The organism is Lagierella sp., assembly GCF_029983815.1.
Classification (GTDB): domain Bacteria; phylum Bacillota; class Clostridia; order Tissierellales; family Peptoniphilaceae; genus Mediannikoviicoccus.
The window spans coordinates 1-57,671 of the sequence record NZ_JASBYU010000005.1 but is presented as its reverse complement, the minus strand read 5'-3'; the positions used below and the strand labels follow the sequence as shown (position 1 = coordinate 57,671).

50 protein-coding genes, 1 pseudogene and 1 riboswitch (1 of these 52 running past the window's edge) are annotated in these 57,671 nt (G+C 32.7%); of the genes and pseudogenes, 11 read left to right on the top strand and 40 right to left on the bottom strand.

Annotated elements, in window-relative coordinates; translation table 11 throughout:
• From Q1K37_RS03625 to Q1K37_RS03590, 8 genes are all read right to left on the bottom strand, one after another.
• On the bottom strand, positions 1–1,186 hold the 5' portion of the coding sequence (locus Q1K37_RS03625; protein WP_300409451.1) for an ABC transporter permease. 830 nt of this gene lie to the left of the window's left edge; only the first 1,186 of its 2,016 coding nucleotides appear in the window; it begins with the start codon at positions 1,184–1,186; its stop codon lies beyond the left edge, outside the window.
• The gene (locus tag Q1K37_RS03620; protein WP_300409449.1) at positions 1,167–1,940 is read right to left on the bottom strand and encodes an ABC transporter ATP-binding protein; all 774 of its coding nucleotides are present in this window, start codon (positions 1,938–1,940) and stop codon (positions 1,167–1,169) included. The genes Q1K37_RS03625 and Q1K37_RS03620 overlap by 20 nt, the downstream gene beginning before the upstream one ends.
• 334 nt (positions 1,941–2,274) lie before the next feature.
• The gene (locus Q1K37_RS03615) at positions 2,275–4,464 is read right to left on the bottom strand and encodes a YcaO-like family protein (protein ID WP_300409447.1); all 2,190 of its coding nucleotides are present in this window, start codon (positions 4,462–4,464) and stop codon (positions 2,275–2,277) included.
• A gap of 4 nt (positions 4,465–4,468) precedes the next feature.
• The gene (locus Q1K37_RS03610; protein ID WP_300409445.1) at positions 4,469–7,240 is read right to left on the bottom strand and encodes a thiopeptide-type bacteriocin biosynthesis protein; all 2,772 of its coding nucleotides are present in this window, start codon (positions 7,238–7,240) and stop codon (positions 4,469–4,471) included.
• 30 nt (positions 7,241–7,270) lie between these two features.
• Positions 7,271–8,446, bottom strand: a complete 1,176-nt coding sequence (locus Q1K37_RS03605; protein WP_300409443.1) for an MFS transporter — start codon at positions 8,444–8,446, stop codon at positions 7,271–7,273.
• Positions 8,447–8,465: 19 nt separating this feature from the next.
• Positions 8,466–10,235: a YcaO-like family protein gene (locus tag Q1K37_RS03600; RefSeq protein WP_300409441.1), complete on the bottom strand. Its 1,770-nt coding sequence runs from the start codon at positions 10,233–10,235 to the stop codon at positions 8,466–8,468.
• 494 nt (positions 10,236–10,729) lie between these two features.
• Entirely contained in the window at positions 10,730–11,671 is a 942-nt protein-coding gene (locus Q1K37_RS03595) for a sensor histidine kinase (protein WP_300409439.1), read from the bottom strand.
• Positions 11,668–12,339 (bottom strand): response regulator transcription factor, encoded by a 672-nt coding sequence (locus Q1K37_RS03590; protein WP_300409437.1) that lies wholly within the window; start codon positions 12,337–12,339, stop codon positions 11,668–11,670. The genes Q1K37_RS03595 and Q1K37_RS03590 overlap by 4 nt, the downstream gene beginning before the upstream one ends.
• 134 nt (positions 12,340–12,473) lie before the next feature.
• Here Q1K37_RS03590 and yajC point away from each other — a divergent pair, with 134 nt between their 5' ends.
• The 5 genes from yajC (at position 12,474) to Q1K37_RS03565 (ending at position 15,872) form a co-directional block, all read left to right on the top strand.
• On the top strand, positions 12,474–12,767 hold the full coding sequence (gene yajC, locus Q1K37_RS03585; RefSeq protein WP_300409435.1) for a preprotein translocase subunit YajC: 294 nt from the start codon (positions 12,474–12,476) through the stop codon (positions 12,765–12,767).
• Between the two features lie 198 nt (positions 12,768–12,965).
• Positions 12,966–13,442 carry a PTS N-acetylgalactosamine transporter subunit IIB gene (gene agaV / locus Q1K37_RS03580; protein WP_300409433.1) on the top strand — a complete coding sequence of 159 codons (477 nt, stop codon included), beginning with the start codon at positions 12,966–12,968 and terminating at the stop codon, positions 13,440–13,442.
• Between the two features lie 78 nt (positions 13,443–13,520).
• Positions 13,521–14,342 carry a PTS sugar transporter subunit IIC gene (locus tag Q1K37_RS03575; protein ID WP_300409432.1) on the top strand — a complete coding sequence of 274 codons (822 nt, stop codon included), beginning with the start codon at positions 13,521–13,523 and terminating at the stop codon, positions 14,340–14,342.
• Positions 14,332–15,363: a PTS system mannose/fructose/sorbose family transporter subunit IID gene (locus Q1K37_RS03570; RefSeq protein WP_300409430.1), complete on the top strand. Its 1,032-nt coding sequence runs from the start codon at positions 14,332–14,334 to the stop codon at positions 15,361–15,363. Before Q1K37_RS03575 ends, Q1K37_RS03570 begins: the two co-directional genes overlap by 11 nt.
• 86 nt (positions 15,364–15,449) lie before the next feature.
• Entirely contained in the window at positions 15,450–15,872 is a 423-nt protein-coding gene (locus Q1K37_RS03565) for a PTS sugar transporter subunit IIA (protein ID WP_300409428.1), read from the top strand.
• 49 nt (positions 15,873–15,921) lie between these two features.
• On the opposite strand, the gene Q1K37_RS03560 is transcribed toward Q1K37_RS03565, so the two are convergent.
• The 16 genes and pseudogenes from Q1K37_RS03560 to Q1K37_RS03485 all read right to left on the bottom strand — a co-directional run bounded on the left by Q1K37_RS03560 (position 15,922) and on the right by Q1K37_RS03485 (position 33,274).
• Positions 15,922–16,650 carry a GntR family transcriptional regulator gene (locus Q1K37_RS03560; RefSeq protein ID WP_300409426.1) on the bottom strand — a complete coding sequence of 243 codons (729 nt, stop codon included), beginning with the start codon at positions 16,648–16,650 and terminating at the stop codon, positions 15,922–15,924.
• The gene (gene lacD, locus Q1K37_RS03555; RefSeq protein WP_300409424.1) at positions 16,650–17,630 is read right to left on the bottom strand and encodes a tagatose-bisphosphate aldolase; all 981 of its coding nucleotides are present in this window, start codon (positions 17,628–17,630) and stop codon (positions 16,650–16,652) included. The genes Q1K37_RS03560 and lacD overlap by 1 nt, the downstream gene beginning before the upstream one ends.
• A 13-nt stretch (positions 17,631–17,643) precedes the next feature.
• Entirely contained in the window at positions 17,644–18,576 is a 933-nt protein-coding gene (locus Q1K37_RS03550) for a hexose kinase (protein ID WP_300409422.1), read from the bottom strand.
• Positions 18,573–19,715, bottom strand: a complete 1,143-nt coding sequence (gene nagA / locus Q1K37_RS03545) for an N-acetylglucosamine-6-phosphate deacetylase (RefSeq protein ID WP_300409420.1) — start codon at positions 19,713–19,715, stop codon at positions 18,573–18,575. Before nagA ends, Q1K37_RS03550 begins: the two co-directional genes overlap by 4 nt.
• 9 nt (positions 19,716–19,724) lie before the next feature.
• Entirely contained in the window at positions 19,725–20,885 is a 1,161-nt protein-coding gene (locus Q1K37_RS03540) for an SIS domain-containing protein (protein ID WP_300409418.1), read from the bottom strand.
• 223 nt (positions 20,886–21,108) lie between these two features.
• Positions 21,109–21,738, bottom strand: coding sequence for an epoxyqueuosine reductase QueH (locus tag Q1K37_RS03535; RefSeq protein ID WP_300409416.1), 630 nt, complete (start codon positions 21,736–21,738; stop codon positions 21,109–21,111).
• Positions 21,731–22,576, bottom strand: coding sequence for a lipoyl synthase (gene lipA, locus Q1K37_RS03530; protein ID WP_300409533.1), 846 nt, complete (start codon positions 22,574–22,576; stop codon positions 21,731–21,733). Before lipA ends, Q1K37_RS03535 begins: the two co-directional genes overlap by 8 nt.
• 21 nt (positions 22,577–22,597) lie before the next feature.
• Positions 22,598–23,611, bottom strand: a complete 1,014-nt coding sequence (locus Q1K37_RS03525) for a lipoate--protein ligase (RefSeq protein ID WP_300409414.1) — start codon at positions 23,609–23,611, stop codon at positions 22,598–22,600.
• 265 nt (positions 23,612–23,876) lie between these two features.
• Positions 23,877–24,761 carry a YitT family protein gene (locus tag Q1K37_RS03520; protein WP_300409412.1) on the bottom strand — a complete coding sequence of 295 codons (885 nt, stop codon included), beginning with the start codon at positions 24,759–24,761 and terminating at the stop codon, positions 23,877–23,879.
• Between the two features lie 114 nt (positions 24,762–24,875).
• Positions 24,876–25,850, bottom strand: coding sequence for a dihydropteroate synthase (locus Q1K37_RS03515; RefSeq protein ID WP_300409410.1), 975 nt, complete (start codon positions 25,848–25,850; stop codon positions 24,876–24,878).
• Positions 25,851–25,980: 130 nt separating this feature from the next.
• Complete coding sequence (locus Q1K37_RS03510) at positions 25,981–26,214, bottom strand: hypothetical protein (RefSeq protein ID WP_300409408.1); 234 nt, start codon at positions 26,212–26,214, stop codon at positions 25,981–25,983.
• Between the two features lie 92 nt (positions 26,215–26,306).
• Positions 26,307–27,842: pseudogene (locus Q1K37_RS08320) on the bottom strand (ABC transporter ATP-binding protein).
• 127 nt (positions 27,843–27,969) lie between these two features.
• The gene (locus tag Q1K37_RS03500) at positions 27,970–28,683 is read right to left on the bottom strand and encodes a flavodoxin family protein (RefSeq protein ID WP_300409406.1); all 714 of its coding nucleotides are present in this window, start codon (positions 28,681–28,683) and stop codon (positions 27,970–27,972) included.
• A gap of 2 nt (positions 28,684–28,685) precedes the next feature.
• A complete protein-coding gene (locus tag Q1K37_RS03495; RefSeq protein ID WP_300409404.1) occupies positions 28,686–30,035 on the bottom strand; it encodes a lanthionine synthetase C family protein in 1,350 nt (449 codons plus the stop codon).
• Entirely contained in the window at positions 30,022–33,009 is a 2,988-nt protein-coding gene (locus Q1K37_RS03490; protein WP_300409402.1) for a thiopeptide-type bacteriocin biosynthesis protein, read from the bottom strand. Before Q1K37_RS03490 ends, Q1K37_RS03495 begins: the two co-directional genes overlap by 14 nt.
• A 46-nt stretch (positions 33,010–33,055) precedes the next feature.
• The gene (locus Q1K37_RS03485; protein ID WP_300409400.1) at positions 33,056–33,274 is read right to left on the bottom strand and encodes a hypothetical protein; all 219 of its coding nucleotides are present in this window, start codon (positions 33,272–33,274) and stop codon (positions 33,056–33,058) included.
• 1,310 nt (positions 33,275–34,584) lie between these two features.
• Positions 34,585–34,676, top strand: a riboswitch (THF riboswitch).
• An 87-nt stretch (positions 34,677–34,763) separates the two neighbouring features.
• On the opposite strand from Q1K37_RS03485, the gene folE reads away from it, so the two are divergent.
• Genes folE through folK form a run of 3 tightly spaced genes read left to right on the top strand, consistent with a single transcriptional unit; the run spans position 34,764 to position 36,621 of the window.
• Positions 34,764–35,318 (top strand): GTP cyclohydrolase I FolE, encoded by a 555-nt coding sequence (gene folE / locus Q1K37_RS03480; protein ID WP_300409398.1) that lies wholly within the window; start codon positions 34,764–34,766, stop codon positions 35,316–35,318.
• Position 35,319: 1 nt separating this feature from the next.
• Positions 35,320–35,796, top strand: coding sequence for an HD domain-containing protein (locus Q1K37_RS03475; RefSeq protein WP_300409396.1), 477 nt, complete (start codon positions 35,320–35,322; stop codon positions 35,794–35,796).
• 9 nt (positions 35,797–35,805) lie between these two features.
• Complete coding sequence (gene folK / locus Q1K37_RS03470) at positions 35,806–36,621, top strand: 2-amino-4-hydroxy-6-hydroxymethyldihydropteridine diphosphokinase (RefSeq protein WP_300409394.1); 816 nt, start codon at positions 35,806–35,808, stop codon at positions 36,619–36,621.
• Between the two features lie 37 nt (positions 36,622–36,658).
• On the opposite strand, the gene Q1K37_RS03465 is transcribed toward folK, so the two are convergent.
• The 4 genes from Q1K37_RS03465 to Q1K37_RS03450 form a co-directional block, all read right to left on the bottom strand.
• Positions 36,659–37,405, bottom strand: coding sequence for a 3-oxoacyl-ACP reductase family protein (locus tag Q1K37_RS03465; RefSeq protein ID WP_300409392.1), 747 nt, complete (start codon positions 37,403–37,405; stop codon positions 36,659–36,661).
• A gap of 50 nt (positions 37,406–37,455) precedes the next feature.
• Complete coding sequence (locus tag Q1K37_RS03460; protein ID WP_300409390.1) at positions 37,456–37,980, bottom strand: DUF4256 domain-containing protein; 525 nt, start codon at positions 37,978–37,980, stop codon at positions 37,456–37,458.
• Positions 37,981–37,988: 8 nt separating this feature from the next.
• Positions 37,989–39,590 carry a hypothetical protein gene (locus tag Q1K37_RS03455; protein WP_300409388.1) on the bottom strand — a complete coding sequence of 534 codons (1,602 nt, stop codon included), beginning with the start codon at positions 39,588–39,590 and terminating at the stop codon, positions 37,989–37,991.
• A 163-nt stretch (positions 39,591–39,753) separates the two neighbouring features.
• Positions 39,754–39,957, bottom strand: coding sequence for a hypothetical protein (locus Q1K37_RS03450; RefSeq protein WP_300409387.1), 204 nt, complete (start codon positions 39,955–39,957; stop codon positions 39,754–39,756).
• Between the two features lie 72 nt (positions 39,958–40,029).
• Between Q1K37_RS03450 and Q1K37_RS03445 the strand changes: the two genes are divergently transcribed.
• The gene (locus Q1K37_RS03445; RefSeq protein ID WP_300409385.1) at positions 40,030–40,956 is read left to right on the top strand and encodes a LysR family transcriptional regulator; all 927 of its coding nucleotides are present in this window, start codon (positions 40,030–40,032) and stop codon (positions 40,954–40,956) included.
• Between the two features lie 25 nt (positions 40,957–40,981).
• On the opposite strand, the gene Q1K37_RS03440 is transcribed toward Q1K37_RS03445, so the two are convergent.
• The 12 genes from Q1K37_RS03440 to Q1K37_RS03385 form a co-directional block, all read right to left on the bottom strand.
• Positions 40,982–42,616, bottom strand: coding sequence for an ABC transporter ATP-binding protein (locus Q1K37_RS03440; protein WP_300409383.1), 1,635 nt, complete (start codon positions 42,614–42,616; stop codon positions 40,982–40,984).
• 43 nt (positions 42,617–42,659) lie between these two features.
• The gene (locus tag Q1K37_RS03435) at positions 42,660–43,901 is read right to left on the bottom strand and encodes a radical SAM protein (protein WP_300409381.1); all 1,242 of its coding nucleotides are present in this window, start codon (positions 43,899–43,901) and stop codon (positions 42,660–42,662) included.
• Positions 43,902–44,179: 278 nt separating this feature from the next.
• Positions 44,180–45,094, bottom strand: coding sequence for a helix-turn-helix transcriptional regulator (locus Q1K37_RS03430; protein ID WP_300409379.1), 915 nt, complete (start codon positions 45,092–45,094; stop codon positions 44,180–44,182).
• Between the two features lie 185 nt (positions 45,095–45,279).
• The gene (locus Q1K37_RS03425) at positions 45,280–46,485 is read right to left on the bottom strand and encodes an MFS transporter (RefSeq protein ID WP_300409377.1); all 1,206 of its coding nucleotides are present in this window, start codon (positions 46,483–46,485) and stop codon (positions 45,280–45,282) included.
• Between the two features lie 183 nt (positions 46,486–46,668).
• Positions 46,669–47,586 carry a helix-turn-helix transcriptional regulator gene (locus Q1K37_RS03420; protein WP_300409375.1) on the bottom strand — a complete coding sequence of 306 codons (918 nt, stop codon included), beginning with the start codon at positions 47,584–47,586 and terminating at the stop codon, positions 46,669–46,671.
• Between the two features lie 264 nt (positions 47,587–47,850).
• Positions 47,851–48,549 (bottom strand): gamma-glutamyl-gamma-aminobutyrate hydrolase family protein, encoded by a 699-nt coding sequence (locus tag Q1K37_RS03415; RefSeq protein WP_300409373.1) that lies wholly within the window; start codon positions 48,547–48,549, stop codon positions 47,851–47,853.
• Positions 48,542–49,246, bottom strand: a complete 705-nt coding sequence (locus Q1K37_RS03410; RefSeq protein WP_300409371.1) for a gamma-glutamyl-gamma-aminobutyrate hydrolase family protein — start codon at positions 49,244–49,246, stop codon at positions 48,542–48,544. Before Q1K37_RS03410 ends, Q1K37_RS03415 begins: the two co-directional genes overlap by 8 nt.
• 11 nt (positions 49,247–49,257) lie before the next feature.
• A complete protein-coding gene (locus Q1K37_RS03405) occupies positions 49,258–49,758 on the bottom strand; it encodes a QueT transporter family protein (RefSeq protein ID WP_300409369.1) in 501 nt (166 codons plus the stop codon).
• A 260-nt stretch (positions 49,759–50,018) separates the two neighbouring features.
• Positions 50,019–52,241 (bottom strand): ATP-dependent RecD-like DNA helicase, encoded by a 2,223-nt coding sequence (locus Q1K37_RS03400; RefSeq protein WP_300409368.1) that lies wholly within the window; start codon positions 52,239–52,241, stop codon positions 50,019–50,021.
• Positions 52,242–52,324: 83 nt separating this feature from the next.
• Positions 52,325–53,590 (bottom strand): UDP-N-acetylglucosamine 1-carboxyvinyltransferase, encoded by a 1,266-nt coding sequence (murA, locus tag Q1K37_RS03395; RefSeq protein WP_300409367.1) that lies wholly within the window; start codon positions 53,588–53,590, stop codon positions 52,325–52,327.
• Positions 53,591–53,800: 210 nt separating this feature from the next.
• On the bottom strand, positions 53,801–54,934 hold the full coding sequence (locus Q1K37_RS03390) for a glycosyltransferase family 1 protein (protein WP_300409366.1): 1,134 nt from the start codon (positions 54,932–54,934) through the stop codon (positions 53,801–53,803).
• Between the two features lie 6 nt (positions 54,935–54,940).
• Positions 54,941–56,092 (bottom strand): NAD-dependent epimerase/dehydratase family protein, encoded by a 1,152-nt coding sequence (locus Q1K37_RS03385; protein WP_300409365.1) that lies wholly within the window; start codon positions 56,090–56,092, stop codon positions 54,941–54,943.
• Between the two features lie 306 nt (positions 56,093–56,398).
• Here Q1K37_RS03385 and Q1K37_RS03380 point away from each other — a divergent pair, with 306 nt between their 5' ends.
• Entirely contained in the window at positions 56,399–56,980 is a 582-nt protein-coding gene (locus Q1K37_RS03380) for an ECF transporter S component (RefSeq protein WP_300409364.1), read from the top strand.
• A gap of 4 nt (positions 56,981–56,984) precedes the next feature.
• Positions 56,985–57,437 (top strand): DIP1984 family protein, encoded by a 453-nt coding sequence (locus Q1K37_RS03375; RefSeq protein ID WP_300409363.1) that lies wholly within the window; start codon positions 56,985–56,987, stop codon positions 57,435–57,437.
• Positions 57,438–57,671 lie beyond the last annotated feature (234 nt).

Here is a 57,671-nt window from a genome sequence, read left to right as displayed (position 1 = left end):
TTACAAGGGAGACAAGGGTAAAGTCCTTTTCAAAGACCTTTTCTGTTCCCTCTTCGTATACTACAGGAACGAATTCCGAGTCCTTTTTTTCGATTCCAAAGAGGATCTTTTCTCCCACTTTAATATCATTTAGAGGTACATTTTCCTCCTGGGATATTTTTTCTATTTCCTGTTTAATATTTTCGTCCAAGTCCCTGTCCTGTCCGTAGTACATAAGAGCATAGTCGGAAGGAAATGCATATTCTAAAAAAGTCTCCTTACTTTTTAGTAATCCTGTTAAGGATGTAAACACTACTAAAAACATGGTCGAAATTATACAAATACTGGCAAGGGCTGCAGAGGATTCCTTAACTCTAAAAAGAAGTCCTGAGATGAAGGTCATGTTTTTTTCCTTATAGTAAACCCTCTTATTCTTCTTCAATGCTTTAAGAAGAATTATAGAAATTGAGCCAAATAGAAAGTAAGTTCCAAATATTACTGCTATAACTGCTACAAAGAAGACCTTTAAACTTTTAATTATAGAGTCTGTCGTCAGTGCTGCATAATAACCATAGCCAAGTAAAGACAACCCTAAAACAATTCCTATTATTGAAGCCTTAGGTTCCTTTTCTCCCTCTTTACTCTTTTGTAGAAGTTGTATAGGGTTTGACCTCATAATTGAAAAGATATTGATTATTCCCAAAACCAAGTGCATAAGCACAAACATTCTAATGGTCTCTTTGATAAAGAAAGTATTTATGTTAAATATTTCAATGTTTGTAATCCCCAGTATCTTTGCTATTATCTTCAGTATAAGGGGGTAACTTAAAAGCAATGTACCAATCCCAATGGCTATGGACAATATAGATGTGATAACAGTTTCAATTCCTATGACTTTCCCAATACTCTTTTTTGACGCCCCCAACATTGAGTAAAGCGCCAAATCCTTTATCCTGCTCTTGTTTAAAACCGCATTGATATACAGTAGGAAAAATATGGCAAATATCATTATTATCCATGTTCCAAGCCCTAAAACCTGGGCAATGGTCCTAGACCCCTTGCTATTTGCAATGAATGCTTCACTTTGCAAGTTCAATAGCAACAAGTAGATATATACAAAAACCCCGGAAGCCAAGATATAGGGAATGTAAATCATCTTATTGTTTTTTATATTGTTAAAAGCAAGTTTAAATTCCAGCTTCTTCAATTGTGTCACCTCCAGAGAGCAACATCATCTGGGTTTGTACCAGCTTTTTATACATCTGTTCGTTGTTCATGTCACCTTTATATAGGTCATAGAATATGATGCCGTCTTTTATAAATAGCACCCTGGAAGCTCGAGATGCCGCCATGGTAGAATGGGTTACCATCAAAATGGTTTGGCCCTTCATGTTCAAGTCCTCAAAAAGATTTAAAAGTTCCATACTGGAATTTGAATCCAAGGCTCCTGTAGGCTCATCTGCCAAAAGTAGCTTAGGATATGTTATCATGGCTCTGGCTATGGCAATCCTCTGTTTTTGTCCACCGGAAACTTCATAGGGATATTTGTTTAAAAGATTTTCAATATTCAATTCCGAAGCAATCTTTTTAATCCTCTCTTGCATTAAACTTACCTTTTCATTTGACAAAACCATTGGCAAAAAGATATTGTCCCTGTTGTTTAGCGAGTTTAATAGATTGAAGTCCTGGTATACAAAACCTAAGTTCTTCCTTCGAAATTCCGCTTGTGAATCCTCTGACTTTTTAAATATATTTTCGCCATTTAACTTTACTTCACCATAGGTAGGGTGGTCCACCGTTGCAATAATATTTAGCAAAGTGGTCTTTCCTGAACCAGATTCCCCCATGATTGCGACAAATTCTCCCTTATCTACAGCAAAATTGACATCTTTCAAGGCTTCAACAGAAGTCTTTTTTCCTTTATATACTTTTTTTAAATTCGTTACCTCTAAAATATTCATAACAACCTCCTTGAGACTATCTTACATCCTTTTGAAATAATAATCCCAAATCTAAACTTACAGTTTTTATATAACCTTACAATTTGTAATATAGAAAGTTTAAAGGACAGCCCTAGGACTGTCCAATTACTCAAAAACTAATCTTCAATAAGCTCTTTTCTTCGTATATTTATTTTAAAGGTGGTTTTAATATATTAAAACCAATTAGTCGCATACTTTATGTTATTTCTCAGACAGTTTATTTTTAGGTTAAATTCCACTTCTTTTAATCTACATTTATTGAGTTCATTATTTATTTATTATTATTTTATTATTATTATATAGTAATGTTGCTTTAGTGCGGATATGGTCCAAGATATAAATCTAGATATGATCTTTTATTCCCATTTCTCATTTTATATTTCAATGTACGTTCGGCAGCAATGAGCATAGGTTCTCTTTGTGTTTGAAGACCTCCTGTAACAATAACCTTTACTGTTGGTATATTAAAAATTGAACTTCTAAGATTTACTACTATGATATCTAAATTAGGATTAGTTTTTCGTATTTTTTTTAAAAGAACTCCTATAGCCTCTTGAATTGTATTTACATTTTTTATTTCTGATACATTTCCTATTTCTACTATTTTAGTATCATTTTTAATTTCACTATTATAGAAATGTGATAATCCATATAAACTTACATGATCTTTTGAAAAATTTCTATGTGTTTTTCTATAGAATCTATTATTATCTTTTGTTACATAATAAGGATAAGCCTGAATGGCTTCGGTAATAGATCTTTCCAAAGCTATTTCAGGTATGAAAGATGCTCCAAAACCACTAAACGCAAATTTAAGATAGTCTTTTTTGTTATATATCCAACTTTTGATTACTGGAATTCCTAAATCAGATGTATAATTTTTACTAATTACTTCAAATCCTTCTAGTCTTATTTTATTTATCAATGATAATATCCTAGAATCATTTATAGAATCATAATTTATTGTATCAGTTGATATGCCGGTACTTTGATAAATCATCCAAGAATCATGTTCTATTATTTCTAATAAAGCTTGTAATATTGCATCTAAATAATTTTCACTCGCAGAAAGACCTGAAGAAGTTAAGCTTAAATAATCTCCATAAAAATATGCGTCAGATAAAAATACTAAAGATGCTGGTATAAGTTTTGAATTCCTGTCAATTAATGAGTATCCCCATACCCAATCAATTGTCATGTCTTTGTCAAATCTTTCATAGGGCAAAGAAAGTTCTTTTGCATAATTTACAATTTCTCCAACATCTGTAGCATATTTTTTTAGAGTGTTAAAAGAACCTCTTATAATTTCTTGTTCACCTCTGTACTTAGATGATATTCTTTCAACTAATTCATACCCTGCAGAAAGAAAGGCTTGTTCTTCAGTGATTCCTTTTCCATATGATAATTGAGAGTCTACTAACATATTATTTATAAATAGGCCTTCACATTTTGAATTATAAGTTATCATAATATCTTTGAATATACTATTATAATCTGGTTCAATCTTTATACTTAAATCCAAAGCATTTATTGAATCTTTAAGCTTTTTGTAGGAAGCCTCGTAATCCGAAATACGTGTTCCTCCATTAAAATATTTAAATATATCACTCCCTCCCAAATTATATTCAAATTGAGGGATTTCCATTTTCTTAACATTTGTTGATTTTTTAATGTTCTTATTTATATTATTACAGCTTTTACAAAGTGATGTAGAAGCATAAAAGCTTTCTTTAACGTTTAAGAAAGGTTTAAATTTAATTATTATTTCCTTATTTGCTAAATAAGTCTCAGATTTATAAGCAATATTAAGAATTTGATCATTTAATTGTTTTAGGATAATTGTCAATTCATTAATATTAACATTTATTAAGTCTTCCGAGAACTCAAGTTTTGAAATTTCATTATTACAGATTTTTGCTTGGCCACTATTTATTGAATTATAGTGTTGAAAAAGACTTTTTATGCAACAATCAACACAAGCTGATTCCCAAGGAATTACATATGGTCCTAATATATAATTATTAAACTTTTTCCTTAGTAATACAAATTTGATATTATGATTTAATAAGAATTTATTGATGTTGATTATATCATCATTGCTTTTTTTGTCTAAGAATAATATTAATAAAGGATCGTGAAATTTAGTTGCTTCCCTAATGTCTTTAAGAATTTTAACATTGCTATTTATATTCGAAAACAATTCAAGACATAATTGATTACCATAAGCAATAATATTCTTAACCATTGTGTTCTTATCTACTTTTTTAGTAATTATTTCTAAATTTATCAAGACTTGTAAATATCTTTTTATATCTTCTTCATCAAATGTATTCCCTAATCTTTCAATCACAGAATTTAATTTACCGTTTAAATTAATTATTCCAAGAATTTCCTCTAGTATATATAAATCTCCTGTCAAAATAAAATATCCTTTGCTATTTTCGACGATTGCTCTTTGTTCAGAAATTTTATATACCCTACTTAAGTTATTAATAGTATACATAAAACTACCTCTCATGCTCTAATTTTTTTAAAGTTTTAATTAATATATATTTTAGTTGATTTTCTTTTTCTTTATCTATCCCAAATAATCTATTTGCTGACAAATGAATCAAGCTTGTCAACCCTATAACATCTAAGTTTTTAAATGCCTTACCAAGAGTTTTAAAGTGTTTTAAATAATGACTCCTTAATTCTTGGTGAGTAATATTTCTTTTTAGCTTATCGCAAATGAGTTTATCTTTCTTATTTATCTTAGAGTAATCAATCGTTGCATTTAAAATATCTATAATTTTTTGGTTGTCAATATTGGATTTTATAATGTAATTAACAGTATTTAATAAGTAGTTCTTTAATTTTTCCTGTTCATTTCCTTCTGATATTAATTTGCCAGCTTCTTTACTTTCAATTATAAAGATATTTTCATAATCCCTGTATTTCTCTATTCCACCATACCTATTATATTCAGGTTCAAAACATTCTAAAGAGTATTTGTGGATTATATTATCCATCTCTAGATTGTGAAACTCTTTATCAATTTTAATAAGCTGGTCCATCGTAATATTTATTATTCTCAACCTCAAGGAACTATGATTATCGTCTAAGTAATTTATAAAAAAGAAATCATTGTTACATATATCAAAAAATTTAGTCCAAAAGTATCTCTTATAACATTCTAATATTTTTATGTTAAAATTTGCATAACGTCTAAAGAGAGATTTAGTATTTTTTTCATAGGTCCTAGCTTGTTTAAATATTTTCTTTTCCTCAGTATTCAAGACTCTAAGTACTATACTTTCTCTATTTAACTTATCCTTTTCTTCTTCTATTTCCTCCAAAAACACTTCTTTATTACGGGATAATTTGTATAAACAATTTAAATCATCAGTATCTCGTATGTTTATCGGTAATTTCATATCTAAATGTTTAATATTTAAAAATTTAGGTAGTTTTTTTGCAAAAACTATTTCGTCTATTTCTTTTAGGTATGTTTTATAATCTACATTCCTGTTAATAAACTTCCAAGTCCTATTGCATATAGTTATTCCTTTGTACGTAATTTTAGGTATATATTTTCTATCTTTCATTAGGTGTTTAACTGGATTCCTATTTAAGAGCATTCCCGACGAAAACAAAATTAATGTTTTTTCAATATTGTTTAGATATTTCAAGTTTAGATTATCTGATTTTCTTACATATATATCTGTTTTATTTTTATTGTCCCATAAAATAAATTCATCATTTTGAAATACTATTTCTATTTCATTTAACATTATTGTCTTGTCCACATTACTAGGAACAGTATTTATAGGGATGTTCTTTTGAACTTCTGTAAATCCATAAACCAATTTATCCAAATTTGAAGTTAAAGGCCTGTAAATCAACTCAACTTCTGATGCGCTAACTTTTCTATTTGTTATAGCACTATTGCAGAATCGCCCCTCAGTACTTCCAACATTTAAACTTCTGTACATTTCATCAAGATAAAAAGTATTATTAGAATTTTTCTCTAAAAATAAATCAAAACTCCTCGGATAATATCTCTTACCGCTTAGATTAATTTCTTTAAAAATATTTTCTAACTTTATCTCATCATCGATAATAGATTCATCAATTTTTTGATATACATTTTTGACTTCTTTCGAATTTTTAAACCCTTCCTCAATGTAATATTCAAGATCTTTAAAAAAATTTATGTTAAGTAAAAAATTATAAAAATCCTTAAATTTAACTTTTTGATATTCTCCAAATCTCTCTAAATATTCCTCAATAATTTGTTTTTTTAAATCTTTCATAATCAAATATTCTAAATTTATCATTACTTTGATCATATTTTCAAAGCTCTCCAACTTTGAAGGTTCAATGTTTAAATTTTTAGGTTTTAAAATAGTGTTAACTATAATAGGATCAGTAATTTCTCTATTTATTGTGTACATTTGATTAACAAGATCTTCAAATTTTTTTATTCCTTCACCTATTTTAAGCTTTTCATAATTTGAAATTTTCTCTTTTATAGATTCAAATCTTTTAATAGGCATATTTAATTTTTTAAGAATTTCAATCTGCTTATCTAATAAGCTATAGTTTTTTAATGGAATCTCCGTTTCAGGAATTAAAATTTTCAAATCAATTAAATCTATAATTAATTCCTTTACATCATCTTCAGTAAATTTCCCTATATTAGAAACTATATTTCTTATATCTGTATAGGAAGTAAATGTGCTTTTTAATTTTAAAAAGTAATTTATAATTTCATTTCTTTCAATTATTATAGATTCTCTTTCTCCACTTTTACGATCTTGAATATATAATTTTATAGTTTCATTGTCTTCAATTATTGATGCATTTACGTAATATTTAAGCTTTTTGTAGTGTATTGTTACTAATTTCTCGTTAAGCTTATCCAGCCATTTAGGGTTAATTTGTACTATCTTCTTATCAACACACTCGATATTCATTCGGTTTTTGTTTTGAATGCTGGCGCTATTAATGCTCAAAATATCCATTCCAGAAAAGAGTCCAAACGGAGTGGTTCTATATATAGATCTTTTATAATAATTAAATAAAGATGTATTTATCTGTTTAATTTTTCGGACATTACTTTCCCTTGTTGCTTTAAGTAATTCGTTATATAAACTAGTATTGGATGCTAGAATCTGTTCTTGAAATATTTGATTTTTCTTAATAAAATTTAACATGTCATTTAACTTTATATCTTTGCTATAAGAATGGATAGTTGTCCGGTATAGCCCTGTATTCAATATGCTAAAATTACTCAAGTTCTCACCTCTTCAATTTCATGTCCTATATTAATTGCTTTTTTTCATTATTTTGTTGTGTAAAGTATAATATAATATGCAACCAATAGCTGAAAATAATGCCCATGAATTTGACATCCCTAAAACATCTGAAAGAAATCCCTGAAAAACCAACAATAATCCTACTATAAGCGAGTTTAGAAAACTAAATGTAGAAAATAAGGTATTTCTATTTTTGTCATCCGTAATTACATTAGAGTGAAAATAACTCATATTAACAGCGAGAGTAATCGTATTTATTACTACATGAGCTAAGAAGAAAAATATAGGTATATATTTGTTAAATTTATCAGTAACAGATAAAAAAATTATCAATAATACATCAAATATTACTAACTTTAAAATATCTTTCTGCTGAATTTTGGTTTTTGATACCATCCAATTTCCTAATACGAACGATCCAACTATTAGCACTTGGATTACTCCTAATAGATTCGTATCTCTAAAAACTATACTCCATTGATTTACTGGTCCCATATCCATCACAGATGGTATTGTAAAATATATACTTAAAAGGATAAATTCCTTACTTATAACTTTAGTATAACTTTTGAATGTATTTCTAAGTTTATTTTTCTTTTCCTTTTGAGTCCTTTTTCTTTTCGGAAATATTAGAAAAAAAAACAATAAGCAAATAGTATATGCAATAAAGGAAAGATAAATAGGGTACTTTGGATTTATTTTATATATTATTTGTAAAACCAGAAAGGAAAATATAATTGATATTATGCTAGTATATATATTTGAAGTAGAGAATACCTTTTGTATTATTGACTGTTCAAAAGTCTCATTTAATTCCGATTTTAAATAATTAACAATCCAGCTTGATAAGCATCCAGAATTTGCTGCACTTGATACCCCGAATATAAAAGAAGATAATAGTAGTAAAGGAGTATTGGTTTTTATTATCAGTAAGCCCAAACCTAAAATACTTAACCCAGTAGATAAAATCATAGTATTTTTTGTTCCATGCCTGTCTGTGAAAATTCCACAAGGGATTTCAAATATTCCAGATGAAATCCACAAAATAGATATACTTATACCGATAATACTTGCAGAAAGCCCATTATCCATATAGAACATATATGACACTGGATTAAATAACGATGCCGCCACAAATAGTAATATTTGTGAAAAATAATAGATGTAAACATTTTTCCTTTCCATTTTAGTCTAAAATTAGGAACTAACTAAAGATTCCCAATTTTGTAACCTCCTTTCCTTTTAATGCCGTTTTTAATCTTTTAGTAATTTTTCTATTGTTAAAATCTATATCTTGATAAGTAGGAATTATTACTCTAACTACATTAAGAGGTAATTCCTTTCTCGATAGGTTCGCTATTAATATATATGGGGAATCGATTTGTGAAACTAAAAAATCAATATCTTTCTTTAAATTATTACTTCGTGAATCTTTATATTCTGTTGGCATTCTATGGTTTTCTCTTTCGGTAAAAATATGTGTATATTCATAATTTCCTTTTGCCCATTCAAAATATGGTTTCATATATTTATTATTTTGATCTATTTCAATGTTAAATAGCTCAATTTGTGAAACTCTAAGTTGAATTGCTTCTAGTATCGCCCTTCGTGTAGCTGTGTTAATGTCTAAAGACGCACCGCATCCATGAGTAAAAATAGGTATTCTACTTGCTTCTGTCATACAATGCACTACATGATATTCAGATTCTTCATTTAACTTTATTAAATGACAGCGAACCCCTTTTCCTTTGAGATATTCAATAAGTTTAGCATTTTCAAAATCTAAACAGCTTCTGTTGATTACGTATGCTCTGGTATTTGCTTTTTGTTTAATTGAATAAGAATCCCTTTCAATCACTTCTAAAATTCCCTGAAGAATTGCTTCTTCTAAGTTTCTTCCAGATGAAAGTCCTGTAGTTGACTGAGTGTTAAACAAATATTCTATTTTTCTATAATATGGAAAAAATACAAAAGATGCCTCTATCAAAAATCGATTATTATCTTTTAAATTCGTACATAAAACCCAATCGTAAACTTTCTTCTTATTAAATCTTCCTATTTCATTGTTGTTAACATCTATGTTCATACAGGTAGGATTTATTATTTCGTATCCTTTCTTTTTTAGTTCTTGATAAGTGCCTGTAATTATTTTATCTTTATCTGATATTTTTGCTGAATATCTTTCAATACATTCTCCAACAAAGCTATTATATGCTTGAATTTCGCTATGTCCTTTTCCGCCTTGTACTAAAAACCTAATATTATCATCATAAGATGCAGTTTCCCCAGAATAAACAGGAATTCCAATAATATCTTTTGAATCTGTTCGTTCAATTTTCTGAATTATAGAAAAACGGCCTATAGGAAAAACCACTCTGCTACTTTGTTCACGATAACCAGTTTCCAAAGTTAAATATTCCTGTGCTTTTAACTTTATATTAGCACTTCTAAAATCTCTTGGTAATGAATTAAATATACTGGTTACATATATGGATTTGTCATTTTTTAGATAGTATACAATTTCATTACTATTTATTTTGATTGTTTCATTAATAATTTGATTGATTGTTGACAATTTCGTTTCATCGTTAAAATATATTTTTTTCTCCTGTGTACTCAACAATCTTCTTATATTATAATTAAGACCCTCAATGTATCTAGTATAGATTTCTAATGTATTTAATTTATTATTCTTATCTATGTACAATATTAGGTCAAAGAATTCTATTATAGCAGATTTCTTTTCTTTCTTAAGTTGTTGTAGTATTGATTTCAATTCTGATAAGTTGAAAATTTTATACATCAAATAGATAGAATTTTCTATTTCTATTTCACTCACATCGTAATTTTTAGAAAAATTTTCATCTTCTATTCTAACTTCATTAATTAACTCTAAATTATCTTCATAATTAACTTTATATAATTCCTTTTCATCTTCAAAGTAGAATTCTTTTCCACATTTAAAATAAAACATTTTCCACCTTCCCATATTAACTAAATAAAAACACAACCATCAGATTTTTCATTATATAATTCTGATAGTTGTGTCTACTACTATTTAGTTTAATTTGCAGAGCATGTATAGCTACTCTTAGACTGCGAAGCAACCCCTGATTCTTGCTTCACCTTTACAGCTTTTAATGTCAGGGCTTTTTTTGCTTTTTCTTTTTTTGTTTTCATAATTCTTCCCTCCTTTAATTTGTATATTACATCATTTAATATATAAGTGTCAAGCTTTTATTCTATTTTTTTAAATCCTTTTCATAATTTTTCTATTTATAATTTCAAATTGTATTATCTTCCTTAACTGTTTAAAACAATATTGAAACATGAGTAAGAGATATTTAATTAAATTTACCTTTTTAATTCAAAAATTACTATCAACCATCATAAAGGCAACTCGAACTTTTCAGGCAGGATTTCATGTACTTAGTTGGACAGCCCTAGGACTGTCCAATTACTCAAAAACTAATCTTCAATAAGCTCTTTTCTTCGTATATTTATTTTGAAGGTGGTTCCTCTATTGACTTTTGACTCTATCTTGTAGTCGTATTTCAAACGTTTTAGGATATCGTCTACAAGGTATAGCCCTATTCCTGTGGAGTTGCTGAAGTTTCTACCATTTTCTCCCGTGAAACCAAAGCTTGTAACATTTGCAAGGTCCTCTTTTGGTATACCAATTCCCGAATCTTCGATTATCAGTTTGTAATTGTCCTCTTGATTACTAATACGGATTCCACCCTTTACTGTATACTTCAAAGCATTAAAGATGATCTGATCTAACACGAAACTAAACCATTTGGGATCTGTAACTATGGTGACATCTTTTAACTGAAGTTCTAGTTTTAAGTTCTTCTCTATAAAGAAGAGCCTGTACTTTCTAATGGTCTTTCTGACTATTCTTTCCAAACTTATCTTTTTAAAGGAATAGTCCTTGGACTTTTCCTTTGACTTCATATAATTTATCATCTGGCTAATATACTCTTCTGTCTTTTGTACTTCAATTTCCACTTCTTTTTCCCCTGCCCTTTCCGACATTAAAAGTATGGCGGCAAGGGGTGTTTTAACCTGATGGGCCCAAAGGGTTAGGTAGGAATTTAATTCACTTAAACTCTTGGCATTTTTCATCTTTATATCCAAGACTTCCCTTTCTAAGTCCTCGTAAAGTTCTTTATTTTTTTTATTTAAACCATCTTTTTGCAAAATTTCAAAGTCTGGAGAGTGTAACAACCTATTAAAACGCAAAGTTCTATAAATTATAGGGATTAAGAGTATGCCTAAGGACAGGGACATATAGTATAGTAGTACAGTTTTACTATAGTCAAAGGCATAAAACAGAATTAATGAAACCAATCCCATTATTAAATAGGTGGTAAAAAAGTCCTTATTTATTTTGAAGAAGTCTTTCATCGTATTATATAACCTACTCCTTTTTTCGTTTCTACAAAATCTTCTATGCCGATATCGCTAAGTTTTTTCCTAAGTCTTGTCACATTGACCGTCAATGTGTTGTCGTCAATGTAGGAATCGGTAGACCAAAGTTTATCCATTATCAACGCTCTGGTAACCACTTTACCAATATTTTCCATTAGAATTTCTAGTATCAAGTATTCATTCTTACTTAATGAAACCTCACAACCCTCATAGGCTATGGTCATTGAATCTAGGTCTAAAACCACATCCCTATGCTTTATCTGTGAAGACAGATTTTTGTTAAAGGTGTAGGCCCTTCTAAGTTGTGCCTTTATCTTTGAACTAAGTATCTGCATTTGAAAGGGCTTTGCTAGAAAGTCGTCTCCACCGTAGTTAATTGCATTTATCAAATTGATGTCGTCACCGGCAGAAGTTAAAAATATAATTGGAACATTGGAAAAGCTTCTTATTTCTTCACATAATAAAAAACCATTCTTATAGGGCAGCTTCAAGTCCATTAGTACCAAGTCGTATTTTTCTTCCTTAAATTCTTCTATCACATTTTTAAAATCCTTTACAGTCCCCGTTTCGTATCCCCAGGTCTGTAATTGAAAAACCAATTCATCAGCTATCTTCTTTTCATCTTCCACAATAAAAATTTTCATAGGCTCCTCCTAGGTCAATTATACAATAAATTCAAATTTTTAGTTTACTGTCTTTTATTTTATTTCTGTATTTCAATTGATATTGTTAACTTGTATTGGGTATATTATGATATAGAAAGAGAGGAGGTAAGGCCATGGTTTCGGGAAATTCTATTGGTAATTCCATTTTAGGTGCATCTATTGCCCTTATTTTTTTGATTTTTATTATTGTCATTATCTATTATTTTGTTGCAAATTCTAAATTAAAAAAACAAAAGGAGCATTTTTCAAATGTGCATCAGAATTTAAAAGTAGGATCAAAGGTAATCTTTTCAAACGGAATATATGGAAAAATAATTAAAATCGACAGGGATACTGTGGATGTTGAAGTTAAGTCCAAGGCTGTTATGACAGTAAGTAGATACAGCATTTCATCGATTGTGGACTAAACTTTTACTTAAATTTAGATACCAGTTTGAAAAAAAGATTTTTTTAAAGTTTTTTTGTTGTTATTTATAGGAGAAAAGGCTAATTTCCAACATCTATTGATTGGTTTTAGGAAAAGCTTTCCTTCAGGTCAAAAGAACCACTATTTTGTGGGTTTTTTAGGTTATAATTATATATAAGAGAAGAAAGGAATGATTTAAATGCCAAATATAATGCTAACAAGAATTGACAACAGATTGATTCATGGACAGGTTGCCACTCAATGGACAAATGTTATTGGGGCAAACCTTATTTTAGTTGCAAACGATAAAGTTGCTTCTGATAAGATGAGACAAGGTCTTATGGATATGGCCGCTCCCAACGGAGTAGCTACAAGATATTTTACAATCCAAAAGACTATCGATGTAATCCACAAGGCTGCTGATAGACAAAAGATCTTCATCATATGCGAAACACCTCAGGATGTATTAAAGCTTGTTGAAGGTGGTGTTCCAATCACTAAGGTAAATGTTGGTAATATGCATATGGCTGAGGGAAAAAGACAGGTGGCACAAGTGGTTGCCGTAGATGATGAGGATGTAGAGACCTTCAAGAAGCTTAAGGAAAAGGGCGTTGAACTTGAAATCCGAAAGGTTCCAACCGAATCGGCTGAAGATGCACAAAAATTATTTAAATAACCAATAGACAAAGACCTAATATTAAAATAAAAGCTAATAGAGGGTTCTTGATATTTATTTTTAAAAAAGGAGGAAATTATGGGAGATTTTAATTTTATTCAAGTGCTCCTGGTGTTTATAGTTACTTTTATTGCAGCTATAGACCAATTTAGTTTTCTAGAGTCCTTGTATCAACCCATTGTAATGGGCCCTGTCATCGGCGCCATTCTCGGGGATGTGAAAACAGGACTTATCGTAGGAGGTACTTTCCAACTTATGACCATAGGTAATATGCCTATTGGTGGAGCTCAACCTCCAAATGCAGTACTAGGTGGTATCATGGCCACTGTCTTGGCAATTGCAGGAAAGGGCAGCATGGAACCAACTGCAGCCGTAGCAGCAGCAATTCCTTTTGCAATTTTAGGGCAGTCTGCTGTAACACTATTATTTACTGTAATGTCCCCTATTATGTCCAAGGCGGATCAATATGCCCAAGAGGCAAACCCAAAGGGAATTACTCAAATAAACCTTATTTCCATGGCTCTACTAGGTACAGCCTTTGGAATAATTGCAATCCTATTCTTTATCGGTGGTAATGCAATGGCCGCCCAAATGGCTAAGTTGGCCGATAACAAATGGTATAAGGCGGTAATGGACGGACTTTCTGCAGCCGGTGGAATGATGAGATTTGTCGGTTTTGCAGTTTTATTGAAGGTAATGCTCTCTAGAGATTTGTGGGGCTTTATGTTTGCAGGCTTTGCCTTTGCAGTAGTAATAGTTTCAATCGAAGATCTTCAAGGTCCCGCTCTTATCCTACTGGCATTCATAGGATTTGCCTTTGCTTATTGGGATTACCAAGTACAAACAAAGTTAAAGACCGCTTCTTTTAACAGTATTGGAGGTGAAGAAGATGGCATATAATATTCCTGATACCTATAAGGATCAAACCCCAGCCCAGCCCCTTGATAAGAAGACCTTAAACAAGATGGTTTGGAGATCACTCTTCTTGCAAGCTTCTTTCAACTACGAAAGAATGCAAGCTGGTGGTTGGCTATATGGTATTTTACCGGGACTACAAAAAATTCATAAGGATAAAGACGACTTGGCTGCGTCCATGTCCCATAACCTTGAATTCTTTAACACCCATCCATTTTTAGTTACTTTAGTTATGGGTATAATACTTTCACTGGAACAAAATAAAGCTGACATCCCAACAATACGTGCAGTAAGGGTTTCTGCCATGGGACCACTTGGAGGTATTGGAGATGCGCTATTCTGGTTGACATTGGTTCCAATAACCGCAGGTATAACTTCGAATATGGCAATCCAAGGTAGTTTGGCAGCGCCATTTATATTCCTGTTGATATTTAATATAGCACAATTTATAGTAAGATATTTCTTGATGCACTGGTCCTATAAAATGGGTATAAACGCCATTGACATCTTGACTTCAAATGCAAAGGAATTTACAAGGGCAGCTTCAATCCTTGGAGTTTTCGTCGTAGGTTCTCTAATTGCAGTTTACGGTGGAACAAAGTTAAATATTGTTAAGGACAACGGTGTTACCAACGTGGCAGTGCCGGTGACCACAATAGTTGCCAATGAGGATATGCCTGACTACGCCAAATACCTCTATGTGGAAGACGACAAGGGCGAACCTACAGAAACCCTTCAAGAAGGAGCAGGAATTGTTGATTTGGGTAATGGAAAGTCCGAAATCACCTTCAACCGATTTGAAGAACAACCTGTTAAGGTGGACTTCCAAAAGATACTGGATGGTGTACTACCAAAGATTATTCCTTTAGCTTTAACCCTATGTCTATACTTCCTAATGGTTAAAAAGCAATTTACGCCGATTAAATCCATTGGTTTGTTACTAGTATTAGGACTTGCTGGTTCACTAATTCCAGCACTTTTCAATGCACCAAGCATTTGGGGCTAATATACAATAGAAGATAAAAGTACTTTCAAGCACTCATAAATGAGTGCTTGATAAGTCTTAAGAACAAATAAAATAAGGAGGGATTTATGAACGGAGTTATAGTAACGGCCCATGGACGATTTCCCGAGGGCCTAGAAGACGGCTTAAAGTTAATTGCGGGAGAACAGGAAAATCTGGTTGCAGTTAACTTTCTACAAGAAGATGGAACAGATGGCCTTGACGACAAAATCAAAAAGGCTTTAGAAGATTTAAAAGACTGTGACTCAATAGTAATCTTGACAGACCTTGCAGGGGGAACTCCCTTCAATAGATCGGTCCTTTTAACTGCACAGATGGAAAATGTAAGGGTTTTGGCAGGCGCAAACTTTCAAATGCTCTACACCGCAGTCTTTGATGGTTCAAAGGATTTAGACAAATTAGTAGAAAACATCCTTGCAGAAGGAAAAAACGGCGTAAGGGTATATAGGGAAGAAAAAAGGACTGAAGATGAAGATTCTGACGGAATATAGTACAAGGCAGAGAAAAACCCTGCCTTGTCTTTTTTTTATTATTAAATTGTTACGCTGGATTATAGGACACCTTATATGCAAACTGGTCGCCCCTTGCATAGGACAAAGTGTATTCTATAATATTATCTTCCTTATCATAGGAGTATCTCTTTATCCTCAAACAGGACAAGCCTTGGCTTAACTCTAATGACTTAGCTTCCTCTTTACCCAAAATCCCAGCTTGAAAAACCTCCTCTACCCTACTTACCTTTTTATTAAATTTCTTTTCATAGATATCATAAAGAGGCATTTCATCTAGTAGTTGGCGACTCAGCTCCTTAAAACCCCTATAGGGAATAAAGGTGGTCTCTATCATCATTGGAGTTTGATCTGCTTGTCTAAGCCTTATAAACCTTATTATCTTGTCCTTTTCTTTAATCTTCAACTGTGTAGCTACAAATTTGTTGGCCCTTTCTATATGAAACTCTAAAACTTTTGTACTAGGTTTTTTTCCTATATTTCTCATCTGATCTGTAAAGCTATAGTAGTCTGAAAGGTTGTGTTTATCCTTGTCCTTTTTAGCCACAAAGGTGCCCTTTCCATGGACCCTTTCGATATAACCATTTAGTTCAAGCTCTCCTATGGCCTGTCTTACAGTAGTCCGGGATAGATTGTAGAGTTTACAAAGCCTTCTCTCAGAAGGTAGCTTATCCCCTGGCTTCATCAGCTCCATTTCTCCAGCTAGGATGTCCACCAATTTTGAATAGAGGGGAATTTTATCGGTTTTTTCCAATTTCATTATTTTAACTTTTCAGTCCAAGGGGATGCGCTTACTTTTAGTATTTCATTTAACTCTTCAATGTTTTGTCTTCCCTGGGTTTCAAGCCATTTTTTTCCATCTTCTTCAGATTTGAAAAACTCCTCTACTCCACCAGCCCATGTTGCCCTTCCACAAAGGACGCCATTGAAAGTAGATCCTGCCTCTTTGGCAAATTTAATGGTCTCTTGAAAAAGCTCAGCTGAAACTCCAGCAGATAAAAATATGAAAGGAAGGCTTGTACTGTCAGATTGTTCCTTAAATAGGTCTAGAGCTTCTTGTTTAGAGTACAGGACATCATCTCCATACCCTTCCACATAGGACATATTTACAGGAACTTCTACCTTTAGCACATCCACATTATACCTTTCTTCCGAAAAGAGTTTCATTGCATCAATTACTTTTTTTGGCTTAATCTTTGCATATTCCTTGGATTTTGAGTCTGAAATTTTACTATCATAACTTACTATTTCAAGGAAAAACGGGATGTCCTCTCCCATACATTCAGAACCAACCCTCTCTACAAAGGCCTTTTTTTGTTCGTTTATATCATCTGGTTCATCAATATCAAAGTAAAGTAGTATCTTTACTGCATCTGCCCCTTCTTCAAGGATTCTCTTTACTGACCATTTCTCTAAAAGCCTTGGAAGTCTTCCTGGAGTTTCATTGTCATATCCAGTAACTTCATAGGCCAACAATAGACCTGCATTTTCGTCCCTTGCCTTTGAGGCCTTTAACCCATATATAGGATCTAGCAAGATAGACGAAGCATAGGGGGTCAATTTTTTTGAAACCAGTGTTTTGAATTTTTCAATATTTTCATGATTATTAAATTTCGGGTCTATCTTATCGATCATCTTTCTAATAGCTCCCCTTTGGTCTATTGCCAAAGCAGCTATTATATTGTCCTTTGAAGAGAGTTTTTCAAGCTTCTTTCTCTTACCTGGTGTTATAGTCTTCATAAATTCCTCCTTGTTATAGTCTTTCAATTTTCACTTTATCCATAAATTCATCTACCCTATTTTCATTAATATATCCAGTCTTTTCCTCCAGGGTGTTTAAAATACCACAGGCCATAGCAAGTTTTAGAGTTTTTTCTATGTTAAACCCATTGTCCAACCCATAGGCAAGTCCTGCCACCGTAGAATCTCCAGAACCTACAGGGTTTACTGGTTTAATTTCGGGGATGGACACTTTATATACCTCATTGTCGTATTTCACTATCGCCCCTTTTTTTCCTCTTGTAACTACTACAAGGGCAATTTTTTCAAAGATTGGTGATTTTAAATATTTAGTAAATTCTTCTATTTCTTTTAAGTTAAGGCCTTCAATATGATTAATCTCCTCTTCGTTGGGTTTAATGCAAAAAGGTTTAACCCTTCCATGTAGAACAGTCCTGGATAAGTTCTTTCTCGAAGAGTCAAGGATGACCCTACAGTTTTTGTCTTCTCCTATCTGTAATAGTTTTTCATAAAAATCCTCACTGATGCCAGGAGGGGTTGACCCAGAAATTGTTACAATGGAGTTTTCTTTTAAAGTCCTTTCAAAATGCAGTAAAAACTTTTCTTCATCTTCTGTAGAATGTTTTTCTCCTGACTCTAAAATCTCAGTTTGATTTTTCTCATGAAGAATTGCTATACAGTTTCTAGTGTTTTTATGGGTTTTATAAAAACTTGATTCTATACCAATATCTTTAAGCTCTTCTACGATATATTCACCATTTTTTCCTCCAATAAATCCCGTCGGTAAAACCTCTGCTCCCAGTTGTTTTAATACCCTAGTCACATTTAGTCCTTTTCCTCCAGGAGTTTTAGAAATTTCAGAAGTCCTATTCACCCCGTCAATTTTAAGAGCCTTTAGCCTATAGGAAATGTCTATGGAGGGATTTGCTGTTACAGTCACTATCATCTTTTCATCTCTTTTCCATCTATAAAAGTGGTTATAACATTTAAGTCTTCATCTAAGATATTGATGTCGGCACTCTTTCCCTTTTTTAAACTTCCTACTTCCTCTTCTAAACCTACGGATTTCGCTGGAACTAGGGAAGCCATTAACACCGCTTCAAGAGGTGTTGCAATGCCCCACTTTACAACATTTTTAACCGCATCTTCAAGTTTTAAAACAGAACCTGCCAAAGATCCAGTGGTCAAATTCGCCGCTCCGTCTTTAACGATTACGTCCAGTTCACCTAACTTATAGTTTCCATCAGGCATACCTCCTGCCATCATACAGTCGGTAATGAGGACAACTTCATCCTTTCCCCTAGCCTTCATGACAATATCCGCCGCCGCAGGGTGAACATGATGTCCATCACAGATGATCTCAGCAAATACATTCTTTAATGTAAGTCCAGCTCCCACCATTCCAGGATTTCTATGATGTATTCCACTCATTCCATTGTATATATGAACAAAGATACTTGCCCCAGCCATAACCGCTTTATAGGCCTGGTCATAGGTTGCATCAGAATGGCCTAGGGCAACATATATGCCCATCTTTTTTGCTTCCTTAATAAATTCAGTAGCATTTTCGTATTCTGGAGCAATTGCAATCTTTTTTACCAATCCATGACTTATCTGTTGCCACTTCTCTAGCTTTTTAATGTCTGGAGGTGTAAGATAGAGTGGATTTTGTGCACCCTTATGCTTTAAGGTAAAGAAGGGGCCCTCTAGAAAAATTCCTCCAACCTTTGCTCCTTTTACATCTTTATAGGTTTCATATATATTTTCACAAGCCTTGTTCAAATCCTCCGTCTTGGCAGTCAAAGTCGTTGGCAAAAAGGTTGTAACCCCGTGTTTTGCAATCCCTTCAGAAATTTTCGCAAGACTTTCAGTCCTCAAATCCATAATGTCATATCCACCATAGCCATGGACATGGGTATCCACATATCCTGGAGCTACAATGTAGTTGGAATAGTCTAAAAAGTCTCTCTCTTCAGAGATATTTTCATATATATCGGTTATCTTTCCCTCGTCAACCTCAATAAAACCGTCCTTTAAAACTCTATCTTCTAAAAAAATCTGGCCACCTTTAATTAACTTTTTCATAGTCTGCTCCTATTCATAGGGATGTATTATAACTCCCTTTACAACTCTGTTAACAGTTCCTGATGCAGAAGGAGTATCCGGCTTGTTGTTTACTTTAAGACTTGCCATAATGGCCACAGTCTGAGCGAAGATTGCATAGGGGAAAACCAAAAACACATCTTCTAATTCCCCATCTTTGCTAAGGTTAAACTTTCTAAAATCCCCCTTTACTTCTCCATAGGAAACCCCAATAACTCCTCTTGCAATATTATTTTCATTAACTTCATTTAATATATCCAAGTCATATAACTTGGTGTAATCATTGTTTGAAATAAAGTCAAAAACCAAGGTCTTCTCGTCAACAAAGGACTTAGGACCATGTCTAAAGCCCATCGAAGTATCAAAGCAGGTTGCAATTTGTCCTGCAGTTAGTTCCAAAATCTTAAGTTGAGCTTCCCTAGTAAAAGCCCCAATTGGCCCTGAACCCAGGTACACCACTCGATTAAAGTCCAGGTCTACAATTTCTTGAATTTCCTCTTCTCTGTCTATCACTTCCCTGCCAAGTCTTATAATCTCATGAACCCTTTTTGCCTTCTCTTCAAGTTTTAAACTATTGTCAAATATAAGTGTAGACATTAATAGCATACAAGAAAAGGATCCAGTCATGGCAAAACCCTGGTCGTTGGAAGGTTCTGGCATCAACAGCGTAAACGCGTTTGTCTCTTCTTTTAGTCCCTTTGCCAATTTCCCATCGGCTGCACAGGTTATTGCCAAATGGTAAATGTCATCTACTATTTGATTAGCCAGTTCAACGGCTTTTAAACTTTCCGGACTATTCCCAGATCTTGCAAAGGAAACCAATAGGGTAGTTTCATCTTTTGTAAAAAAGTCGTAGGGGTTTGAAACTAAATCCGTAGTTGCAATCGCTTCAAAATCTAAGTTTCTATTGGAAATCTTCTTTAGATGCCTTTCAACAATGTCCCCCACATAGGCGGAAGTTCCCGCTCCAGTAAAAATTACCTTTACTCTATTTTTCTCTTTACTAACCAAGTCTAAAAACTTTTCAATCTCTTCCAAGTTGTCCTCGTAAATTTTTAAAACTTCCTCCCAAAGTTGAGGTTGTTGATAAACCTCTCCTACGGTGATGGAAGCACCCAACTCTTCTAGTCGGCTCTTTTCAGTCTTGTACATATTTTCCTCCTCGTATAATATCAGTGTTTATCTTTCTTAAATTGTTTCAATAAACTGGTATCTGCCTGTCTATATTGTACCCCAAATGGGCATATTAAACCATAAATCGCTATTTTCCAACGTTTTTAAGAACCATTTTGAAAAAATCCCATTCTTTCATGACCATTTCAACGATTGATTTTAGATACCAGTTGAAAGTCTTGGAATAATAAAAAAAAGAGGGCTATCTATTCCCTCTTTCAGCTGCTTCCCTTTTAGAAAAGACACATCCACAATAATCCTGTCTATATATATTCCACTTTTTAGAAAGCTCTATACTTTTTTTATATCCATCTTTCTTTTTAAAGTCATTTGGTAGATGCATTACTTTGTACTCTTCCCCAATCCTTTCCCCTAGTTCATTTATAACTTGAGCGTTTTTATAGGGACTTACAGAAAGAGTCGTTGCAAAATAGTCCATTTTATTTTCAACTGCAAATTTTGCAGCTTCTTTAAGTCTCAATTCATAGCAGTTAAAACATCGCTTTGACCCCTCTGGCAAATCCTTAACTTCTTTTACTGCGTCAAAGTACTCCTCTGGAACATACCTTCCTTCAATAAAATCTATTTCAAACTTTCCTTCAACTTTTTCAATTACCTTTTTTTGTTCTTCAAGCCTCTTAAAGTACTCCTCTTTTGGAAAGATATTTGGATTGTAGTAGAGTATAGTTACTTTAAAGTAGCTTGTCAAATATTCTAATACGGATGTTGAACAAGGACCACAACAGGAGTGTAAAAGCAAAGAAGGGGGATTGTCTAAGTCAATCCCCTCTATTATCCTCTCTAACTCTAGATGATAATTTTTCTTATTCATCAAGCTTAATTGCCCTTGCCTTGTATGATGACCTTACAAAAGGACCAGAAGCAACTTCTGCAAATCCCATTTCTAAAGCCACCTTCTTATACTTGTCAAATTGTTCTGGTGTAACATACTCTTCCACTTCCAAATGGTCTAGGGATGGCCTTAGATACTGCCCAATGGTAAGCATGTTTACATCTATTTCCCTAAGGGCTTTAAAAGTTTCAATCATCTCTTCTTCGGTTTCACCAAGACCCACCATGATTCCAGTCTTAGTAACTAGACCCTTCTTCTTTGCATAATCTAAAACCTTTAAAGAGCGTTTAAAGTCTGCCCCTGGTCTTACCTTTTCATAGAGAGAGGGAACAGTTTCTATATTGTGGTTTAAAACATCCGGTTTTTCATCATAGATTATATCCATGAACTCCTCTTTTCCATGAAGGTCTGGAATTAGAACTTCCACAGTAGTATCAGGGTTTTTCTTTCTTATTTCTCTAATGACATCTCTAAACTGAGTTGCCCCCTCATCAGGCAAGTCATCTCTAGTTACAGAAGTTACAACGGCATGTTTAAGTCCTAGACGCCTTACTGCCTCACCTATATTTGCAGGCTCTTCCTTGTTCACCATATCAGGGGTTCCATGGATAACATCACAGAAGTTGCAGTTTCTTGTGCATCTACTCCCAAGGATCATAAAAGTTGCAGTTCTAGCTTCAAAACATTCCATTCTGTTTGGGCAATTAGCCTCTGAACAGACAGTATTAAGGTTTAAATCGGAAATCAAATTTCTTACTTCTGCAGCCTTGTTTCCACCTTGTATCTTTATTTTCATCCATTCTGGTTTTTTCTTTATCTTCAAATCTATCACCTATCCTTAACATTCATTTAAAACCAACTCTTCATCAATACATTCTTTATAAAACAGATCCTCAATTAAAATATCCACAGAAAGACCTGTTATGTAAGAGGATACGTCCTCATCTTTTAAAGCTTCCCTAAGCTCCTTCTCTGAAAACTTAAGTCCTTGAAGTTTCACAGTCAAATCGTAAATGTCCTTCTTTCCAAAAAAATCCCCGGAAATACTCAATTCCCTAATCTTTCCACAGACAATTCTAATACCATATTCCACAATTCCAAAGGGATGTTTAACACAGTAGCAGATATCCGTCTTCGGATTTTTTCCGTAATTCCAATCATCACAGGCATATTTTTCTGCCATTATCCTTTTAATCTTTCTGTCGATTTCTTCATCTATTACTATAACTTTTTCAATGTCAAAATCTTCCAGTACCGTTTTTGAGATTTCATCCATAAACTCGGTTACGGACAAGTCCATCAAGTCCTTTAAAAAACCAACCCTGGTAGTTACAGAGGATATATTCTTTCCCACAAACTTTAGAGGGTTTGGTCTTAATGCATTTTTCATAGACTCTAAATTGCCACCATAGAGGATTGAACCATGGTGCAAAACCTTACCCCTATTGTGGTACTGGGCATTTCCAGAAAACTTCTTCCCATGGATTACAAGATCATTTCTACCAGTAAACTCTCCATCAATGCCAAGCTTTAAAAGAGTGTCTATAATCGGTTTTGTAAAATATCTAAAGGAGTCTCCTTCCCGCTCCTTTGTTATAAAACTATATTGAATTATATCTAAATCGCAGTAAATCGTTCCACCACCAGATGGACGCCTAACCACATCAATACCATTTTTATTACAATATTCCAAGTTTACTTCCTTATATATATTTTGGTTTCTACCAAGGAGCACAGTAGGTCTATTTCTCCAAATAATGAAGATGTCTTCAGCATAGTTGTTGAAAAAATACTCCTCCAAGGAATGATTGTAAGCAGGGTTTGTGTTGTTGTTTTCTACTACTATCATCATTTCACCTCTCGAACAATTTAATTATACCATAGCCATTGACAAACCCTCAATTGTCCCCCAAATGACAAAATTATGTATATTTTTTTGCTAAATTTATACAAAATGATAAAGACTTCATTATTAAAGCAAAACTTTTTCACTATTATAATACTGGTCCAGTATAGTGAAATTTCCAAGACTTTAAAGTAAAAAACTTAGCCGATGCTCCTATACAACGGCTAAGTTTCTTAAAGTTTATATTTACTTAAACTACTTGCTGAACCGCTTATCTAATTATGCTTCTCCATCTCCAACCAAGGGTTTCAGAGGCAGATGCTGCAACAATAAAGGCAAGGGGATCTAGTTCTTTGATATATCGTTTTAAGACGATATAGTCTCTGTTTGATACTACTGTTTGGACCACTTCTTTTTCAAGTCCAGTATAGGCTCCAATTGCCTTATATACATTTGCCGACCTAGTCAAGTGTTCCGTTAAGAATTTGCAAACTTCCTTAGGCTTTGATGTGTTTATAAAACACAGTTTAGAAGTGTTTAAACCATTGATAGTATTGTCTATAATGGTCCCATTTAATACCACACCCACAAGGGAATACAGTGCAATTTCCGTTCCAAACTGATACCAAGCAAATACTGTAATTGCAAAGTCTGCAATCAAACAACCCTTTCCCAAATCCAAACCAATATATTTTTGAAGTATCTTTGCAAATATATCAGAACCACCTGTGGAAGCGTAGTTGTTAAGGACAATTGCAACCCCAGTCCCATACATCAGTACACAGGCAACCAGCTGCACAAAGAGGTTGTCTACTATGGGTTTTTCTATTGGAAAAAACACATCCAGGGCCCACACCAAAAGGGAAAGTCCCAAAGATGCTATGATGGTCCTCTTTCCAAAGGCTGGACCAAGAAAGACAAATCCTATAATAAAGAGGACGATATTTATAATCACAAGCATCGGTCCAGTAGAAATAGGAAAGATACTGCTTAGTACAATGGCAAGTCCTGCTCCTCCTCCCAGGGTTAAGTTATTAGGAGCTAAAAACAAATGTATGCCAAGGGATATTAATACCACTCCTATTATTATATTGATGATTTCTTTTCTATGTGCTCTCTTTTCTAAATTTTCCAAGTTAATCTTTTTAATCTGCATCTCATCCACCCTTTCTGTCGACTATATTTTAACATATTTTAGGGTTTGAGGCAGATAGTTTTTACCAACATTATCCCTTTTCCACTGGATTGATTAACTAAATAAGCGCCTATCTTAGTTTTTATATCCTTCGAAGTTAATGTCTTCTGTGCTTTCTGCCATCCTTACTGAGTCGGCGATATCTGCTGCAATTTTATGTCTTGGAATAACGTGGACTCTAAGAGCTTCCGCTCCCATTGTTGCAGCTATGGCAGTTAGAGCCGCTGAACCATCATCTCTGTTTGTAAACCCTTCTTCAGTGGCAGAATCCATATTAAAACCTGACTCTTGTAGGATATTAACTATAAATCTCTTTCTAGATACACCTATAAAGGCAAACATATTCCATTCGTGAATAAATTTAAAATTTTTTATCAATTCCAAATTTTCCCTCTTTGTAAGTCCAAAACCAATTCCTGGATCTAGCATAATCCTCTCTTTTTCTATATTATACTTTGAAGCTACAGCAAGTGTCTTTTCAAAGTACAATTTACAAGAGTCCAGAATTGAAAGTTTATCCATGGCTTTGTCCTCTTCATCCTTTGTAAAGACTCCCTCTCCACCAAATCTCATAAAGGCCTTTGAAGAAGGATGATTTGGTCTTAGGATTACAGGGTTAAACATTGCCACAATTCCCACATTTGACTCTCCCAAAACCCTTCCCATGTCCGGGTCTCCCAAAAGTCCTGTAATATCATTTACAATATCTACTCCAGCTTCAATTGCAGCTTTTGCAACTTCACTCTTCCATGTGTCAATTGAGATAAGCACGTCGGTTTTTTCCTTTAATCCTCTTATTACCGGAATAACCCTATTGATTTCCTCTTCTACTTCCACCTTCGTAGCCCCCGGTCTTGTAGATTCTCCACCTATATCAAGCATTGTCGCCCCTTGTTCAACAAGCTCTAGCCCATGGGCAATTGCCTTTTGAGGGTCAAACCATTTTCCACCATCAGAAAAAGAGTCCGGGGTCACATTTACAATTCCACATAGAATTGTAGAACCTCCAGATTCAATAGTTTTTTCTTTATACTTAAATATTCTCTTCATATTATCTCCTACCTTCCTTATTATGTATGGAGCCACATCTAAGATAAAGATACATCATATTCATAAAATTGTAAAATTGCGTAACCTAAAGCAAAAAGAGGAAATGGTTTCCCAGTTCCCCTTCCTAGCCCTACTTCCATAAAATGGAGATGATAAACATGTCGAAGATGAGATTCATGATTATTAGCCTCAAAGTCAAATCTTCATTTCCTCGTTCTTTCAATTCATCATAAACCAAATATGATTGAAACACTCCTATTGCCCCCAGCTGGACAACTCTCATACCCTTGAAGAAAAAGAGTATGGCCAACAAAAGAATCGTTCCCACTGCCTTTACTAAGAAAGACTGTTTCCTTTTTTCCATATTCGTCTCCTTTACAAAAAATTTTGAAAGATTTTTAATCTTCTAATTAAATTATACATCTTTCAATTAAATTATTCAATTTAACCTAGATGTCAATTTAAACTAATAACTTTATCAAATTTTGTTTCATCTAAATGTTGATGCGAAATATATACTACCTTTTTCTTTTCTGCTAATTTATCAATAATTTCAAATTTCTTTTTTCGTAATTCTTTATCACAATAACTAAAACATTCATCAGCAATTACCAAACTACTATCAGTGTAAAGCGTTCTTGCAATTGCTAATCTTTGTAATTCACCCTTTGAAAATCCAGTGCCGCTATTTTCCTTTTCATTAAATAAATTTGTATTTAATTTTTGTGGCAATTTATTTATCTTTTCTCGCATTCCTACTATCTCTAAAGCTTCATATAATCTATGATAATTTACTTTATCCATATCGTCGACAATATTTCTTAATATGCTTCCAGAAAAAAATTTATAATCTTAAAAAATCACATCAATTTCTTTTACTAAACTGGCTTTATTTATCGAAATTATATCAGTATTGTTTATATAAATATTCCCTTTATCTGGAATATTTAACCCACACATAAGCATAATCAAAGTCGATTTTCCTATACCATTTTTGCCCTTAATTAAAATTTTCTTATCTTTCTCTAAAATATTAAGATTTAATTTTTGAAATATTTCATTGAATTCATCATATCTGAAATGTACATTTTTAAATGATATGCTTTTAATTTTATACAATTGATTCTTCTTAATAACCGATTTGTTTTTCTTTATATAATCCATTAGTTTATTTAGTGATAATGATGAAGAAACTAGATTTGGAAACCCTTGTAAAATGTTTAATAATGAGCCAGAAATCTGCTGTACTGCCGTAACGAGCATAACAAAACTGCCTATATTTAAATTATGATTTAAGGTTTCTACTCCCAAAATAATTATTGCAATTAAAATCATCCATTGTGATGAAATATTTGAGATTAAGTCAAAAAAAATTAATTTACTAGACCATTTTCTTATATTTATAGTTAGATTTTTATATATCTTTGTGATGTTTTCTAAAATGATTCCTAAATTTCTTGCACGTAATTCTTTAGCATATTCATCAGAATATAAAATTATATCAATATATTTTAATTCTCTGTTCGAGCTTATTTCTGTTATAGTTTTATTTAAAGCATGTTTTTCTTTTTTTATTTTACATGTAGCTGACAATATCGAACCGATTAATATAACAGAAATAATACTAATATTAAAATTTCTGATTATTATCAATACTCCTATAGATCCAACTATACTTGCAAAAATTGAACTTAGTATATGATGAACACTTTTTATTTGCTCTATGTTTTCTAATGCGAAGAAGTACTCGTTTTTATATTGAATATTAGAAAATTCATCATAACTCTTTTGGTAATTTATTCTATATATATTGTTCTTAAGTTCCTTTGTTATTTTTAAGTCAATAGCAGGAATAATCTTATATAATAATATCGAATTAACTGTTATTACAATAGTCGAAATAGTAAATAGAGCGCCAATACAAGAATAAAATGTTCTTGCGTTGTTGTTTATTAGTGAACTTATTATTAGTTTTATTGTATAAGTTACCATTATTTGTAACACATTAGATATTATGTTAGATAAGTATACAATTGGTATGTACCACCTATCAATTTTTTGAATACTGCTAGTTGAAAAAATTAATCCTTTTGTTATTTTTAACATTTCACTTTTGAGTTTATTTTTCATTATCGATTAACTCCTCAAAACTGCTATATTGATCTATTTTATGATTTGTCCAGTAATCATATACAAATCCATTTTTTTCTTTCTTATAAACTCTAAATTCATTTCTAATATTTTTGTATATATTATTAAGTATCTCATTCGAATGAATTGTCTTTTTCCCTTTTAATTCTCTAATGTATTTTAATATTACTATTTTTAGATTTTCCAATTTGAAATCATTTTCATATTCTTGTAATTTTTCATTTAAAACTACTCTTATCCCAAAATAATTCATTACCATTTCTAAATATTCATTTGCAACTCCGGTATAACTTCTTGAGCCATAAGTAAAAACTATACCGAGCTTTTTCCTGAAATATAAAATATGGGTTAAGTATGCCATTCTATCCAAAAAATTTTTGCATATTCCTGTAATATTATTTAAATATACTGGAGAGGCTAAAATAACTATGTCTGAACTTTTTATATCGTGTATTATAGAACTTAGCTCATCTTGAAAATATTTGCATTTACCAAGATAAAAACACGAATTACATCCTCTACACATACTAATATCCATGCCTGACAGAGAATATATGCAAATATTTAACTTTTGTTCTAGTAATCTATTTTTTATGTCTTTGAATATATTGTACAATTTACCCCACGTTTTTGATGGATTGTTATTAGTTCCGACAATAATACTTATCTTTATCTCTTCCATTGTTATCCCATTAATAATATTTTGCAAAGATCGCTTTCTTTATCAAAGTAATTTGTTATCGCCAATATTACTCCTGTAGAACCTTCAAGGATATCTAGACTTTCGGATGTTGCTATTTCCCATCTCTCATTTTCATAAATTTCATCTTGAGATATAAAACCATATTTTGAATCAGCTTTAAAAGATTTTGTAATCTTCTCAAAAAGCAGGTCTTTTTTGTATTTAATCTCCAAGTCATCGATTTCTTTACTAAACTCATTCAATATCAACATTAGACCAGCATATCCATGGCAAATTATAACATTATTTAAATTATCCTCATCTAATGTTTGATTTGCTATTCCTTTTAAAGTAGTCTTAGATATTTCTATTAAATCTTCATCGCCTGTAAGTTTACCAACTTGATATAAAGCTTTTGCAATACCCGCATTCCCATAGCACCAGCTACTTTTTCTATTTCTGTAATTGTCTATATTATTGTTCACAATATAGTTTTCCATTTTTTGTTGTGTAGGCCAAAAAAATATATTGCTTTCTTTAATGTTATGTTCTTTGTATAATTCACAAATATAAGAAATCGGTTCTTTTACTAGATCATCATATATGTTAGCGAAATAACATTTACTCATAATAACTAGAGGCCCTATCATTCCATGTGCTACTCCATAATTAATATTCCCATATTGGAAATTTATTTTTTCATCTTCTCTAAATTGGTTCTCTTGACTAATGGTCCATCTAGGAATCATAGCATCAAATTTTTTGTTGTATTTTTTATATGATAATATTGAAAAATATAAAAGCAATTTCTTTAATATCCTATAATCATGTTCTGTAATTTTATTGCTTAATAGAATATTTAAAGCTATCCCACTAGAACCTAAAACCAAATCATACATACCAAAATTTAAATTTTCTAAATTTGCAAGGCAAAAGTTTATGAACCTGTTTGATTCTTCTAGAAATATACTATGTATTTGTGTCCTTAACTTTAGTAATTCAGGCACAATATTTAATAATTTACCTAGGCATAAGTCTATCATAGAAAGCCCCCCAAATATACTTATATTTCTGATATACTTCCCTCTTTCGATATTTTTAATAAGTTGTGCCAAAATTTTTTTTACATTATTCTCCCACTTTTTTTTATCATTATAATATTCATACATAGTAATAAAACTTAACAAAATCTGTGGCAATTCTGTAGGAGAAATCTCATCAAAAGATAGCGTATCTTCATCAATCTTACTAAAATAGAAATTTATTATTTTACTTCCTATTATTTCTTTTGGATTACACTTTCTTTTATTAAACAGAGTTATTAATTGTTTTTTATCATTAACATTTTGCATATAAACGTTTATTCCTTTCTTCTATAAATAGTCTTACCGCATAATTCAAACATCTTTTTTCTACTTCAAGTCTCCCATCCATACGATTACAAAACATATGTATGACAGATATCAATATATCTATAACTGTATTTGTTAAATTGATTTTGTTTTGTTTTATAAAGGTAAAGTAGTCAACATATCCTTTATACCTTTCATATTTAATTTTTTTAAACTTACTATCGTTTAATTCATATTCCTTTATTTTGTTGACTATATCTTTCTTTCGTTTGTTGTATTCTTTCCTATACTCCCTTTTATCTACTATACTATTAATTTCAGCATCACTAAACCCTATGATGCTATTATATGCATTGATTATTTCAAAAATACCTAATGTTATTATATTATATTTTTCATCAGTTTGATTTATCGTTTCTATGCAAAATTTACTGTCAAACCAAAACAAACTTTCTGCTAATTTTATAGCATCCTCACCTCCATATCTATAAATTTCTGGTTTATAATTTTTCTTTGAAAACGAAGATGCCAGTCCTTTATCTACCAATTCTCTACAAAAGTCATTTAAATTATAATCATCTGATATATAGTTTTTAGGTTCTTTTTTTACTCTAATACGTATCTCATCTTCATTTTCTCTATATCGAATAAAAAAATATTTTTTATTTGTTGGATTTAGAAATTTATCTGCAAATCTTTTAAAATGATTTTTGATAATCTCATCTATTAAATCAAAAGCAGTATAAATTTCATAATAAAGCCATGTATCGTCGATTACCATTTCATATTTATTTATAAGCGCTGGATTTTCAAAAGTCTTTTCCTGACTTAACCCATAACTAGCACTATCATCTCTATCTTTTAAACGGAATGGTATAACAAGCTCTCCAATGTATGCCTTGTTATTATACGAAAAATAACAATTTTCTCTACCATTAAAATATGATTTTATTAAATAAGTGAATGGCTGTTTCATATTTCTTAGATATTTAAATAAGATTCTATTAAATTCAACTTTTTTTAAATCCAATAACAAATTCTTGTCAAGTTCTTTAATATAGACTCTAGTATTTATCCCATTATTTTTTATGAATTCACTTATATAGTTTTTGAATTGGTTAAAGTCGAGGCTTATAATATCTTCTTTTTTAATTTTCCATTTTTCTCTTCCTAGAATAAAATTCTTATATCTTATCTCAGGTATATGATTTAAATTCAAGCCATTTTCTATTGAATATAAACCTTCTAATGGAGTTGTCTCATAAGCATTTGAAACCTCAATAAGGAATCTTGATATATAGGACATAGTCGCGTCATTCAACATACTATCATTGACAACTTTAATCACACACCCATTTTCTTCAATTAAAAATAACTTGTCCATTTTTTTACTATAAGATACATATATATTTTCAAGATTCAAATTGTGATCATCATCTATTCTTGTAAAGTTATTTATGTTTATATAAAAGCTATAATTTCTCTTAGTGTTTGAGATATTCATAGCGCTAGGATAAAGACCAATCTCTTTAAGGTCTACAGTAATATAATTTTTAAATAATTCTTTTTGTTTTTGACTATAAAATTTGTCGAGTATCTTTTGTTCTTTTTCTTCTAGGACGGTATAAAATCTATTTAATGATGCAAAAGCACTTCTTGAACCTATATTAGGTCCTATTTCAAGTATTGTATTTTTATTTTCCTTAATAATATTTAGATTAATAGCAATGTCGTTAGCATAATTTGAAGTTATACTCATAGACTCTCTTAATTTTTCAAAGTCTTTTTGCGTTAATTCTATACGTTCCCCACCACTTAATACAACTTTGTTCATTAAAAACTCTTTTAGGTTTTTAGAATTATTATTTTCATTTAGCATTGTCCTATTGTTGTATAAATTACCAACTCCTTCTATATCGTCTAAAAACTTTAATAAAGGCACATTGGAATATTCATCAAATTTTTCTAAAAATTTGTTTTTGTAACTTTCAATTTCAGGAGTTATATTGTCATTTAAAGCTAAACTATCTAAGATTAAACCCAATTTATTAAATTCAACCTTGTACTCTTCTTCTAATTTTAATACTGTACTATGAGAATGTCTTGATAAAATATTTAGATACCTTTTATTTTTTACAATCTTTTCCATTTTTTCTGTAATTTTTATAAATTCTTCTAAAGTAATAATCCCTTTTTTGTTAATCTCACAAGTCAGTTTTTCTATTTCACACAGTTTGTTACATATCGCATAATAATGTCCTTTTCCTTTCTCTTGATTTCTTAGTAAATTAATAATCTTGTTTATAGGATTTTCTTGATACTGAAATTCTTTAAGTTCAGTTACTATAAAACCTTCCTTAACTAGACTAAACAAGAAGTTTTTTATCACGCTTTCTGGAATATCTTTAAATTTATTTTTTACTTTACTTTCTAAATCAGAGAATTTAATTGTTTTTTCTTTAATAAGCTCGTCAAAAACGAAATCTAAAGAGAAATTTTTGTCAGTTTCTTTCTTGCCTGATAGTGTTACTGAATTATTATCATTTTGAAAAGCAAATGGTAAGACCACTCTCTCTTTTCTTAAATATAAAGAGGGATTAATCTGAAGCCTAATATCTTTTAAGATTTCCATATCTTGTTCAAGTTTAATTGTAAGTTTAAATAACCACTCCATATCATATAAAACTCTTATTACATTCTTATCATTCAGTAATATGCTTTTCTTCTTTGCATATTCTTGAATCGATAGATTTGTTAAATTAGCTAATGGAGTAGTCCTAGTTGACATTCTAATCAAATACTTCAAAAAAGTTTCTTTCGTGTTTTTATTCCAACCGTTTTTTCTACAGAAGTCAACAAAATTGTAATTAGAGTATGCCATCAAATCTAACATACTATTACAAAGTCTAGCATTATCAAATATTGAATTTGAATATTTCTCAAATACATCAAAACTTAAAACCGGTGTTCTCACAATATAATTTCTTAAACAAGTATACACAATTTATTCTCCTATTTTTTTATCGTACTACTGCTCTTGAAGAGCTACAAGGGGTACAAACAGATGCTCCTCCACCTGAACTACAGTTTTTATTAACACTCATACACCCACCATTAATTACACTATTTGAAATATATGTTGATATACTCCAGCAAGGATTAGAACTATTTGTCCCTCCTCCATTTCTTTCTTTTGCACTAAAATTTACATTTAATTTAAAATCTTCAAATTGACTCATATAAAACTTCCTCCTATCCTTACAGCGTGATAAAACTTCTTAAATTTATAGTAATAAAGTAGAGATAGAAATTCAACACAATTTAGTGTTATGGAAATTCGCCGTTATTTTACTAAATTTTTGATATTTTTCTCTTTTTTACTAATCCTATATCTGTTTTTCTTATTATTATAGCTGTATTTGGTTAAAATTTTTAAATTTGGTAAATTTTTATACTACTTTATTGCTTTTTCTTTCTCTGTTTTTTTAATTTATTAGATTTTTAAATACTTTTGTTTCAAGATTATAGATATGGGTATCATCAACTTGAAGTAAATTTTAGAGGTGATTTATGAAAGATAATATACAATCTAAACTTAAAGATTTTTTTTCACAATTAGGTCTATCTTATGATGAAATCGTATCCAGATGTTCTATTTCAAAGAACACGCTAAACAAATTATTAAATCATAACTTCAATCCTACTTTACATACTTTGATTGAACTATCATATGCTACTGGTCATGATTTATTGTCATTTTATTCTACAACCTTTAAATTTGAAAAAATGATAATTTATCAAACCATTCGATACTTGATTATGAATAATTTGGATTTTTCATTAATTCTTTTTGAAACATTAAAAAATAACATTAACGTTTTAAAGGAAAGAACATTTTCAGATCAATATCTTAAAAATAATTCTGAGGTAACTTTACTAGAATACTTCGAGAACTATAAAAGACTATTTGAATTTTGTTTTAAATATTATCTCTTAAATAATTTTAAAGATTCCAAATTTATAAACGATTTCAAGAATACATTTCATGTAGATCTAAACAACTTCTCAAAACATCATTATAATTATTTCCAGAAGGAATATATACTAGTCGCTATTATTTTATTAACTAATAAATCTAATTCCTCTTATTTAGAAATTATGACCAAGTTGTATGATGATTGTAAATCTAATGAATGTAAATTATGCTTGCTTTATTTGTGTTGTAGAGATTCTATTATGTTTAATAAATATGAAAATTTCTATTTTTATTACTCTGAATCTATCTCTTTGTTGCAAAACAAAAGCATCTGTGTTAATAAGCAAGATTTTGATAATTTATTAATTCTTTTGAATACTATAAAGAACCCTATGCTATAACTTTATTTATTTTGTTCTTAAATACTAGACTTAAGACGATTTCAAAGAAATTGTCTTACTCCAAATTGAACACTCTCTCAAAGGGCTTGTTTTCAATATCTTTTACTTTTTAACCTTGAAAAATTGTATAAACAAAGACTATTTCATACTTTAATGGTATAATTAGGGTACAAATAGAGTAGATAGGACGCGTTAAGTGTGAAGGGATAGGGAGTTGCCCTTTAACGAAAATGTATGTTGCGATGTCTTATCGCTTCCGCTTATATATATAAATTTGCGGAAGACCGGTGCCTCTTGGTACTGGTAATTTTAATTTAAGTAATATCTTAACTGAAGAAAGAGGTTATATAAATGGATAAGAAGAAGATTGAAAAGGCAGTTTCTATGATTATAGAAGCCGTTGGGGAAGACCCTAGTAGAGAGGGACTTTTAGAAACTCCTCAACGTGTTGCCAGAATGTATGAGGAGATCTTTGCAGGCATCGGTCAAGACGCTTCCAAACATCTAGCAAAGACTTTTGAATATGTAAATGACAATATTGTAGTGGTAAAGGACATTGAGTTTTTCTCAATGTGTGAGCACCATTTTCTTCCAGTTCATGGAAAGGCTCATATTGCATATATCCCAAGCGGTAGAGTTGCAGGACTTTCAAAGTTAGCAAGGACTGTTGAAACCTACGCCAAGAGACCTCAACTACAAGAAAGGCTTAACCTGCAGGTTGCTCAAGCGATGATGGACTATTTAAAGGCCAAGGGTGTGCTAGTGGTAGTTGAAGCTGAGCATATGTGTATGACCATGCGTGGTGTTAAAAAACCAGGTTCTTTGACTGTGACTTCTGTAGCTTTAGGGGAAATGGAAAAAGACTTAGAGCTTCGAGATGAAGCCTATAGATTGATAGGGATGTAATATGGAAAATACAAATATCATAATATACAATGAAGAGTATGTAAAACTTCTAAACGAACTGGAGGACTTTGAAAGGCAAAGACCTTTTTGTAAACATGATTTGGCCCATTTTCTCGACGTGGCAAGGATTTGCTATATTTTAGTCTTGGAAGAAGGACTTGATATAAAGAAGGATTTGATCTATTCTACTGCCCTACTCCACGACATTGGAAGGGTGATTCAGTACAAGGATGGTACAGACCACAATATTGCCTCCGTTGAAATTGCCGAGAGGATTTTGCCTTTGACAAGTTTTTCAAAGGAGGAAAAGGACATGATTTTAGACTGTATAAAGAAACATAGAAAGTCTCAAAAGACCACACCTTTTAATGAGTTATTCTATAAAGCGGACAAACTTTCCAGAATCTGCTTTAGATGTCCCGCTTATGATATTTGTTATTGGCCAGTGGAAAAGAAGAATCATTCAATAACCTATTAGGGAGGAAATATGGATACACTTCGAATAAAGGACCTTGTGATATTTGCAAACCACGGTGTTTTTCCAGAGGAAAAAAGTCTTGGTCAAAAGTTTGTACTTGACCTTGCCTTGTCTTATGATATGACAAAGGCAGCGAAGGAAAATGACTTAGAGACTTCTATTCACTATGGTGTTTTGTCCCAAAGGATAATTGAAGAGTTTAAAAAAACATCCTACGATCTCATTGAAGAGGCCTGCTATAGGCTAATAGAATTTATTTTTGCCGAATATGAAATGGTACAAGAGGTTCAAATCGAACTCAAGAAACCTTGGGCGCCAGTGCATCTTCCTCTGGACAGGGTTTCTGTAAAGATGTCTAGAAAAAAGAGACGATTTTACCTTTCCTTAGGTTCCAATATGGGAGACAAAAAGGCCTATATAAATAGAGCTATTGAAGAGTTGTCTAAAAACTTCTCCCTGGTAAAACAGTCCAGGGACTATGTGACTAAGGCTTGGGGAAAGGAAGATCAGGAGGACTTTTTAAACAAGGTTGTGGTCCTTGAGTCCTTTGAAGAGCCTTTGGATTTTTTAGATATAACACAAAAGATAGAAATTGACCTTGGTAGAGAGAGAAAGGAAAAGTGGGGTCCTAGGACCATCGACATAGATATACTATTTATTGACGATGAAGTCATCTTTAACGACAGACTTAAAGTTCCCCACCCCTATATTGAAGAAAGACTATTTGTTTTAGAGCCACTGGCAGAAGTGGAACCCTTCTTTGTCCATCCGGTTTTAAACAAAAAAGTTTTTCAGTTGTTAAAAGAAATTAAGCACTCAGTGTAATATGCTGAGTGCTTTTCATATAATTTTTTTCCTCTACTTATACTCTCATAAGTCCATCTACATAGAGTATCTGTCCTGTAATGTAGGAAGCTTCATCTGATGCTAAAAAGCAAAATGCATTGGCAATATCTTCCGCTTCCCCCAACCTCTTTAAAGGAATTCTATCTATAAGCGGTTTTATCATCTCTTCAGGTAAACTCTTAACCATATCGGTGTTTATTATTCCAGGTCCTACTGCGTTAACCCTGATATTGTAGGGCGCAAGCTCCCTTGCTAAGGATAGAGTAAATCCATTTACTGCAAATTTGCTTGTAGGGTAGGCTATACCTGATGGTTGTGCGTCTCTACTGACCATGGAAGATGTGTTTAAAATTACCCCTTGGTTTTGTTCAATCATAATGGGATGTATGGCCTTGGAACAATTGAACACACCCTTAACATTTAAGTCCATAACCCTTTGAAACATCTCTTCTGTGTACTCTGCAAAAGGTTCCTTGGCAGAAAGTCCAGCATTGTTTACTAAGATGTCAACTTTACCAAATTCTTCTTTGACCTTTTTAAATTCCTCTTTTAAATCTTCAAGATCCATTAAATTTGGCCAAATTCCCCTAATATTTTCCTTAGGATAATCCTTTTGTAATGTTTCGATGGCATTGTTCACAGTCTCTTCCCTTGACCCACACAACACTACCTTTGAACCCTCCTTGAGAAACTTTTTGACTACGGCAAAGCCTATACCCCTAGTTCCTCCTGTTACAATGGCAACTTTGTCTTTTAACAACATAATCCTTTCCTCCTTTTGATTCGAAAAAATTTATATTAATTAACCATCAACTAAATAATTGTTACATAGGTTCTAAAACCTCGGGAAGAGTAGTAGCTGTCAGCTCCATTATGATAGGTAAAGACCCTATTAAATCTTCTATCACAAAAGATTGCCCCTCCTAGTTTTCTTATCTCCTGTGGAGTTTCTACCCAGGAAGATATCTTTTCATCCAACTTGAAAACTTTTTGTATCTCATAGTATAGTTTTTCATATATGAGTTTCGATCCAATTTTACCAACTTCTGTCATTACATCAGAAGCTGGCTTATTGGCTTTTCGCTTTTCTTGAGCTTGTCTATCATAGCAAAGAGATTTCCTGGAGTCGGGAATTTTTAAATAGGAGTCAAAGGCAATGATTTTTCCAAAGACCTCAATTAATAGAGGCTCGCCCTCAGTTTCTTCCATCTTGGATATAACCTTCAAAAGTTTTTCATCATTAGCAATCTTTTCCCAAATTTCTTTAAACTCTTTGCCCTTTACAAGGCCTGGGTTTTCATTAAACCTTTTTTCTAGGCACTCCTTTAAATTATTCATACTTGCTCCTATTCTAAATTTACAATATTGAATTGCTTTTCTAGGTCTTCTCCCTTTATCTTCAACGTCTCTCCAGATTTTATAAAAGGCAGTCTATTACTTGCAGATATTGGTGCAATGTAGATGGTGTCAGATCCCTCTTCCATAATAAAGTAGTTGGTGTTTCCATCTACAGTAACCGGGATAATCTGTGAGACAGTTATAGTCTTTTCCACTAAATCCTGAGGGTCTGTCTCCTTGGACATGCCAGATGTGTCATAGGCGTTTAATGCCTGGTTTACCGTACTTCCCGTTGCCACAGTTTGGTAGTTTTGAGCATCTATAAAAGCAAAGGTCTTAATCAACCCAGCATTGTCCTTTAAAGACAGGAAGTAAGTAGGTCTATTGTATAGATTTATAAGGATTGGGAAAGTTGCCTTATATCCCTTTTCTTGAACAGCACCTTGGGCCGATTCCATTGCAGATTTTTCATCAGCTGAAGAAACAGGATAGAACTTTGCCTCCTTTGTCCTTAGATTTATCAGTGCAAAACCGATATTTGATTCGTCTTGTAACACTGATGTAATCCCAGTATACATATATATATCGTTGTCTATTGAAAGGTAATTGTAGCCATCAGTTGGCTGTGTAACTCCCTTTTGTCCTATAAACTGGTTGATAAAGCCTTTCTTTAGCTTACCATTCCAGCTCAATTGTTTCATAATAAGTTTAGCGGAATAGACCCTGTCCACCCAATCTGGAACTTCTCCAACTTTATATCTATTGGTTTCTCCTGTTACAGCATCCACCACTATTACAGAGTTACTGTCAAATCCGCCAATAAGCCCAACAGTAGGCTTTACAGTGGAGGCAACCCAGTAAGGTTTGTTATTGTCGTCCACTTCGAAGTTTATTTCATCTATAATTGCAGTTGGGTACTTAAACCTAATATGTCTATAGATATTTCTTGAAAATTTGTCGGAAAAAGAATACTTAATAGGCTTTTCCAACTTGACCATAGACACTTCCTGATCCGTCATATCTACAGATATAAAATAAGGTATTCCCTCAGATTTATTTTGAAGCCATTTTATCAAATCAGAGTACACCAAAGGGGTATTTCTAAGGGGTTTCCCATTGACTGTTATCTGACTGTAGGAGTCGTCAATATTGTATTGTGACACAAGGTCTCCCATTTCCCCCATCTTTCTTGAGCCAAGTTTAACCGCAGTATCCCTGTCCACTACCGGTATCTTGTCAAAGTCCACTTGACTTACATCCTCTTTAAAAACTCCTTGACTTATTCCAAGTACATTTGAATAGGCCTTTGCATGAAAGATAGGAAGTGAAATTAGATTCATACATATAAAAATCCCCCAAGCCACTACCAAAATTCCTATAAATATCTTTCCCGTACTAAGAAAGTTTTTAAAACTTCTTGTGTATAATGCTACCACCAAAAGCGCTGTCACCACCACTGTAATGGTAAGGGCAACATAAAAATCGAAGGAATAGAGATTTATTGGTGGTAGTACAAAATAAAAATAAATAAATCCAAATACCAAACCCAATACTATTGCAGTAATTAGTCTACTATTTTTTCCTCCATTGTTAGTCTTTTTCTTTTCCATTTTTCCTCCTTGTTTTAAGAAAATTTTAAGCTAGTTGTATTACTATAATAATTGAGTTAGATGACTTTTTTCATAACAACTTCCTTTGGAATAAGACGGGCGACCGTCTCATTTTTTTGTAAAATTTACAAATTTGTAAATCCGTTTCCAAAAGCAAAACATCCTATTCCCTTTTGTCCCTAAAATATCTAAACAGGGCACTGATTAATCTGTAGAGAAGCATCACTAAAAGTGAAACTATGACTAAATGTACTATAACACTTTTAAAGGATCTGTTAAACAGTCCATAGACTTCAAATACGATATAACAGATAATCAGAATAATAATACATATTTTTATAAACCTTAAAATCTTATTATCAACCACTTAATCCTCCTACTATTCCCCTATAATATACCCGAAAATATGGTATGCTAATTAAAGAAGGAGAATCATCAAATGACATTACAACAATTACGCTATATTATAATTGTAGCAGAAAAAGGGTCCATCAATGAAGCTGCAAAATATCTGTATATATCCCAGCCAAGTCTTTCCAACGCAATAAAGGAGTTGGAAGAAGAATTAAAATTTTCAATTTTTATCAGAACCAATAGAGGCGTTACCCTCTCCCACAAGGGTATGGAGTTCTTAGGATATGCCCGTCAGGTTATAACCCAGGCGGACCTATTGGAAGAAAAATACATAACAGGAGCAAAACAGAGCAAGTCCTTTTGTGCATCTTCCCAGCACTATCCCTTTGTGTCCCACGCCTTTGTAGAACTTGTAAAAGAATATGAAGGTGAGGACTATAGTTTCACCCTAAATGAAACCACAACCTATGAAGTGATTGAGAATGTAAAAACTCTATATTCAGAAATTGGAATTCTCTATCTTTCTAACTATAACGAATCTGTAATTAGAAAGATACTTTCAGAAAACAACTTGGTGTTTGAAGAGTTGGTAAAGGCAAAACCCCATGTTTTTATCTACAAGGATCACCCTTTAGCAACAAAAAAAGTAGTAGATTTAAAGGACTTGGAAGATTTCCCTAAAATTTCATTTAACCAGGGAATGTACAACACCTTCTACTATAGCGAAGAAGTCTTTAGCAATCTACCCGTTAAAAAGTCTATAAATGTTTCCGACAGAGCAGCAGTAGTGAACTTTATGATGGGACTTAACGCCTACACCTTCTCCTCCGGTATCTTTCCAGAATATCTCCACGACAAGGACATCCTTTCAATACCAGTTTCAGCCAAAGAAGAGATTATCATCGGCACTATCTTCCATGAAGATGTAACCCTGTCAGAAATTGGAGTAAAATTTTATGAAATACTAAAGGAGTATGCAAAAAGGCATCGAGAAACTGAAGATATAAAATAAGTCAAGCGTTGCAAAGATTCTTGACTTATTTTTTATATTCTCTTATATTTTTCCATTTTCCTTCTTCTGTAAATTGTCCATCTTTTAATACAAAGATTTTTTCGTATTGAGACAATATTTCTGGATCTATCCTGTGAGTAATAACTATTACAGTTTTATCTAAATCTAATAAAAGCTGTTCTATATTCGTAGCAGTAGTCTTATCCAAAGAAGAGGTCGCTTCATCCATTATGATAATGTCAGACTTTTTAATTAAGCATCTCGCAATGGATATTCTCTGCTTTTCACCTCCAGATAAATCTACTCCATATTCACCTATAACAGTATCAACACCTTCTGGAAGGGTACTAATAAGTTTATCAAGACCAGATTTTTTAATGGCCTTTTCAACTTCTTCTTCAGGATATTTAGCAAATAGGGTTATATTGTTCCTAATACTATCATTAAAAATAAATACATTTTGAGTTACTGGAGAAACACCTTTATAAAAAGATTTCTTTTCAATATTTTTCAATTCAATACCATCAAACAACACTTCTCCTTCATAGCCAGAAATACTCCTTAGTAAAATCTTTGCCAAAGTGGACTTTCCAGAACCTGACTCTCCGATAATGGCATATTTTTTCCCTTTTTCTATTTTTAAATTAATATTATTTAATATCATTTTGCTATCATATGAAAAACTTAAATCTCTAATATCCAGTTGTCTATTAAAAATAAATTCTTTGTAGCCTTCAAATTTGCTGTTGGAGTCTATATATTCATTCAACTTTTTATATTCTCCAGCAAAACCTCTTATCATTATCATTAATTTTGTTATATAAGTAGTAGCATTCCCTATAGAATTGTATAGCATTGTAGTAGCTAAAATCTCCCCAACAGTAATAGTTCCTTGTTTTGCCATATAACCTGCAAATAGAAAAATTATAATATAGACAATCAAAGTCAGTAACACTCCAAAACCTTCGTGAATGACTTGAAAAGTATTGGCCTTCTTTAATTCAATTTCATTAGACTCAATTTCTTTGTGGCCAATTTTTTTCATTTTACTTTCAATATTAAAAGCTTTTATGACTTCAAAACCGTTGGTTATATCCCTAAGCCGTGAAATAAAGTATTCTGCTTGTTTTAAAGCTTTCCCTCTCAACTTTTGAGTTCTCTTATCCAAAACCCTAGGCAAAACTAAAGGAATCCAACTTATAAGAAATATAAGCAAAAACAACTTCCACTGAATTCTGATAACGGCAATTGAAGCTCCTATAAAAAGTAGGATTTTTTGAATGAGTTGAATGCTTGGCTTTAAATACATTTGCTCTAAATTGTTACAGATATTCGTTAAAGTATTTATGATTTCAGAGCCTGCTTTTTCTCCTCTAGAATCGATATATGTATTAAGAATCTTTCCCTTATATTCCACCATTACTTTTCTAATTAGCCTTTCATCTTGAGCTTCCTTTAAGGTAAAAAACAAAACTCTTATTACCATTGCACCTAATGAAATAGCAATTACAGTCTCTAAAGTCATATCAGTTTCACCAGTGGCATAGTTTAATATATACATACCAACAAAGGCCCAAAGAATATCAGTTCCAATTTCAATAATAGAAAGTACTAGATCAAGAATAAAACTTGGGATATGATTTTTTATTAGTTTATACATAGCCCCTCCTCAACATTTAATTTGTTAATTTTGTATAATGAAATTATTCAGGGAAATTTGATATCATCTCATAATAATTTTTGAATAACTTTTCATTTTTTCCTTCTAAAGTATATTCTATCAGTTTTCTAATAGTATACTCAAATAATTCTTGATTTAAACATTCAGAACTATTAAACCCATATTTTTCGTGTATAAAGTCTTGTTCCTTAGATGCTGTACATATCATACATAAATTTCTACACCAGCAATTTTTACATAGTTCATAGTGTTCTTTATTATTGATTTTTTCAATTTCAAGCAAGAAACCGTCGTTATCTGTACTATATTTTGACATACCCCAAAATCTATTGCACTTATATTCATCACCATTATAATCATATGATAATTGAACATTTGATGTAAGTTCATCACAAAAACCATCATTTTTCAATCCAAATATTAATGAACGCAAAACTCTATCAACTGTTGGATTTATATATTTCCCTTTTTTTAGTCCTAATATATTATCAAATGTTAATTCTATTTCTTTTTTCCTATTTTTGATTCCATAATTTCTTATGTATAAATCAGAATCTTCACCAGTATGAACTCTATTTATGTGATAGATTTTATGAATGTTTAAAAGTAATTTTTCACATTTTTCTATAGTAATACCTTGTTCATATTGTTTATTTGTATACGTGGAAATTAACTTAAGTTTGTTATTATATCCTTTATTTCTAAGTAAATTAATAGCAGCTAAAACTTTTTCAAAAGTTCCTTTTCCTCTAAGTTGATTATGGATTCTTTCTGGAACATCCAAGCTTAACGAGAAAAATATATTGTAACCTTTAAGACTATCAAGAAAAATTTCATCTAACAATAATCCGTTTGTTACAATTAAAAATTCATTAATTTCAAAATTTGTACTAAACTTTTTCAGAGCATATAATATACATTCTTTGTTTAATAATGGTTCTCCTCCAAAAAATTTTAATTGGATTATTTCTGAAACATTTTTTTCTTGTAGTCTTCTGATTATTTTATTTATCGAACCTTTAGACATAATTGCATTTTTTCTATTATAATTTCCACCGTTTGCATAACAATATTCACAATTAAGATTACATATATTAGAGATGTTAAGTATTACCTTTGATAAAACGTGTTCTGGTAATTTAAAACTTTTTAGAGAAGATATTTGTGAATCTTCAACGTCATCAATTTCACTATTTAATTCGTAAAACTCATAATTATTACTGTTAAACACAATTTTTTTGTTATTTATCTCAAAAGCCTTCATATAGCCCTCCATATTATTTAATCTCTAGAGATAATTCTCTAGAGATTAAATTTCTTAGTTACTAAATATACAACCTATGCCACATTGTCCTCTTCTTAAATTAGCCTTTAAAATTACAACCCTTAATATTTTCATTTTTCTCTCCTTTCAATCATAATGTTTATTCGTTTTCTTTTTTTTCTTTTTTAGACTAAAAGCAACCCCTCCTTCCATATTAAATACATAATATCACTATGAAAAAACTAAAACTACCCAAGGGTTTGGGTAGTTTGACACTTCTACAAATTATCTTTTGAATCTCTATACAACGCTTTCAAGATTTCTAGTTCTTCACTTCCGCCAAATACTTCATAAAATCTTAAAGCCGTCTCAAGTTCACCATGATTGTTATAATTTAACTTACGTTTACAAAGGGATTTTAAAAAGAAAATTCTAGTAAAATAAGCTGGATATTCAACTACAAAACTTTCATCTTCTATCTCTGATAAAAAAAGATGGCCTTGTTCATAATCTTCCAAAATATACATATAAATTTCAGCTATCCCATAGGCTATCTCCATTTTTAACTTGGTGTCCCTTGCACTCCTTAGCATAGTTTTTAAAGTATTTGAGATTTCCAACACCCTTGAAAATAAACCTTCTTCACGAAGAAAGTAAGCATCTATCTTTAATTTTTCAACTTCTATTTTTGAATTTAATATCTTGCACTTTTCAAATTTTTTACATTTTATATTAAGAGCTTTATCTAATGATTTTTTCCCTTGTTCAAATTCCCTTTTTAATACTTTTTGTTTACCTAAAAAATAATAAAAAATCTTTCTTTCAAAAGAATCCTGTTCAAAATACGCCTCATTTATACTTGAATAAAAATCTAGTTCTTCTAAATATTTGTCAAATTCCTTATACTTTCCTAAAATATATGATTTTTCGAGTATATCAGAATAATCTTTAAACTTTAATTCTGGAGTTGAAACAAATTTATGTATTATATTCCTAATATCGGTATCAATTAAAGCATCCAGGTTTATTACCACTTCAGCTGATGGTAGTCTGACCCCTAGTTCAATATTTTGAACTGTATTCATGGATACTCCTAATGCTTCTGCAAGTTTAAGCTGGCTATATCCATGTTTTCTTCTACAATTTTTCACTTTAAGTGCAATATGCCTTTTTAAATCTTCGTCAATTTTCAACTCTTCACCACATTTCCACGAGGTAGTTCTCATTAACTATTCTACAAATAAAAGTCATGCTAATGTTCACTAATTTTTGATACATCAAATATTTAGGAATCCTTTATGAAATTGTACTATAATGACCAAAAATATACTACCCAAAGGTTTGGGTAGTACACTATGCTTATTAATTTTTTATATCCCTATGCTTCTTCCAAGTTTTTTGTATCCTTTAATCTATATGCAATATATAAGGCTATTATTGTAACACATGTTCCAGTAACCGTTGTTATTAGACTAAGGTGATATTTACTTCCTACAAAACCTGCAACGAGTATTCCCAGTGGGACAAATATATTTGCTACTAGCATTATAGTAGACATGGAACGTCCTAAGGTCTCCAATGGTATAATCTGTTGTACATAGGTATTTAAATTTACCCCAACCACACCAGAGGCAAGACCTAGTAGTATGAGTATTAAAAGGTTGTAGGTATAGTTATTGAATTTAGAGAATAAAAACAAAAAGATACCTTGTAGGATAAACCCATTTATTATTACAAGCTTTTTATTCTTGACTTCTACATTGCTTAAGATAACGGAGGCGATTAGGGAACCGATTGCAATGGAGGAAGTCATAAGCCCAAATAGTACTCCTTGAGAGATATTTTGCTCCAATACATATTTTGATATGTACACTGAAACTTGCGCAATAAAGAAGTTTATTAGCCCTCCACCAAAGATACAAAAGGTCATAAGATTTTTATTGCTTTGTACAACCTTAAAGCCAGAGGAATATTCCTGAAACTTTTCTTTTAGAGTCTGTCTTTCTTCTTCAACGTCCTCTTCCTTAACAAAAGTGTAACTGATAGTAAATATTATAAGTGAAGCTAAAATAAAACTTATTCCATTGATTAAAAATAGTCCTCTAGCACCAAATATACCATACAATAAGCCAGCAAGTCCTGGACCTGCAATTCCCATTGCAGAATTGGTACCATTTATCATGGAATTTGCTTTCATCAAGTTATCCTCTTCGACTATTTCAGGAATAAATGACATATCGGCAGTCATTGTGAAAATATCCAAAGAACTCATACAAAAGGTTATTGCCATTATGTATACTACTGGTAAATTCATAACCACCGTTGCAACTAATCCAAAGCAAAAGGCGGCGTTTAGAAGATTCGCCAATACTATGATGCTCTTCTTTGATTTTTTATCAGCTAACACACCGGCATAGGGCCCAAAAATAATCTTTGGTAGATAATTTAAAAATAATGACAGCGAAGCCAGTCCAACGTTTTCAGTACGAGTTAGAATGTACCACATTACAGCAAAATCTTGAATAATGTCACCAGCCGATGAAATTACATTGGCGATAAATAATTTATAAAACTTTTTCCCCATCTTAATTCTCCTTTTGAAATTTATTTATAGTTAAATTATACTGTATTTTTTACGGGAAAACAAATTTAATTAAAAAGAAATCAATTTCCTCACCTCCAAATATTTGTGAATATCTTAGATATATCCTTGACAACTAGATTTTATTATAAACCTGTAAAAAAGACTACCCAAAAATTTGGGTATTTACTGTTTTTGTTTTAATAAGTTTAAATATGTTTTTCTTAAATTCTCATATTCTTCATTTCCACCAAATACTTTATAAAATTTCAACAGTATTTCTATTTCCGAATATAACTCTTTGTTTGGATTTGTTTTGCATAAATATTTAAAAAGAATCATCTTAGTATAATACGCCGTATATAAAGTCATAAAATCCTCATCTTCAATCTCTGAGATGAACTTGTAGCATTCTTGGTATTCTTCCATTAGAAAAAAATATATTTCCACTATGCCAGCTGCTATCTCCAATCTTAAATTTAAATCTTCTGCCTCTGTATACATAATTTTCAAATATTTTAATATTTTATAAGTACTTTCCTTATTTTCACTTTCTTTTAATAGATTTGCTCGAATTTTTAATTCTTCCAGTTCAATCTTTAAATTTAAAATATTACACGTTTCAAATTTCTTACAATTAATATTGAAAGCTTTTTCTAAGGCTTTTAACCCTTCTCTATATTCCTTTTTTAAATTCTTTTGTTTCCCTAAAAAATAATAGAAAATTTTCCTTTCATAGGAATCCTTTTCAAAATACATTTCATTTAAATTCGAATAAAAATCCAGATCACTCAAATATTTGTCAAACTCTTTATATTTCCCTAAAATATAGGTTTCCTCTAATAAATCAGTATAATCTTTAAATTTGATTTCTGGAAATTCAACAAATTCATGAATTTGCTTTTTAATATCCGATTCAATTAATGTATCAAGTTCAATTACAACTTCAGCTGAGGGTAATCGAATTCCCATTTCAATATTTTGAAGAGTATTTAACGAAATCCCTAATATTTCTGCCAATTTAAATTGGCTATAACCACGCTTTTTCCTACATTTTTTTACTTTATCTCCTATTTTTCGTTTTAGAGTTTCATGATTTTTCAAGTCTTCACCACTTTTCTCAACACAGATAATTTTATGGTTAAATCTATAATTGTGCAGTATTAAGTTAAGTATTGTTTCTAGTATAAATCTTCTTTTGTTTTGTCTATTCCTTTACATAATTGTATCGTAACATAAGAAATAATACTACCCAATTTTTCGGATATACTGTAAGCCCTTTTGAGGAATATATCTGTTTTTTTTCATATTATCAGCAAAACAGTTCACAAAAACCCCTTTCTCAAGGGGCATTATCTTTTTTCATCTCTATTTTATCATATCCAAAAAAGCTTGGAATATTTTGATATATTTGTCATTATATTTATCCAGTTCTGGATGAAACTGTGTGCCAAAAATAGGCAGGCTCTCGTGTTCTATTCCTTCTATCATATTGTCCGAGGCCCAGGCTGTAACTTTAAGTCCTCTTCCTATGTCCTTTACTGCCTGATGGTGGATTGAGTTTACATAGTCAGTCTCTCCTAAAACTTTTCTAAGCAAGGAATTTTCTACTGTTCTTATCATATGATGGTACTCATAGTTTTTGTTCTTTTTATCTGAATGCAAAAAGGGTTTTTCGAAGGTAGTATAGATGTCCTGGTACAATGTGCCTCCAAAGGCAACATTTATAAGCTGCATTCCTCTGCAAACTCCAAATATTGGAAGGCCTTTGTCAATCGCCATATTCAAAAGGCCCATCTCTACTATGTCCCTATTGTACTGGGTCTCTTCAAGCTCTTCCGAGGCCTCTTCCTTGTAGAGGACCGTTGAAACGTCAGCTCCTCCTGTAAGGAGTAACCCGTCGATTCTTTTGATAAATTCTTCCATGGTCTTCTTATCTTGCTGTTGAGGGTACATCAAAGGAACTGCTTTTAGTGAGAGTAGCTTCTCCACAAAGCTATTGTTTGTTTCCTGTCTGGCTATAACTTCAGTTTTTGTCCAAAGGGGTATTCCTATGATCTTAGTCATCTTTTCCCTCCTCGTTAAAGAATTGCTTTAGGATTTTCATTCCTTCAGCTTCGTCAAAGTCTTCCAGATTAAACTGTAGCCCTAAGTAGTTAAAGTTTTCATCTAGAGGCTCTACCGCCTCTACAATTCCATCGTAGGACCAGGCTGTAACTCTCATCTTTTCTCCCAATTCCTTAATCCCCTGTTTGTGGTTTGAGGGAACTACCAGCCTTGGAATTTTAAACAAGTCCTTTAATAGGGATCTGTTTTTTAAAGTGACAAAGTGATAGGTCTTTTCAGATTCTCCTTTATGATACACTTTCTTATCAAGTTCTTGTTCCAGAGATCTGAAAAGATTTCCTCCAAAGTAGATATTTAAAAGATGAAGTCCCCTTCCCGTAGCTAAAATTGGAATATTGTACTTTAAAGCCCTTTCAATGTACAAAAGCTCTACTTTGTCTTGAACAATATTAAATTCTGGCCTATTGTCTATTGGGTTTTCTGAAAATAAAAAAGGATTTACTTCTTCATCCCCGCTGATATATAGGCCGTCTAGGGTTAATAATATATCATCTATTAAAAAATCATTTTTTGTAATAGGTAGTGAAATAAGCATTATGTCACTATCTTTAAAAAGTTGTACTGTTTTTTCCTTTACAAAGGCCGACTTGTACAGTGGACCATGATAATATCTACTTATAGTTCCTATGACTTTCACTTTTTTCTCCTTTAAAGTAGTCCTCTTTTATCCAATTCTAAGATATTATTGAACTGCTTGTTTTTTGTCAGTATTTTAAATAGTGGTACACCTATTATTGTAACAATAATTATCTCAGAAAGCATTATTTGTCCTGTTGTAAGGAAAAATGCCGCTTCTCCCTTTGTTATAAGGAAAATTTCAAGTCCTACTAAAATATTTGCAATTGCAGGTACTATACTTGCTACCCAAATATTCTTACATTTACTCATAAAGTAAACCGCCAAAAAGGACGCCAATGTTCCAATTATCATGTCCCAAATATAAGGACTGAAAAGATTTGCAATAAAACATCCCAAAGTTAACCCCCAAATATATTCTGGGTTAAAAAACGCAAGCAATGTCATCACTTCGGAAGCCCTAAATTGCAGCGGTCCGTAGGACAGGTTTGGAAATGCTAGGGTCAACACCGCATAAAGGGCGGCTATAACCCCTTGTCTAACTAAAAATTTTGAATTAATTTTTTTGTTCATAAAACAACACCTCTTAAATATGATTATGTTTTATGACACCTTAAAACACGACTACTGTGATGGTAAAACCATATAAATAACTTGTAAAAGTTCAGTTTTAATAAATTGATAATAAAAAAAGTCCCGTCAAAGACGAGACAGTTATCCATCACATCTTGATTTTTTAAGTGGGTGCCAAGAAAACACTTCATGCTTTAGAATATCATAATATTTCCTACTCTTCAACAATTAAACGCCCTAAGTAGATGTAGTAGGATTTGTTAACTATAAAATCCAGTGTAGACCTTATAGTATTCCTCAATCCTCTTCGCAAGAGTTGAGTTTCTATTGACTACATAGGTGTTTCCTATCATCTTAGCCAAGTACCTTCTGTCTCCAACCATCACCACAAGTTTTTTTGCCCTTGTAATGGCTGTGTAGATAAGGTTTCTTGTCATTAGCATAAAGGGTCCAGGTCCGATAGGAATTACTACAACTGGAAATTCACAACCTTGGGACTTGTGGATTGTTATTGCATAGGCTAGGGAAAGTTCGTCCACTTCGTTGTAGGTGTACTCTACCTTTCTATCGTTGTCGAATAGCACTTGTATTTTGTCGTAGTAGGTGTCAATCTTCGTAATAGTCCCAAAATCACCGTTAAAAACTCCAAGGGCCCTTTGTCCATCTGGGGTAATGTACTCCTTCTCATAATTGTTTTTTACCTGCATCACCTTATCCCCTTCTCTAAAGATTTTGTCCCCCTTTACAAACTCTTCCAAGTTTGGAGTCTTTGGATTTAACACCTCCTGCAGGCTATTATTGAGTTCCACCGTACCAAAGTCGGTTTTTTTCATAGGCGTTAGAACTTGTATGTCCTCTATGCTCTCAATGTTGTAAAAGTCGGGAAGTCTCTTTGAAACCAATTTTAATAAAGATTTCTTTATATCCCTTGGAGATTCTTCATCTATAAAATAAAAGTCCTTGTTCCTTTCATTTAATACTGGAAATTCGCCCTTATTTATCCTATGTGCATTTAATACTATATTACTATCCTGTCCTTGTCGGAAGATTTTCTTAAGTTCAACGGTCTTAATCAACTTGGAGTCGATAATGTCCTTTAGCACATTGCCCGCCCCTACAGAGGGAAGCTGGTCTATGTCTCCCACGAAGATAAGCTTGGTCTCTCCTGAAACACCTTTGAGGAGATTTTCAAGAAGCATAAGGTCTATCATGGAAGCTTCGTCAATGATCAATATATCTCCATCTAAAGGGTTTTCACCATTATGTTCAAAAATCATTCCCCTACCAGAGTCCACCGGCATATAACCTAAAAGTCTGTGGATGGTTTTAGCTTCTAGGCCAGAGGTCTCTTCCATTCGCTTTGCTGCCCGTCCTGTTGGGGCAGCCAAAAGCACCTTTAGACCATGATCTCTATAGATGTCTACAATCTTTTTAACTATGGTGGTCTTGCCCGTTCCAGGTCCTCCTGTAATTACCAACATATTTTCCGTACAGGCATATTCTATTGCCCTTATCTGACATTCATCGTAGGAAATATGGTCTTGTTTTAAGATTTTCTCTTCTTCCTTTTTCCAGTCAATCCCCGTAAAAATCTGGTCATTACTCAAAAGTCTTCCAAAGGCCTCTCCCACATTTAGCTCTGACTTATAGAGTTGGGGGCTATATAAAATCTTTTCATCATTATATTCATCAATCACCAAGGTCTCATCAAAGACAGCAGGTGCAATATGCTCTTCAACTTCATCCCTACTTAATCCCAAGAGGCCACTCACTCTATAGACCGTCTCCTCATAGGTCATATAGCAATGACCGTTAGTTGTAGCCTCGTTGTTTAAGTAGTAGGTAAGGCAAGCCTTTATCCTAAAGGGGGAGTTTCTTTCGATATCCGTCTTTAAAGCTATTTCGTCGGCCCTTTTAAATCCTATTCCCCAAACGTCGTTTATGAGAGCATAGGGGTTGGATTTTATTTGTTCAATGGTCTTGTCCTTGTACTCCTTGATAATTCTTTGGGCTTGAAGCGGCGAGATGCCAAGTTTTTGAAGAAAAATCACAGTCTCTTGAGTCTCTTGTTGCTCGGCTATAGCTTCTTGAATATCCTTAAACTTCTTTTTACCAATTCCCTCTACTTCCAAGAGCCTTGAAGGAGTTTCATTTATAATATTTAAAGTTTCCTTTCCAAATTGTCTTACAATACGCTTTGCCATAGCCTTTCCTATGTGGGGAAAGACTCCAGATGCCAAGTACTTCATGATGGAAAGTTTGGAAGTTCCCTTTGTAATCTCAAATTTATCTATATTGATTTGTTCACCATATTTGTCATGGTAGACCATGTCCCCAACTATTTTTAGGGAATCCCCTACTTTTAAATCCTTTAAATATCCGACAGCGGTAATCTCCCCGTCCTCCGTTTTCATCTTTAAAACGGTGTAGTTGTTTATTTGATTGTTAAAGATAATATTTTCAACGATTCCTTCTAATTCCATAACTTTCCCATCTCTATAATTATAACGTCTCCAAAACTTTACCTATTTGCAATTTAACAAAAAAGCGGGGTAACCCCGCCTAGCTATTCTTGTATTCTCTCTATTTTTGCACCAAGCTTTTTAAACTTTCCTACAATGTCGTCATATCCTCGGTCAATATGTTCCACTTCGGATATATAAGTTTTGCCTTCCGCCACAAGACCAGCAAGGATAAGTGCAGCTCCTGCTCTTAAATCAGTAGCTCTAACCTGTGCTCCCTTTAAACTAGGCACGCCGGCAATTCTTGCTTCCCTTGCGTCCGTTGCAATGATTGCACCCATTTTAAGTAACTCATCAACGTGCATAAACCTATTTTCAAACACGGTTTCTGTAACCATGGACTGGCCTTCCGCAGTAGTTAAAAGCGCCATAAATTGTGCCTGAGCGTCAGTTGGAAAACCTGGATAAGGTAGAGTTTTAATGTCGGTTCCTATAAGTTTCTTACCGCCTATAACCCTAATTACATCCTTCTCTTCATTGACATAGACCTGACAGCCAACCTCTTTTAACTTTGCAATTATTGGCATTACATGACTAGGAATACAGTTTTCAACCGTTATGTCTCCCCTGGTAATTGCCGCCGCTACCATGTAGGTAGAAGCTTCGATCCTATCGGGGATAATGGCGTGCTGTCCTCCCCCTAGTTTTGTAACTCCTTTAACTCTAATGGCAGAAGTCCCTGCTCCTTTAATATTTGCACCCAATTTATTTAAAAAGTTAGCAAGGTCTACAATTTCAGGTTCCTTTGCCGCATTTTCTATTACGGTTTCGCCCTTTGCCATAGTTGCAGCCATCATGATGTTTTGAGTTGCACCTACAGAAGGAAAGTCTATATAGATAGTGTCGCCAACAAGCCCTTCTTTGGCCAAGGCCTCAATCCTATCCACCTCTTCTATAACCTTAGCACCTAAAGCTTTAAAGCCTTTTAAGTGAAGGTCTATAGGTCTTTTTCCTATGGCACATCCCCCTGGTAGGTAAGTCATAGTCTCCCCTCTTCTAGCTAGAAGCGGTCCCATAACCAAGAAAGACGCCCTCATTCTATTCATAAGCTCCATTGGAGCCACATGTCCAGTCAATTTTGACGAGTCAATTCTTACAACATTTTCATCTAAATATTCAACTTTAGAACCTAGAGATTCTAAAACTTTTAATATCACATTAATATCACTTAACTTCGGTACATTCTCTAGAATGATCGGTTCTGTCCCCAGTAATGAAGCTGCAATAATCGGCAGTGCGGCATTCTTTGCCCCATCCACCTTAACATTTCCAGACAATGGACCGTTGTTAGTTACAACAATCTTTTCCACAATACCTCCATAAATTTCAATAACTAATCGGTATTATTATATCATAAAGGGCTTAATTTTCCACTTTTAAAATGTAACAACATTTCTACAATTGCTTTATCGGTGGTTAGCTAATATTTATTTTTAAGAAAATAATTTTTAAAATTCCTTGATGAATTTTACACAGGGATGCCATACCATTTAAAAACGGCCCCTAAGAGCCGTCTTTAGTCAACTATTGTCTTTTCTATATTCTGTTATTGTATCTTTATATGCATCTAACATACTCTGGGAGGCGTTGTCCCAGGAGAATTTTTCTGCATATTCTCTTCCTTTTTCCCTAACTCTTGTGCAAAGTTCCATGTCCTGTAGAGAGTTTATACAGTTGTTTAGACTTTCAATGGAATTTCGTTGGTAGATAAATCCATTTTCTCTGTCCTTTATCTGTTCTATGGTAGGTTCACTATGGGCGGCAATGACTGGAGTCCCTGAAGCCATCGCCTCAGTTATTACAAGGCCCAAGGTTTCACTTAAGGATGGGAAGACAAAGGCATCAGCAGATGCATAGGCCTGGGAAAGCTCTCGCCCCTTTAAAAACCCTGTAAAAACCGTGTTGGTGTCTGCAAAGTGCTCTTCCAGCTCTTGTCTAGAGGGTCCGTCTCCCACAATGGCAAGTCTGATATCATCCCTTTTATCCATTATCTCCTTTAATGAAGAAATCTCCTTTTCCGGAGCTAGTCTTCCTACAAATATTAGCAAGGTCTTCTCTTCTTGTCCCTCGGTAAGTTTCTTTCGCATTTCTTTGGAATAAAATCTTGGGTGTCTATTGTTGATATCCACTCCCTTTGGAAGAACCCTTAGCCCATGAATATCCTGGGACTGTAAGAGTTCGTACATGGCTTGGGATGTCACTAGGTTTATCTTTGCTGAATTATGCAAGTCCCTAAGGTAGTTCCAAAGATGATTTTTTGCAAATCCAAAGTTGTAATGGTCCAAGTAGTAGGGAGTGTTGGTGTGAAAGCTACAAATCAGTGGAATCTTTAGCTTCTTAGCATAGTGGACACCGCTGGATGCAAGACTTATTGGGTTTGCTGCATGTACGATATCCGGCTGAAACTCCTCTAGGATGTCCTTTACTTTAAGACTTGGCACTCCCCATGCCCTGTGGGGGTAGAAGAAAAAAGTAATTGCCGTCATTGGATAGATCTTTGCACCAAAGTACTCTTCTTCAATTCCATCTATTTTCGGACAGATTACTATGACTTCATGACCCTGTCTAGTCATATAGTCCACTGCATTTGAAAGCCTTGTAACAACTCCGTCTGTAGATGGTAAAAATGTTTCAGTTATAAGCGCTATCTTCAAGTCGACCTATCTCCAGGATGGTGAGTTCATTACATTGTTTGGCTTAACTCTATCTGCGTTGTCTATGGCAAGTTCCATAATGTCCTTAATCACTTCATCAGTTAAAAGATGAGCTTCCAGTCCCAAGTCCTTTAGTTTTGTGATAACCGCATTGAAGTAGTGCTCTTCCTTTTCAACCCTAGGATTTTCCATATGTTCTATCTTTCCATCAAGGCCAAAGTACTTCTTAGCTACTTCATTTACTTTTTCAGCCAATTCAAGAACGCTAAACTGTTCAGTCATTTGATTGTAGATTTTAAAGTCTCCTCTTTCTGGAGGGTTTTGGGCAGCAAGCTCTATACATCTTACAGTGTCTTCAATATTTATAAAGCCTCTAGTCTGTCCGCCCTTTCCATAAACTGACATTGGAAGACCACTGGCAGTTTGAATGATAAATCTATTCATTACAGTTCCATAGATACCGTCATAGTCAAATCTGTTTACCAAAACTGGATCCATCTTGGTTTCCTTGGTGTTAACTCCATAGACTACTCCTTGGTTTAGGTCAGTAGCTCTAATACCCCAGGATCTTACGGCAAAGTAAATATTGTTTGTGTCATGTACCTTGGTTAAGTGGTAAAAAGAGCCTGGACTCTTAGGGTATAGGAAGGTTTCCTTTCTACCCTTATGCTCCACTTCAAGATATCCTTCTTCTATATCTATATTTGGTGTGCCATATTCTCCCATGGTACCAAGTTTAATTAAATGACAGTCTGGGTTGAACTCTTTTATTGCATATAGCACATTTAAATTTCCTAATACGTTGTTGGACTGGGTGTAAACCGCATGTTCCCTGTCGATCATAGAATAAGGTGCTGAACGTTGCTCCGCAAAATGTACGAAGGCTTCCGGCTCAAATGTTTTAAACACTTCGGATAAAAAGTCATAATCATTTAAGTCGCCTATAAATAATTGTATCTCTTTACCAGTAAGCTCCTTCCACTTTGCAATTCTCTCTTCTATTGGGGCAATTGGCGTCAATGAGTTGGAATTTAATTCCTCGTCTATTTCTCTTCTAACCAAATTGTCCACAATTGCAACGTCAAAACCTTGGTTTGATAGATAAAGGGAGGTTGGCCATCCACAAAATCCATCTCCACCTGCTACTATAATTTTCATTTATTGAGTTCCTCCTATTTCTTTGTTCTATTTTCATTGTAACAGATAAATTTGACTTTTATTGAAATACACAATATTTTAACCTTGGTTAACATTGATATAATAAGGATTTTACTCACTTTTAGTATTGCTCTTAAATCTTAATAGCCACTTTACGTATTAAATGCTTTTAAAGTTTTGCTTTTTTCATACAAAAATCTAACTTTATTCTTCATTATCTGTTATAATTTGTATAGCTACGATAGTTATAGAGGATTATATTATTTATTTGTTTTGATGCAATCATATGTGTAGGAGGAAAATTTAATGAAAAAATTTACAACAAGGGATCTAACAATCCTAGCTTTGCTTTCAGCAATCACCGTAGTTTTTGGGCTTACTCCCCTGGGATACATACCTTTAGGGCTTATAAGGGTTACTACATTGCACATTCCAACGATTATAGGTGCAATAATCTGCGGTCCTTTTATTGGAGGCTTGGTGGGCTTGGTCTTTGGACTGTTTTCACTTTTCACTAATTTAACAGCCCCTTCATCATTACTTTATTTTATGTTTATAAACCCATTGGTTTCTGTCCTACCTAGGGTTTTAATCGGTGTATTAACCGGTTTATTGTTTAAAAAGTTGAACGAAAAATTTAAAGACAACTTCTTCGTACCCTTTATAGTTGGGGCATGTGGCGCTGTTATAAACACTGTCTTAGTTTTAGGTCTTGGTTACTTGCTATATGGCCAAAGGATCGCCGAGATATATAAAGTGGCAAATGCAGGTAAAATACTTATAGGTATTGCTGCATCAAACCTTCCCTTTGAGATGCTTGCAACCAGTGTTATCGTTGGTTTTGTAACAAGACCTTTGAGAAAATCATTAGATAAGAAAAGGATGTGATTTTATGAAATTGGCAGAAGCTTTACAGGTTAGAAAAGACTTACAGATTAAGGTGGACCGACTCAGGTTTAGAATTACAAGCAATTGTACAGTCCAAGAGGGAGAAGAACCTTCTGAAAACCCAAAGGAACTACTGGAAGAGCTAGACAGAAGTTGTGCTGAATTAGAAGATATCATCTCTAAAATCAACATAGCCAATGCAGTTGTAAAAATAGGAGAACTTACTTTAACTGAACTTATTTCAAAGAGGCAAATCCTGAATAAAAAAATTTCCATTTTGAGAAGCGCAATAGATTCCGCATCGGAAATAGCCGATAGAGTCTACAAGACAGATATAAAGATACTTCCAACTATATCCGTAAAGGATACGCAAAAGGAAGTAGATAGACTGTCAAAGGAACTAAGAGAAACAGAGTTATTAATACAAGAATCAAACTGGACTACTGAATTAGTCTAGGTTTTTGGACAAAACAGGGCGGGTACAAAACCAATTCAGACGGTTCAAAACGACCTATTAAATTACAATTAAGCTCTTACTTTTACAAGGGCACATTTACACATTACATTTATTACCACGTACCGACTGTTAGGGTGGGCTTGGGGCAAGGTGATGTTGCAGAATAGATTATTCTACTCTGTAGTGACCCCCTAAATCCGGACATGGATTAGGGGGTATTTTAATGTCAAAATA

Bases quoted from the DNA above. Each gene is read 5' to 3' on its own strand.
- Q1K37_RS03620 (WP_300409449.1), bottom strand. From the start codon at position 1,940: ATGAATATTTTAGAGGTAACGAATTTAAAAAAAGTATATAAAGGAAAA.
- Q1K37_RS03615 (WP_300409447.1), bottom strand. From the start codon at position 4,464: ATGTATACTATTAATAACTTAAGTAGGGTATATAAAATTTCTGAACAA.
- Q1K37_RS03605 (WP_300409443.1), bottom strand. From the start codon at position 8,446: ATGGAAAGGAAAAATGTTTACATCTATTATTTTTCACAAATATTACTA.
- Q1K37_RS03600 (WP_300409441.1), bottom strand. From the start codon at position 10,235: ATGTTTTATTTTAAATGTGGAAAAGAATTCTACTTTGAAGATGAAAAG.
- Q1K37_RS03595 (WP_300409439.1), bottom strand. From the start codon at position 11,671: ATGAAAGACTTCTTCAAAATAAATAAGGACTTTTTTACCACCTATTTA.
- Q1K37_RS03590 (WP_300409437.1), bottom strand. From the start codon at position 12,339: ATGAAAATTTTTATTGTGGAAGATGAAAAGAAGATAGCTGATGAATTG.
- yajC (WP_300409435.1), top strand. From the start codon at position 12,474: ATGGTTTCGGGAAATTCTATTGGTAATTCCATTTTAGGTGCATCTATT.
- agaV (WP_300409433.1), top strand. From the start codon at position 12,966: ATGCCAAATATAATGCTAACAAGAATTGACAACAGATTGATTCATGGA.
- Q1K37_RS03575 (WP_300409432.1), top strand. From the start codon at position 13,521: ATGGGAGATTTTAATTTTATTCAAGTGCTCCTGGTGTTTATAGTTACT.
- Q1K37_RS03570 (WP_300409430.1), top strand. From the start codon at position 14,332: ATGGCATATAATATTCCTGATACCTATAAGGATCAAACCCCAGCCCAG.
- Q1K37_RS03565 (WP_300409428.1), top strand. From the start codon at position 15,450: ATGAACGGAGTTATAGTAACGGCCCATGGACGATTTCCCGAGGGCCTA.
- Q1K37_RS03560 (WP_300409426.1), bottom strand. From the start codon at position 16,650: ATGAAATTGGAAAAAACCGATAAAATTCCCCTCTATTCAAAATTGGTG.
- lacD (WP_300409424.1), bottom strand. From the start codon at position 17,630: ATGAAGACTATAACACCAGGTAAGAGAAAGAAGCTTGAAAAACTCTCT.
- Q1K37_RS03550 (WP_300409422.1), bottom strand. From the start codon at position 18,576: ATGATAGTGACTGTAACAGCAAATCCCTCCATAGACATTTCCTATAGG.
- nagA (WP_300409420.1), bottom strand. From the start codon at position 19,715: ATGAAAAAGTTAATTAAAGGTGGCCAGATTTTTTTAGAAGATAGAGTT.
- Q1K37_RS03540 (WP_300409418.1), bottom strand. From the start codon at position 20,885: ATGTACAAGACTGAAAAGAGCCGACTAGAAGAGTTGGGTGCTTCCATC.
- Q1K37_RS03535 (WP_300409416.1), bottom strand. From the start codon at position 21,738: ATGAATAAGAAAAATTATCATCTAGAGTTAGAGAGGATAATAGAGGGG.
- Q1K37_RS03525 (WP_300409414.1), bottom strand. From the start codon at position 23,611: ATGATGATAGTAGTAGAAAACAACAACACAAACCCTGCTTACAATCAT.
- Q1K37_RS03520 (WP_300409412.1), bottom strand. From the start codon at position 24,761: ATGCAGATTAAAAAGATTAACTTGGAAAATTTAGAAAAGAGAGCACAT.
- Q1K37_RS03515 (WP_300409410.1), bottom strand. From the start codon at position 25,850: ATGAAGAGAATATTTAAGTATAAAGAAAAAACTATTGAATCTGGAGGT.
- Q1K37_RS03510 (WP_300409408.1), bottom strand. From the start codon at position 26,214: ATGGAAAAAAGGAAACAGTCTTTCTTAGTAAAGGCAGTGGGAACGATT.
- Q1K37_RS03500 (WP_300409406.1), bottom strand. From the start codon at position 28,683: ATGGAAGAGATAAAGATAAGTATTATTGTCGGAACTAATAACAATCCA.
- Q1K37_RS03495 (WP_300409404.1), bottom strand. From the start codon at position 30,035: ATGCAAAATGTTAATGATAAAAAACAATTAATAACTCTGTTTAATAAA.
- Q1K37_RS03485 (WP_300409400.1), bottom strand. From the start codon at position 33,274: ATGAGTCAATTTGAAGATTTTAAATTAAATGTAAATTTTAGTGCAAAA.
- folE (WP_300409398.1), top strand. From the start codon at position 34,764: ATGGATAAGAAGAAGATTGAAAAGGCAGTTTCTATGATTATAGAAGCC.
- Q1K37_RS03475 (WP_300409396.1), top strand. From the start codon at position 35,320: ATGGAAAATACAAATATCATAATATACAATGAAGAGTATGTAAAACTT.
- folK (WP_300409394.1), top strand. From the start codon at position 35,806: ATGGATACACTTCGAATAAAGGACCTTGTGATATTTGCAAACCACGGT.
- Q1K37_RS03465 (WP_300409392.1), bottom strand. From the start codon at position 37,405: ATGTTGTTAAAAGACAAAGTTGCCATTGTAACAGGAGGAACTAGGGGT.
- Q1K37_RS03460 (WP_300409390.1), bottom strand. From the start codon at position 37,980: ATGAATAATTTAAAGGAGTGCCTAGAAAAAAGGTTTAATGAAAACCCA.
- Q1K37_RS03455 (WP_300409388.1), bottom strand. From the start codon at position 39,590: ATGGAAAAGAAAAAGACTAACAATGGAGGAAAAAATAGTAGACTAATT.
- Q1K37_RS03445 (WP_300409385.1), top strand. From the start codon at position 40,030: ATGACATTACAACAATTACGCTATATTATAATTGTAGCAGAAAAAGGG.
- Q1K37_RS03440 (WP_300409383.1), bottom strand. From the start codon at position 42,616: ATGTATAAACTAATAAAAAATCATATCCCAAGTTTTATTCTTGATCTA.
- Q1K37_RS03435 (WP_300409381.1), bottom strand. From the start codon at position 43,901: ATGAAGGCTTTTGAGATAAATAACAAAAAAATTGTGTTTAACAGTAAT.
- Q1K37_RS03425 (WP_300409377.1), bottom strand. From the start codon at position 46,485: ATGGGGAAAAAGTTTTATAAATTATTTATCGCCAATGTAATTTCATCG.
- Q1K37_RS03415 (WP_300409373.1), bottom strand. From the start codon at position 48,549: ATGACTAAGATCATAGGAATACCCCTTTGGACAAAAACTGAAGTTATA.
- Q1K37_RS03405 (WP_300409369.1), bottom strand. From the start codon at position 49,758: ATGAACAAAAAAATTAATTCAAAATTTTTAGTTAGACAAGGGGTTATA.
- Q1K37_RS03400 (WP_300409368.1), bottom strand. From the start codon at position 52,241: ATGGAATTAGAAGGAATCGTTGAAAATATTATCTTTAACAATCAAATA.
- Q1K37_RS03385 (WP_300409365.1), bottom strand. From the start codon at position 56,092: ATGAAAATTATAGTAGCAGGTGGAGATGGATTTTGTGGATGGCCAACC.
- Q1K37_RS03380 (WP_300409364.1), top strand. From the start codon at position 56,399: ATGAAAAAATTTACAACAAGGGATCTAACAATCCTAGCTTTGCTTTCA.
- Q1K37_RS03375 (WP_300409363.1), top strand. From the start codon at position 56,985: ATGAAATTGGCAGAAGCTTTACAGGTTAGAAAAGACTTACAGATTAAG.